General features: G+C 61.9%; 38 protein-coding genes and 2 tRNA genes. 24 read left to right on the top strand and 16 right to left on the bottom strand.

The features are described 5' to 3' along the window. Positions 1–83: 83 nt before the first annotated feature. From DW178_RS01445 to pxpB, 5 genes are read right to left on the bottom strand one after another with little or no spacing between them, the layout of a single operon-like run. The gene (locus DW178_RS01445; RefSeq protein WP_118349359.1) at positions 84–926 is read right to left on the bottom strand and encodes a putative hydro-lyase; all 843 of its coding nucleotides are present in this window, start codon (positions 924–926) and stop codon (positions 84–86) included. A 21-nt stretch (positions 927–947) separates the two neighbouring features. Beyond that, on the bottom strand, positions 948–2,303 hold the full coding sequence (accC, locus tag DW178_RS01440; protein WP_118349358.1) for an acetyl-CoA carboxylase biotin carboxylase subunit: 1,356 nt from the start codon (positions 2,301–2,303) through the stop codon (positions 948–950). Positions 2,304–2,318: 15 nt separating this feature from the next. After that, positions 2,319–2,849 (bottom strand): acetyl-CoA carboxylase biotin carboxyl carrier protein, encoded by a 531-nt coding sequence (gene accB, locus DW178_RS01435; RefSeq protein WP_199669211.1) that lies wholly within the window; start codon positions 2,847–2,849, stop codon positions 2,319–2,321. 9 nt (positions 2,850–2,858) lie between these two features. Next, positions 2,859–3,992, bottom strand: coding sequence for a 5-oxoprolinase subunit C family protein (locus tag DW178_RS01430; protein ID WP_118349357.1), 1,134 nt, complete (start codon positions 3,990–3,992; stop codon positions 2,859–2,861). Position 3,993: 1 nt separating this feature from the next. Then, positions 3,994–4,722, bottom strand: a complete 729-nt coding sequence (gene pxpB, locus DW178_RS01425; protein WP_118349356.1) for a 5-oxoprolinase subunit PxpB — start codon at positions 4,720–4,722, stop codon at positions 3,994–3,996. 330 nt (positions 4,723–5,052) lie between these two features. Between pxpB and DW178_RS01420 the strand changes: the two genes are divergently transcribed. After that, positions 5,053–5,769, top strand: a complete 717-nt coding sequence (locus DW178_RS01420) for a sulfite exporter TauE/SafE family protein (protein ID WP_118349355.1) — start codon at positions 5,053–5,055, stop codon at positions 5,767–5,769. An 80-nt stretch (positions 5,770–5,849) separates the two neighbouring features. Here DW178_RS01420 and DW178_RS01415 read toward each other — a convergent pair whose 3' ends face one another. Then, entirely contained in the window at positions 5,850–6,293 is a 444-nt protein-coding gene (locus DW178_RS01415) for a universal stress protein (protein ID WP_114620622.1), read from the bottom strand. A gap of 424 nt (positions 6,294–6,717) precedes the next feature. Between DW178_RS01415 and DW178_RS01410 the strand changes: the two genes are divergently transcribed. Next, complete coding sequence (locus DW178_RS01410) at positions 6,718–7,908, top strand: pyridoxal phosphate-dependent aminotransferase (RefSeq protein ID WP_118349354.1); 1,191 nt, start codon at positions 6,718–6,720, stop codon at positions 7,906–7,908. A 214-nt stretch (positions 7,909–8,122) separates the two neighbouring features. Here the strand turns inward: DW178_RS01410 and pdxR are convergent, their stop codons facing one another. Then, entirely contained in the window at positions 8,123–9,733 is a 1,611-nt protein-coding gene (pdxR, locus tag DW178_RS01405) for a MocR-like pyridoxine biosynthesis transcription factor PdxR (protein ID WP_118349353.1), read from the bottom strand. A gap of 135 nt (positions 9,734–9,868) precedes the next feature. Between pdxR and pdxS the strand changes: the two genes are divergently transcribed. After that, entirely contained in the window at positions 9,869–10,759 is an 891-nt protein-coding gene (gene pdxS, locus DW178_RS01400) for a pyridoxal 5'-phosphate synthase lyase subunit PdxS (RefSeq protein WP_118349352.1), read from the top strand. Positions 10,760–10,977: 218 nt separating this feature from the next. Beyond that, positions 10,978–11,616 carry a pyridoxal 5'-phosphate synthase glutaminase subunit PdxT gene (gene pdxT / locus DW178_RS01395; RefSeq protein ID WP_118349351.1) on the top strand — a complete coding sequence of 213 codons (639 nt, stop codon included), beginning with the start codon at positions 10,978–10,980 and terminating at the stop codon, positions 11,614–11,616. Here the strand turns inward: pdxT and DW178_RS01390 are convergent, their stop codons facing one another. Then, positions 11,617–13,986 (bottom strand): prealbumin-like fold domain-containing protein, encoded by a 2,370-nt coding sequence (locus tag DW178_RS01390; RefSeq protein WP_158573955.1) that lies wholly within the window; start codon positions 13,984–13,986, stop codon positions 11,617–11,619. A gap of 973 nt (positions 13,987–14,959) precedes the next feature. Here DW178_RS01390 and DW178_RS01385 point away from each other — a divergent pair. The 6 genes from DW178_RS01385 to DW178_RS01360 all read left to right on the top strand — a co-directional run bounded on the left by DW178_RS01385 (position 14,960) and on the right by DW178_RS01360 (position 21,849). Further along, complete coding sequence (locus DW178_RS01385; RefSeq protein ID WP_118349349.1) at positions 14,960–16,051, top strand: ornithine carbamoyltransferase; 1,092 nt, start codon at positions 14,960–14,962, stop codon at positions 16,049–16,051. A 131-nt stretch (positions 16,052–16,182) separates the two neighbouring features. Further along, the gene (locus DW178_RS01380; RefSeq protein WP_042432121.1) at positions 16,183–17,379 is read left to right on the top strand and encodes an agmatine deiminase family protein; all 1,197 of its coding nucleotides are present in this window, start codon (positions 16,183–16,185) and stop codon (positions 17,377–17,379) included. 258 nt (positions 17,380–17,637) lie between these two features. Next, entirely contained in the window at positions 17,638–17,859 is a 222-nt protein-coding gene (locus DW178_RS01375; protein WP_118349348.1) for a hypothetical protein, read from the top strand. A gap of 13 nt (positions 17,860–17,872) precedes the next feature. Further along, entirely contained in the window at positions 17,873–19,312 is a 1,440-nt protein-coding gene (locus DW178_RS01370) for a purine-cytosine permease family protein (RefSeq protein ID WP_158573953.1), read from the top strand. A 31-nt stretch (positions 19,313–19,343) separates the two neighbouring features. Continuing rightward, positions 19,344–20,297, top strand: a complete 954-nt coding sequence (gene arcC / locus DW178_RS01365; RefSeq protein ID WP_118349346.1) for a carbamate kinase — start codon at positions 19,344–19,346, stop codon at positions 20,295–20,297. A 769-nt stretch (positions 20,298–21,066) separates the two neighbouring features. Further along, positions 21,067–21,849: a helix-turn-helix transcriptional regulator gene (locus tag DW178_RS01360; protein ID WP_118349345.1), complete on the top strand. Its 783-nt coding sequence runs from the start codon at positions 21,067–21,069 to the stop codon at positions 21,847–21,849. A gap of 262 nt (positions 21,850–22,111) precedes the next feature. Here the strand turns inward: DW178_RS01360 and DW178_RS01355 are convergent, their stop codons facing one another. The 6 genes from DW178_RS01355 to DW178_RS01330 form a co-directional block, all read right to left on the bottom strand. After that, complete coding sequence (locus DW178_RS01355; protein ID WP_118349344.1) at positions 22,112–23,452, bottom strand: GGDEF domain-containing protein; 1,341 nt, start codon at positions 23,450–23,452, stop codon at positions 22,112–22,114. Between the two features lie 150 nt (positions 23,453–23,602). Beyond that, a complete protein-coding gene (locus DW178_RS01350) occupies positions 23,603–24,421 on the bottom strand; it encodes a glutamate cyclase domain-containing protein (protein ID WP_118349343.1) in 819 nt (272 codons plus the stop codon). Positions 24,422–24,439: 18 nt separating this feature from the next. Beyond that, positions 24,440–25,288, bottom strand: coding sequence for an aminotransferase class IV (locus DW178_RS01345; RefSeq protein WP_118349342.1), 849 nt, complete (start codon positions 25,286–25,288; stop codon positions 24,440–24,442). Positions 25,289–25,759: 471 nt separating this feature from the next. Continuing rightward, the gene (locus DW178_RS01340) at positions 25,760–27,295 is read right to left on the bottom strand and encodes an alanine/glycine:cation symporter family protein (protein WP_118349341.1); all 1,536 of its coding nucleotides are present in this window, start codon (positions 27,293–27,295) and stop codon (positions 25,760–25,762) included. 555 nt (positions 27,296–27,850) lie between these two features. Continuing rightward, positions 27,851–29,293 carry an ATP-binding protein gene (locus DW178_RS01335; RefSeq protein WP_118349340.1) on the bottom strand — a complete coding sequence of 481 codons (1,443 nt, stop codon included), beginning with the start codon at positions 29,291–29,293 and terminating at the stop codon, positions 27,851–27,853. Positions 29,294–29,526: 233 nt separating this feature from the next. Then, positions 29,527–29,603, bottom strand: a tRNA-Met gene (locus DW178_RS01330). 637 nt (positions 29,604–30,240) lie between these two features. Between DW178_RS01330 and yedE the strand changes: the two genes are divergently transcribed. From yedE to DW178_RS01295, 7 genes are all read left to right on the top strand, one after another. Beyond that, the gene (gene yedE / locus DW178_RS01325; RefSeq protein ID WP_118349339.1) at positions 30,241–31,341 is read left to right on the top strand and encodes a YedE family putative selenium transporter; all 1,101 of its coding nucleotides are present in this window, start codon (positions 30,241–30,243) and stop codon (positions 31,339–31,341) included. Between the two features lie 51 nt (positions 31,342–31,392). Next, a complete protein-coding gene (locus tag DW178_RS01320; protein WP_118349338.1) occupies positions 31,393–31,599 on the top strand; it encodes a sulfurtransferase TusA family protein in 207 nt (68 codons plus the stop codon). A gap of 30 nt (positions 31,600–31,629) precedes the next feature. Next, positions 31,630–31,842, top strand: a complete 213-nt coding sequence (locus DW178_RS01315; RefSeq protein ID WP_286168446.1) for a putative Se/S carrier protein — start codon at positions 31,630–31,632, stop codon at positions 31,840–31,842. A 335-nt stretch (positions 31,843–32,177) separates the two neighbouring features. Next, the gene (locus DW178_RS01310) at positions 32,178–33,089 is read left to right on the top strand and encodes an acetamidase/formamidase family protein (protein ID WP_118349336.1); all 912 of its coding nucleotides are present in this window, start codon (positions 32,178–32,180) and stop codon (positions 33,087–33,089) included. Positions 33,090–33,526: 437 nt separating this feature from the next. Next, positions 33,527–34,927: an APC family permease gene (locus DW178_RS01305; protein ID WP_118349335.1), complete on the top strand. Its 1,401-nt coding sequence runs from the start codon at positions 33,527–33,529 to the stop codon at positions 34,925–34,927. Between the two features lie 358 nt (positions 34,928–35,285). After that, positions 35,286–35,774 (top strand): universal stress protein, encoded by a 489-nt coding sequence (locus tag DW178_RS01300; protein ID WP_118349334.1) that lies wholly within the window; start codon positions 35,286–35,288, stop codon positions 35,772–35,774. A gap of 255 nt (positions 35,775–36,029) precedes the next feature. Next, positions 36,030–36,105 (top strand) — tRNA-Thr (locus DW178_RS01295). A gap of 133 nt (positions 36,106–36,238) precedes the next feature. Here the strand turns inward: DW178_RS01295 and DW178_RS01290 are convergent. Then, on the bottom strand, positions 36,239–38,464 hold the full coding sequence (locus tag DW178_RS01290; protein WP_118349333.1) for a MurT ligase domain-containing protein: 2,226 nt from the start codon (positions 38,462–38,464) through the stop codon (positions 36,239–36,241). 227 nt (positions 38,465–38,691) lie between these two features. Here DW178_RS01290 and DW178_RS01285 point away from each other — a divergent pair, with 227 nt between their 5' ends. Both DW178_RS01285 and DW178_RS01280 read left to right on the top strand, forming a co-directional pair. Next, positions 38,692–39,966, top strand: a complete 1,275-nt coding sequence (locus tag DW178_RS01285) for an ArsB/NhaD family transporter (protein WP_118349332.1) — start codon at positions 38,692–38,694, stop codon at positions 39,964–39,966. A gap of 323 nt (positions 39,967–40,289) precedes the next feature. Next, positions 40,290–41,816: an LCP family protein gene (locus DW178_RS01280; RefSeq protein WP_118349331.1), complete on the top strand. Its 1,527-nt coding sequence runs from the start codon at positions 40,290–40,292 to the stop codon at positions 41,814–41,816. 187 nt (positions 41,817–42,003) lie between these two features. Here the strand turns inward: DW178_RS01280 and DW178_RS01275 are convergent, their stop codons facing one another. Continuing rightward, entirely contained in the window at positions 42,004–42,768 is a 765-nt protein-coding gene (locus tag DW178_RS01275; RefSeq protein WP_118349330.1) for a TraX family protein, read from the bottom strand. Between the two features lie 115 nt (positions 42,769–42,883). Between DW178_RS01275 and DW178_RS01270 the strand changes: the two genes are divergently transcribed. The 5 genes from DW178_RS01270 (at position 42,884) to hypD (ending at position 49,981) form a co-directional block, all read left to right on the top strand. After that, positions 42,884–43,837 (top strand): L-lactate dehydrogenase, encoded by a 954-nt coding sequence (locus DW178_RS01270; protein ID WP_118349329.1) that lies wholly within the window; start codon positions 42,884–42,886, stop codon positions 43,835–43,837. A gap of 319 nt (positions 43,838–44,156) precedes the next feature. After that, positions 44,157–45,869: a phosphoglucose isomerase-related protein gene (locus tag DW178_RS01265; protein ID WP_118349328.1), complete on the top strand. Its 1,713-nt coding sequence runs from the start codon at positions 44,157–44,159 to the stop codon at positions 45,867–45,869. 112 nt (positions 45,870–45,981) lie between these two features. Next, the gene (gene hypF / locus DW178_RS01260) at positions 45,982–48,435 is read left to right on the top strand and encodes a carbamoyltransferase HypF (RefSeq protein ID WP_118349327.1); all 2,454 of its coding nucleotides are present in this window, start codon (positions 45,982–45,984) and stop codon (positions 48,433–48,435) included. Positions 48,436–48,508: 73 nt separating this feature from the next. Next, positions 48,509–48,757: a HypC/HybG/HupF family hydrogenase formation chaperone gene (locus tag DW178_RS01255; RefSeq protein WP_042432068.1), complete on the top strand. Its 249-nt coding sequence runs from the start codon at positions 48,509–48,511 to the stop codon at positions 48,755–48,757. A 90-nt stretch (positions 48,758–48,847) separates the two neighbouring features. Beyond that, complete coding sequence (gene hypD / locus DW178_RS01250) at positions 48,848–49,981, top strand: hydrogenase formation protein HypD (protein WP_118349326.1); 1,134 nt, start codon at positions 48,848–48,850, stop codon at positions 49,979–49,981. Positions 49,982–51,002 lie beyond the last annotated feature (1,021 nt).

Here is a 51,002-nt window from a genome sequence, read left to right as displayed (position 1 = left end):
TGCGGCATGCCGCAACCGCGCACGGCGTCGGTTCGGGTCGTTCCCCCTTGGGCAACCTTAGGCGGGTCGGCGCGGTTGCCCGGCTAGCCTTTCAGGTCCACGTTCTTGGTGTCCGTGATCAGCATGTAGCCGGGGGCGTGCGTGATGGCGAACGGCGGCTTGCTGTTCATGACGATGGACTGCGGGGTGACGCCGCATGCCCAGAACACCGGCACCTCGCCGGGGTTGATGTCCACCGGGTCGCCGAAGTCGGGCTTGGCGATGTCCTTGATGCCGATGACGGAGGGGTCGCCGATATGCACGGGCGCACCGTGCACCTTCGGGATGGCGCCGGAGATCTGCACCGCCTTCACCACCTGGTCGTAGGGGATGGGGCGCATGCTGACCACCGTGTTGCCGCTCATGGAGCCGGCCGGCTCGCACGCCAGGTTGGTAAGGTACATGGACACGTTGCGGCCCTGCGTGTTGTGGCGCATTTCGATGCCCGCCTCAATGAGCTCGCTCTCGAAGCTGAACGAGCAGCCGATGATGAACGCCACCAGGTCGTCGCGCCAGTGGTCCACCACGTTGTCGACCTCGTCCACCATGACGCCGTCCTTGTAGATGCGGTATCCGGGGAAGTCGGTGGCGACGTCGCAGTCCTTCGCGCAGATGTGCGTCATGCGCTCGCCCACCTCGGTGACCTCCAGGATGGGGCAGGGCTTGGGGTTGCGTTGCGCAAACAGCAGGAAATCATAGGCTTGCTCGCGCGGCAGGATGATCAGGTTCGCCTGCGCGTAGCCCGGGCACAGGCCGCTCGTGGGGGCGGCGAACTTGCCTTCGCGGATCAGATGGCGCGCCTCGGCCGGCGTGGCATGGAGCATCTGCTCCCACACCTCGGCATCGACGCCTTCGGGCTTTGCGGGTACCGGCATTTCGATTCCCATAACGCTTCCTTTCGTTGATCCCTACACTTCGCCTGCAAGGAACTGCTCGATGAACCCCGTGTCGGCCAGGCCGGCGCGGAACGTCTCGTTCTCCATGATGGCGTATTGGAAGTCAAGGTTGGTGTTCACGCCCACGACCACCATCTCCTCGAGCGCGGTGCGCATCTTGGCGATGGCCTCGGTGCGGTTGCGGCCCTGCACGATGATCTTGGCGATCATGGAGTCGTAGTACGGCGAGATCTCGAAGCCGTCGTAGGCCGCGGTGTCCACGCGCACGCCGTTGCCGCCGGGCAGGTGCATCTGCGAGATGGTGCCGGGGCTGGGCATGAAGTTCTTCTCGGGCGTTTCGGCGTTGATGCGGCACTCGATGGCGTGCCCGCGCAGCACGATGTCGTCCTGGGAAAACGACAGCGGTTCGCCGGCGGCCACGCGGATCATCTCGCCCACCAGGTCGGTGTGCGTGACCATCTCGGTGACGCAGTGCTCCACCTGGATGCGCGTGTTCATCTCCATGAAGTAGTAGTTGCGATCGGCGTCCATGAGGAACTCGATGGTGCCGGCGGACGTGTAGCCCACGGCGCGCGCGGCCTTCACGGCGTCGTCCATCATGCGGCGGCGCAGGCCCTCGTCGGCGTCCAGCAGCGGGCTGGGGCTTTCCTCGATCATCTTCTGGTGGTTGCGCTGCACGCTGCAGTCGCGCTCGCCCAGGGCAACCACGTTGCCGTGGTTGTCGGCGATGATCTGCACCTCCACGTGGCGCGGGTTCTGCACGGCGCGCTCCAGGTACATGGTGTTGTCGCCGAAGGCGTTGACGCTTTCGCGCTGGGCGATGTTGAACATGTCGGCGAAGTCCTCTTCGCTCTCCGACACGCGCATGCCCTTGCCGCCGCCGCCCGACGACGCCTTGATCATGATGGGCCAGCCGATGGTGCGGGCCTGCTCAAGGGCCACGTCCACGTCATGGACGCCCTTCTTCGTGCCGGGCACCACGGGCACGCCGGCGTCCATCATGGTGCGGCGGGCCTGGCTTTTGTTGCCCATGCGGTCGATGACCTCGGGCGTGGGGCCGATGAACACGATGTCGTTGTCGCGGCACAGCTTGGCGAACGTGGAGTTCTCGGACAGGAAGCCGTAGCCGGGGTGGATGGCGTCGGCGCCCGTGCCCTGGGCCGCGGCCAGGATGGCGGTGGTGTTCAGGTACGAATCGCGCGCCGGCGCGGGGCCGATGCACACGGCCTCGTCGGCCAGGTAGGTGTGCAGCGCTTGACGGTCGGCCGTGGAGTACACGGCAACCGTCTTGATGCCCATGGCGCGACATGCGCGGATGATGCGCACGGCTATCTCGCCGCGGTTGGCTATGAGGATCTTGTTGAACATGGGGCTCGCCTGGCCTTACGCGTTCGCGCTGGTGGAGATGCGGAACAGCGGCTGGTCGTACTCGACCTGCGTGCCGTTTGCGGCCAGCACCTCGGTGATGACGCCCGGCGCGGGGGCGGTGATCTCGTTCATCATCTTCATGGCCTCCACGATGGCCAGCGTCTGGCCGGTCAGCACCTCCTGGCCAACCTTCACGAACGGGTCCTCGTCGGGGCTGGGGCCGGCGTAGAACGTGCCCACCATGGGGCTGCGGACCACGCTGGCGTCCTCATCGCCGGCCACGGGCGCGCTTGCGGCGCCGGCCACCACGCCGGTGGCGTCCTCGCGGGCGTTGAGCAGCTGGCCGACGCGCTCGGCCATGAGGGGCAGGGTGGAGGAGGACAGCGCGCCGGCAGCGGGCTTGCGCTCGAGCTCGATCTCCATCTGGCCGTCCTTGAAGCGCAGGGCCGTCAGGTCGCCCTCGTCCATGATGCTGAGGAGGTCGAGGATGTTCTCGCGGCGCTGCTTCATGGCGTCGGCGGTGCCGTTGGTTTCGTTCGTGGTCATGGGGTGCTCCTATCGGTTCGAATCGCTTGCGGGCTGCTCTGCGGGCTGCAAGCGTTGTTGCTCGGTCTTGCTCAGTTCGATCCACAGCTTTTGGCTGCCGGACACGTGCGCGCGGGCCTGCGCTTCCAAGATGGGTGTCAGCCTTCGCGCCGTCCTTCGCGGCGATATGCCGCCGTAGCAGGGGCGCCTGACCATCTTGGCGAGCGCCTCCATGCGGCGCGCTTCCTGACGGTACAGGTCCTGCGCCTGCTGGATGGTGACGGGGGCGAAGCGGATGATGCGGCCCGACGTGCACTGCACCAGCTTGGGCAGGTCGACGCTGCAGACGGTGCCGATCTTGGCGTAGCCGCCGGTGGTCTGGCGGTCTGAGAGCATGATGATGGGGCGGCCGTCGGCGGGGATCTGCACGGCGCCCAGCGCGATGCCGTCCGAGATGATGTCGCTGCCGTTCACCGTCTCGATCTCCGGGCCGTCCAGGCGGAATCCCATGCGGTCGCAGCGGCTGGTGGTGGTGTAAGGCTTGCCGTAGAAGGTGTTCACGCCGTCTTGTGTGAACATGTCCTCCTGCGGGCCGGGCACCACGCGCAGCGTGATCTCGGGGTCGTCGAAGCCGTAGAACGCATCGTCCCGGTCGACGGTGTGCGAGCCCAGGTTGGGGATGAAGTCGATGTTGCGCGTGCAGAACGGCAGGTAGTCGCCGGTGATGAGCGCGCGGCCCTTCCATCCGCCGATGCCGCACTTCAGGTTGGTGGAGCGGCTGCCCATGACCTCGGGCGCGTTGATGGAACCGCCCGCGATGGCCAGGTAGCCGTACATGCCCGTCTTCGGGGCGCCGAATGCCAGCACGCTGCCGCGGTGCACGGCCAGCGCGGTGTACATGGGCGCGGGGCGGCCGTCGAGCGTGGGGCGGAAGTCGCCGCCGGTGATGGCGACGTAGGTGCTGGTGGTGAAGCGAAGCGTCGGCCCGGCCAGGCAGAACTCCAAGACGGGGGCGTCGGGGTCGTTGTCGACCAGCAGGTTGGCCGTGTGCAGCGCGCGGGTGTCCATGACGCCCGACGGGCTGAAGCCGCTGCCCAGATAGCCGGTGCGGCCCCGGTCCTGCACGGTGGTCAGGATGCCGGGCTTGATGGCGGTGACTCCCATGCTAGGCCTCCTCTACGACGACGTCGCACTCATAGCCGCCTGCGGCGATCTGCGCCTCGATGGCGTCGTACTGCTTCTGCGTGATGGGTTGGAAGCGAAGGTACTCGCCGGCGCGGTACAGGATGGGCTGGGCGCGTTCGGGGTCGTACGGGCGCACGGGGCTGCGGCCGATGATCTGCCAGCCTCCGGGGCTTGCCAGCGGGTAGATGCCCGTCTGCGCGCCGCCGATGCCCACGCTGCCTGCGGGGATCTCGGTGCGCGGAACGGAAAGGCGCGGCGTGTGCAGCCGCGGGTCCAGTCCGCCCAGGTAGGCGAAGCCGGGCAGGAAGCCCAGCATGTCGATGAGGTAGTCGTGCGCGCAGTGCAGGCTGATGACCTCCTGCTCGGACATGCCGGCATGGTGCATCACGGTGGGCATGTCGGGGCCGAACTCCCCGCCGTAGCAGACGGGGATGACCACGATGCGCTTCACGCCCGCCTCGGCGGCGGTCAGGTTGCGCAGCTTGCCCTGCACACGCTGGCACAGCTCGTCGTAGCCGATGACGCACGGGTCGTAGGTGACCATGAGCGAGCAGAACGTGGGTACCAGCTCGGTGACCCCGGGGATGGGGTCGTCGGTGAGCGTCTGCGCCGCAACGCGGATCATGCCGCTGGTTTGCGGTGATATGGTTTTGGCGAACTCCAAGTTGATAGCGGAGTCGCCAGCGATGGTGATGTTGAATCCAGCCACTGTTCCCCTATGCTTTCGGATTGCGTACCAGCCTATGGTAGATGATGTTCCCCTTCATGCTAAGGCAATTAGCCGCAAATAGGCATTTTGGTAATATACTTGCAACTTATTTCATGGATAACGATGAAGCCGCGGATACGCGGCAAAAGGCGCGGCTGAGCAGGTGGGCATTCCGGTTAGCGGGGCGTATCTCGCGACAGCGGGGCGCCGGCGGCAGTGGAGCGCGTGCGGCATCGCCGTGCCTGCGGCGTCGTTGCAACGATCATGCGGCGACGGAGCGCCTTTGGCGTCGTTTTGCCGATTTCAAGATAACGGGAGCGAGGGTCTCGGTTGGTTAAGAACGTCATATTCCTGGCGGTGTTCTTGTTCGGCTACACCGTGCAGGCCATCACCGGCTTCGCTGGCAACATCTTCTGCATGCCGGTGGGCACGCTCACGCTGGGGCTGCAAAGCTCGGTGTCCATCTTGAACGCCACGGGCTTTCTGGCCTGCACGGTGCTGGCCGCGCTGAACATCCGCAGCATCCATTGGCGCGAGCTCGGCAAGATCGTGGGCGTCATGCTGCCGTTCGTGGTGCTGGGCGCCTGGCTTGACTCCGTGGTGCCGCTGCATGCGCTGCTGAAGATATACGGCTTGGTCATCCTTGCCGTGGGCATTAAGAACCTCGTGCAGCGCAAGCAGTCGTTCCTGCCCGAGTGGGCGCTGTGGGGCGTGCTGGTGGCGGCGGGCCTGATCCAAGGCATGTTCGTCTCGGGCGGCGCGTTGCTGGTCATTTACGCGGTGCAGAAGCTCACGGACAAGGAGCAGTTCCGCGCCACGCTGTCGGCGGTGTGGTCCATCCTCAACCTGCTGTACGCCGGCGCGCAGCTGTACCAGGGGCACTTCACCCACGAAGTGTGGGTCATGGTGCTGTGCTGCGTCCCGCTCATCGTGCTGGCCACGGCGGTGGGCGGCAAGCTTGCCAAGCGCATCAGCCAGGAGCGCTTCCTGAAGCTGACGTACGTGTTGCTGCTGGTCATCGGCACCGTTTTGCTGGTCACGTCGTAGAGCCATGCCTGAAACAGAAAAGCGGGGGCCGAGGCCCCCGCTTTTCAGCTCTTGCTTGTTTCGCCGTTCGCTTCGCGCGGTTAGTCCTGCTTGACCACCAGCACGTCGCAGCGGACGTTGCGGATGAGGTACGTGGAAACGCTGCCCACGAACACGTACTTGATGTTGCTCAGGCCGCGCTCGCCGCAGATGACCAGGTCGGGCTCGGTGGGCTCGATGAGCTGCTTCTGCAGCGTATCGGTGATGCGGCCGGCACGGACGATCAGCTGCACGGAGGGGATGTCGGCGTTGTTGCGGGCCTTCTCCAGCAGGTCGGCAAGGTCTGTCTCGATGCGGATCTTGCCCTCGTTGCACAGAAGCTCGAAGTCGACGCCCGATGCCTCATAGGGCACGGAGTCGATGACATGGCCGAACGTGAGCTCAGCATGCTCTTCCTCCGCCAGGGCGATTGCGCGCTCCATGACCGCTCGCTGGGTGGATGCGCCGTCGAGTGCTGCGAAGATGCGCTTGTAACCGAAAGCCATGATAACCCCTTTCGTTGTGCGCGGCGCTTGGGCGCCTGCGCGGATGTTTTCAGGTCGGCTCGAGCGTGTGCCCGAGATCACGCGCCCGTGTTCTGGGGTTATTGTACCGCAATGTGCGCCCGCCGGCGGTGACGGTTTCCTTTCGGCGCAAGGTGTTGCCCAAGGGTTTCCCGGCGGGGAAGCGGTCTGCGAGCGAACGGTCGAGCGCGCAGGCGGGCGGCGTGTGTGAGCGGCTAGCGCGCGCCGGCCGGGTTGGTTGCGCGCGGCTCCCCCGGCGGCGCTTGCTGGCTTCCCCAAATGCGGTTTTCGTGCTTCGGCTAACTTCGTTAACCGCGATACGGGCGGCAATGCGGTGCGAAAGTGCTAATCTGAACGGCGAACTTATCATCGTGCGTTATGCGCACCGGCACGCAAGGAGCACCTTATGATCGACGAAAGAATGTATGGCCTGGGAAATGCGCCCTCCGCGATCCGCGAGCTGTTCGCCTACGGTTTGAAGCGCAAGGCGGAGATCGGCGAGGACAAGGTGTTCGATTACTCCATCGGCAATCCCAGCGTGCCTGCGCCGCAGAAGGTGGCCGATACCATCGAGGAGCTTATGAAGCTGCCGCCGGTCGAGCTGCACGCGTATTCCCCTGCTGCCGGCATCCCCGCTGTCCGTCAGACCATCGCCGACAGCATCGCCCGCCGTTACGGCATCCCTGCGAAGGCGGGTCGCGTGTATATGACGGTGGGTGCCGCCGCATCCATCGCCATCAGCCTGGGCGCCGTCACCAACGCCGGCGACGAGGTCATCGTCCCCAGCCCGTACTTCCCCGAGTACAAGGTGTGGATCGAGACCATGGGCTGCTCCATCGTCGAGGTCCCCACGCAGGTTCCCAGCTTCCAGCTTGACGTGGAGGCCATGGGCGCCGCCATCAACGAGAAGACCGCGGCCGTCATCATCAACTCGCCGAACAACCCGGTGGGCGCGGTGTACACGCGCGAGAACCTGGAGGCGCTGGCCGCCATGCTCGAGGAGAAGGGCAGGGAGATCGGCCATCCGATCTACCTGATCAGCGACGAGCCGTATCGCGAGATCACCTATGGCGTGGAAGTTCCCTACGTTCCCACCATCTATCCTCGCACGCTGGTGTGCTACTCGTATTCCAAGGCGCTCAGCCTGCCGGGCGAGCGCGTCGGCTACGTGTACGTTTCCGACACTATGGACGCCGAAGAGGCCGACCGCGTGTTCTTCGCCGTCGCCGGTGCCGGGCGTGCGCATGGCTACATCTGCGCGCCGGTGCTGTTCCAGCGCGTTGCCGCTGCGTGCGTCGATGAGCCGTCCGACGTGGAGGCCTACGCCACCAACCGCCGCATCCTCACCGAGGCCCTGGATGAGATGGGCTACGAGTACGTGCAGCCTGACGGCGCGTTCTACCTGTGGGTGCGCGCGCTTGAGCCCGATGCCCAGGCGTTCAGCGACCGCGCGAAGCAGCACGAGCTGCTCATTGTGCCCTCCGACAGCTTCGGCGTCCCGGGTTGGGTGCGCATGAGCTACTGCATCGCCCGCGAGACCATCGAGAACAGCTTGCCTGCCTTGAAGGCGCTCAAGGAGTCTTACGACGCCGAGTAGCGTTTACTTGATCTGTCGTTGAAGCGCGAGTCGGGTGATACGCCCGGCTCGCGCTTTTTTGCGTTTGGGCGGGGTTTGCGAATCGTTTGCGGCGTCGGGCTATCCCTAGACGTTTGCGGGCGCTTTGCGGCGGCGAGGGTTACGCTCGGACGTCTGCGGGCGCTCACGGCGTCGGGGTTGCGAGCGGAATCTGTGAATCGTTTACGGTGCTGGCTTATGCCCATGCGTTCGCAAGCGCGTTTGCAACGGCGGGCGCTTCCTCGATCGAGGTGCTGTCGCTTCGCAGGATGAAGCGCGCGGGGGAGGTTTCGCTCGCCGTGCTTGCCTGTGGCTCGGTGCCGGTCGGGGCGCCGCTTTGCGAAGCCGTGCCGGCGAAACTCGACAGCGGGGCGATGCGGATGCCGGCGGCTTCGGCGGCGGTGGCAAGTTCGCGTTCGCCGCGTTCGCTCTCCAGTTGCATGATGAAATGCAGGCCGTCGTTGAGGCCGGCGAACGCAATGCGATCGCCGAAGACTTCGTGCAGGGCGTTGACCAGGGCGTCCTGCGTTTTGCGTGCGTGGGTGCGCAGGCGGTTCACATGGCGGTCGTAATGGCCCTGCTCGATGAAGCGAGCCAATGCCAGCTGGTCGAGCGGGCTGACGGTGTTCGCATAGAAGCCGAGTTGCTTGCGGAAGCGCTGCGCCAGCTGCGGCGGCAGCACCAGGTACGCCATGCGAAAGGCCGCGCCCAGGCTTTTGGCGAACGAGTTGAGGTACAGCACGCGTTCGGCGGCATCGATGCCGAACAGCGAGGGGATGGGTCGCCCGGCCATGCGGAACTCCGAGTCGTAGTCGTCCTCGATCAGATAGCGGTCTCCTTCGCGCGCCCAGTTCAAAAGCTCGCGACGTCGGGCCGCCGTGGTGACGATCCCGGTGGGGAACTGGTGCGATGGCATGATGTGGGCGACCGATGCGCCGGAAGCTTCCAGGGCTGCTACGTTGATGCCGGAATCGTCCAGCCCGATATGCGCCACCTGCGCATCCTGCTGTTCGTACATGCGTGTGAGCAGGGGGTATCCCGGATCTTCCACTGCGTAGCGCCTGGTGCGTCCTAACAGTTGCACAAGCAGCTGGTACAACGTTTGCGACCCGGCGCCTATGGCGACCTGATCAGGCGACACGTCCATCCCGCGGTATTGCCGCAAATGGTCGGCGATGGCGCTTCGCAGCTCGGGCGATCCTGCTGCGGAAGCGGCTTCGGCCAGCGATGCCGCCGATTCGTCCGAAAGCGTTCGGCGGACGGCTTTCGCCCAAGCGGAGTAGGGGAGCATGGTGGTTGCCAGCGTGCTGTGCATGAAATCTGCGAGCAGCGGCGCATCGGACGGGGTGTTTTGAGCGTGGGCTGCAGTGGAACCAGCCGGTTGGGTGCCCGGGTTGGTGGTTGGTAGATGTCCGGTCTGGTTTTCCGGGCGTTCCTTCTCTTGCGAAAGAAGCTGCAGGTTGTTCGGGTTTGCGGCGTGATTATCGCGCTCGCGTCTCGCGGCGGCGTTCGCCGCCTTGGTTCGGTGCTGCGCGCTTCCCGGTTCCTCGATCTTGGCGGCGGGCGCAAGGTCGCATGCGTAGTAGCCGCAGCGCTCGCACGAACGGATGTAGCCTTCGGCGACTAGCTGGTCGTATGCGGCTTCGACGGTGATCAGGCTGACGCCCAGCTGTTTCGCCAGCGCGCGTTTCGAGGGCAATTTCTGCCCGGGTTCGACTTTTCCGTGTGCGATATCGTGACGGATGCAACGATACAGATATTCGTAAAGAGCCAGGTCACCGCGCGATTCCATATCGTAGAAGAACACTTGTTCGTCACCGCTTTCCCCGATTGTTTCACGTGGAACATCTGGTCATATAAAAAGAAACAGTTTTGGTGATACTACCATAACCAGATGAAGCGTAACCTTCGGGCATTCACATTCTCAGAGAAGGAGTAGGAAATGACCGAGCCTCAAACCGCCGAAGAGCGCGTTGCCTTGAACCGCCAGCTTGCCCAGATGCTGAAGGGCGGCGTCATTATGGACGTCACCACGCCTGAGCAGGCGCACATCGCCGAGCAGGCGGGTGCTTGCGCCGTCATGGCGCTCGAGCGCATCCCCGCCGACATCCGCGCTGCCGGCGGCGTGTCCCGTATGAGCGACCCGAAGATGATCAAGGGCATCCAGGAGGCCGTATCCATCCCCGTTATGGCCAAGTGCCGCATCGGCCACTTCGTGGAGGCCCAGGTGCTGCAGGCCATCGACATCGACTATATCGACGAGTCCGAGGTGCTGTCCCCGGCCGATGACACGTACCACATCGACAAGACCCAGTTCAACGTGCCGTTCGTCTGCGGCGCCCGCGATCTGGGCGAGGCGTTGCGCCGCATCGCCGAGGGCGCCACGATGATCCGTACCAAGGGCGAGCCCGGCACGGGCGACGTGGTGCAGGCCGTGCGCCACATGCGCATGATGAACGCCGAGATCCGCCGCATCCAGAACCTGCGCGCCGACGAGCTGTTCGAGGCCGCCAAGCAGCTGCAGGTGCCCGTTGAGCTGGTGAAGTACGTGCACGAGAACGGCAAGCTGCCCGTCGTGAACTTCGCTGCCGGCGGCGTTGCCACCCCGGCCGACGCTGCGCTCATGATGCAGCTGGGCGCCGAGGGCGTGTTCGTGGGCTCCGGCATCTTCAAGTCCGGCAACCCCGAGAAGCGTGCGCAGGCGATCGTGAAGGCAGTGGCGAACTACACCGACGCCAAGCTCATCGCCGAGCTTTCCGAGGACCTGGGCGAGGCCATGGTCGGCATCAACGAGAGCGAGATCGCCATCCTCATGGCGGAGCGCGGCAAGTAACGGTTCCGTTTTGCCTACGGCAAAACGGACTAGCTCGACGCTGTGGGCCGCTGCGGCACGCCGTCTTGCACCTCAGCTGCGCAGGCGTGGCCCAAAGGCCAATGCCCGCTTGCTTCGGCGCAATACGACGCACCGCAGCGGCCCTCGCTGACTTTGACGCCACCTGCGATTTTATTGGCGGGTGGCTTTTTGGCTTGATGTGACCGGAGGGTTTCCCTATGTCTAAGAAAATCGCTGTTTTGGCTGTTCAGGGGGCGTTTATCGAGCATGAGCGCACGCTGGCGAAGCTGGGGTGCGAATGCATCGAGCTTCGGCAGGGGCCCGATGTCAAACAGCCCTACGATGCCCTGGTTCTGCCGGGAGGCGAGAGCACGGCGCAGGCGAAGATGTTGCGTGAGCTGGGCATGCTCGATACGCTGAAGTCCCGCGTGGCCGCCGGCCTGCCGGTGCTGGGCACGTGCGCGGGTCTGATTTTGCTGGCGCAAAACGTCGAAGAAGGCGTTCCCGCCGCCGGTGACCCGAACGGCCCCGTTGCCGCGGGCGCGACCGCGCCGGGCGCCATCGGAACGCTGCCGGTGACGGTGCGCCGCAATGCGTACGGCCGTCAGCTGGGAAGCTTCCGCACCGTTGCCCCCTGCGCGGGGCTGCCCGGCGTACCGGATGGCGAAACCGCCGATATCCCCATGACGTTCATCCGCGCCCCGTTTATCAAAGCGGTACCTGAAGATGTCAAGGTGCTTGCTACCGTGGACGATCGCATAGCCGCCGTTTGCTACGGAAATCAGCTGGGCGTGTCGTTCCATCCTGAATTGGATGATGACCTGCGCATCCACGAGCTGCTCGTCAGCCTGATCTAGCTACCTACGGCGCCTTCTTCGCTGATAGCGTCCTCCTTGCGCCTGGTTGCCGCCCTTCACGCGCGCGGCAACCAGGGCAAGTGCGGCTAATGCGGCGGCTCCAAGAAGCTGCGTTGTCGGCAGTGCTGCCCAATCTCCGGTTTCCGCCAATTTGCCCGCAGCATCCTTGGGTGTTTTGCTCTCTTTTGGCTCCTTGGTATCGTTTTCCGGTCCGTCATCGCTCTCCTCAATAAGGCGATTCGTCACCGTTTTCGGTATTACCGATGGCTCCGAGGGGTCGTGGTTGATATCGATTATCTCGCTGACCAGGTTGTATCCCTCGTTCGTATCGCATGGCATCTCTTCAAGCAGGTATCGCCCATAGGGTAGCGCCGCAAGGTCGTTGGTCGGCGCAGCGGTGCTGCCGTCGCTACCGCAACCGAACCATATGCCTGCCGTCGGGTCCATATCGCTTGCGGCTACACGTTCGGCATCCAGCAGGCGATCGTTGCCGTTGGTGTTTTCCGCGTGCTTGACATAGCGGCTCTCGGTGGATGCGTGCCCATTTTCATCGCAGACCAGCACATGCTTCTCGCCGGTTGCAAGGTTGGTTAGGGAAAACGCCACCTGCAAAGGCTTGCTGTCGCCTTCCTTGATTTTGGATAGCTCCAAATCGTTTCTAATCACCTGGTTGGAGAATGAAAGCGGGTTCCCGTTCGCATCCGCTTCGGCGAGCTCTCCTGCTGCGTGTACTTCTACGGTCCTAGGGCTTCCATCCGATAAGAGGTAGCCGTTAGACGCGGCGACCTCGCGAACGGAATAGGTGCCGAACGGCAAGGCATCGGAGCTGGTTTGCGCTCGGTGCTCCTTGCGCTCTTCATCCCATTGCGTTTCGATCACATCGACAACCTGCCCGGGAGCGCTCCATTCTCCGTTAACGTTCACGCTATTGGGCGAAGCGTTGACTATCTCGAAAAGCACGCCATCGAGGGTGGGCGCCCATGCAAACTCTTCATTGCCGCCCATCGCAGCAGAGCCATGCAGCTCGGCATCCGTTTTCGATACGGCTATGCCGCCGCGAAGAACCTTCTCATGCACGGAAACGCCCTGATCGGCGCTTTCTCCCGAAATGAAGGAGACGGTGCAGTCGTGCTCGCCATCGCCCGTGGCCGCTACCGTGATGACGGCGGTTCCGGGATGCTTCTCGTAGCCTTGCGGCGCCCTCGTTTCCTCGATGGTGTAGGTGCCTATGGGAAGCGCGCAAAACCCCATGGAATCGCGAGGAAGCTCGTCGCCGCCTACGTGGTAACGCTCCATGTTCGTCGCGTCCGATAGGTGTACCTCGCCAAGCTCATCAGTACAGAATTCCCAGGTGAACAGGGGATTCGCTGCAACGTTGTCATCGGCGCCTTCTCCGCTGGTCCCATCGTCCTTGCTTGGAGGCGATTCCAGCTGCGCGAAATACCGCACGGTGAACACCGCCCCTGCCAGACTTGCGTCCCCCTGTGGTGCAGCGAATCGGCTGTCCGCGTCCAGCTTTCGCAACAACACGTCGAGCCGTGCCATTTGAGGCGCGTTCTCCACTTTCCCGCTGTTCACGTGCGCGATTTGGCGGTCCTTGACCTCAACGGGGAAGACGTTGGTGCTTGCCGCCATATGCAAAGGGGCTTGCAGCTCGCGAACCCAGTAGGCGCCTGTCGGCAGCGCATCGGCTTTTGCCCGTCCCTCCGCATCGCAAACAAGGGTGCGCGCCAGGTCGCTGCAGGTCTCATCGCGAAAGATGCCGAACTTCGCTCCTTCCAGGGAATACAAGGGGTTTCCCTCGGTTATGCGCGGTTGGGAGGATACCTTCGTCAGCTCGAGCGACCCCTGGGCCGTGTAAGTGAATGACACCACGCACTGGGTAGCGTTGCCGGTTGAGGCCTGGAAGGCCGAGAATGTTGTGGGGACTTCGGCTATTCTCTCTGCTATGCGGCGGCCGGTTGCCGCGGCGTTGATAAGCGCGCCGTGGGAGTCGAACCCGATGACTTGGCGCTGCGCCCATGATCGGAAGGACTCGCTGCATCCGTACAGCGCCGAGGCGCTGCTGGACGAGTACGTGTCCGAAAGCAGGATATGCGTGAGCGCGGCATAGCGAGCTTCGGTCATCTCCCCGCCGTCGTACCAGGTGGAAGGCCATAGCGTTTTATCGAACCCAGGGCTGCCGTACCCGAACCACAGGTCTGCGGCGGCTTCGGCGTTTCTGCCGCTCGGGGCGTTGATGGGGGCTTTCGCATATGGTCCCGACCGAGGAGTGGCAAGCATGGGCGTGGCGCAATAGGCGGCGTTTCCATCGACGCTCATCCACGTGGTGTTGTAGCCAGCGTAGTCGATTCTGGCGCCTACCAGCAAATGCCCGACCTCGCTTTCGGCGAAGGCGGAAGCCGGCGGCGAACCGACGGCGAACCCGCATGCGAGCAAGACGGCGATTAAGGCGAATCGGAGCGCCGATTCGATGCAACGGCGTTGTCGCGTATACGGATGGGGGATCGATTGCTCGTTGGGGCGCTGCAGTTGCCGCGCTCCCCGATCTTTTGACGGTATCCGGATTCGTGCTCGCGACAATGCCCTGCCGAAATCGTTTTCATGAAGTGCTCCCGATATGCAAGCTGCAAAGCCCGTTCCCATGGCGCCTCCTTGGTTCGCTAGGTGTTTAACGAACCAGCATACCGACGCGAACTTGCAGAACCCTTGCCGGGAGCGCCATGCGTTGTCGTCGAAACCTTGCACCGCAGTCAGCCTTGGTTCCGGCTCAAACCCGCAGCATGGTTGATGAAACCTTGCAGATTTACATCAGCGTCCCACCCGACGCGGCGCAACGAGAGGGGCAATCGTTCGCTTCTATTGGTTCCCGTGCATCCATATGAAGGATGCTTTGCGAAACAAGGCATACAAGCAGAAGGGCCTTGCCGATGCTGTCGACGCCGGCAAGGCCTTTTGCTTTGCGCTCGGTTACGCGATATGGGCAAAATCGCTTGTGATTTACGTATCATCCCAGCTCAGATGCTAGAACTCGCCATAAAAGGAGCAACCACCGCGCCCGCTTTCCTTCGTGTGGTACACAAGTGGTGCTCATGGTCCAATCCATTCATAGCATCTATTATTGCACGCATATAACCCTATTAGGTTATATAGATGCACCCTTCTAACCCGTACGCAATAACTAGCCTAATCCCTTCACGCACTTTTCATAAATGGTACAGCAAGCCGATTGAGGGTTATCCCTTGCGGCTCGTAAAGTGGCAGCCATCGGATCCCAAGTGAGGGGTCCAAACCAATAGCGAATCGTCGAAAGACGAACGGCAAGAAAGAAGGAGTGAGGGTTATGAAGCACGAGCATTACATGGACATGAACCGTCTGAGCGACTGGAGCGTGGACCAAATCAACGAACTGCTTGATGTTTGCCTGCTGCTGAAGGAGATGGAGGAGAAGGGCGTTCGCTTGCCCCTGCTTAAGGACGTCTCCCTTGCTATGATGTTCGACCAGCAGTCAACCCGTACCCGCGTAAGCTTCGAGACGGCCATGACCCAGTTTGGCGGCCATGCGATGTTCCTCGATGGCAGCTCTCTGCATGCCGGCTCTGGCCAAGAGGATATCGCGGAGACTGCGGCCATTATTTCTTCCATGGCCGACGCCATCATGATTCGTAGCCTGTCTCAGCGCGTCATCGATGAGGTTGTTGCCAACTCCACTGTACCGGTTATCAGCGGCATGTCCTGCGCCGAGTTCCAGTCTGATGGCTTTGGTAGCCAGGAGCAGCATCATCCCACGCAGGTCATTGCCGACCTTATCACGATGATCGAGCGCAAGCCGAAGGGCAAGAAGCTGTCTGATTGCACCTTCATGTGGCTGGGCGATGGCGCTGACGGTTTCGACTGCGTGTTCATGGACCATCTCTCCCTGTTCCCGCGCTTGGGCATTCGCGTGATTTGCGCTGCCCCCAAGAAGTTCTGGCCCTCCGACGAGCTGCTGGCAAAGTGCCGCGCTCAGGCTGCCGAGGATGGCAACGGCGAGATCATCTGCACCGAGGATCCCTATGAGTACGCTCCCGAAACCGATTTCTTCTACACCGGTGTCGTGAACTACCACAAGATGGGCGTTTGCGAGAAGGAAGCCTTTGAGGTGTTCTACCCGAAGTACCAGATCAACGAAGAGCTCATGGCTCATGCCCCGAAGTCCGCTTGGGTTATGCACTACCTGCCCGGTAACCGTAACTGGGAGATGACTGACGCAGTGTGGGATGGCCCGCAGTCTGCTCTGCTGCCCCTGGGCGAGAATCGTCTGTATGCTCAGCGCGGTATTCTGGTGTACATCCTGTGGCCGCTCCGCCGCAACACCAGCGAGTATCTGGAGAACTACTACCGCGGTAAGGTCGAGGATCTGCTGACCCCGCGCATTCACAACTACGACTTCTAAGGCGTAAGTTTTGTCGTTCGGTTGACGCTAGCCCAGTTCTCGTCAATCGAACAAGGCACAATCATATTTCGCAAAGGGCTGCATGGTCGGCAGCGATCATGCAGCCCTTCGTACTCATTGGAGGTACTGAAATGCGTCAGATTACCGAATCCGAATCCACTCCGAAAGCCGATGGCTTCTATATGCCGGCCGAATTCGCCCCGCAAGACCGCGTGTTCATGGGCTGGCCGAATCGTCCTGACACGTTTGCGTTCGGCGCCGTGCCCGCTCAGCGCACCTATGCCGGCATCGCGAATGCCATTTCCGAGTTCACTCCCGTTGTGATGTGCTGCAACGAGGCCGACTACGACAACTGCAAGGCTGTGTTCAAGGATAACGAGCGCGTGACGGTTATGGAAATGAGCATCAACGATGCTTGGTTCCGCGATACCGGCGCCACGTTCTTGGTGAATGGCAAGGGCGACAAGGCTGCTACTGACTGGCACTTCAATGCATACGGTGGCTTGGTGGATGGCCTGTACTTCCCCTGGGACAAGGATGCTAAAATCGCGCGTAAAATGGCCGACTACGTGGGGGTTCGCACGTATCGTCCCGACCATGTGATTCTCGAGGGCGGTTCTATTACCGTTGATGGTGAAGGTACCCTTATCGTTACGGACTCGTGCCTGCTTTCCGGTGGTCGTACCGCTTCTGTGCTGGTCGCCCATGAGCCTGATGCAGGTGATTGGCCGCTGTACCCGCGTAAATATGAGCCTTTCAGCGAGGAACTGCGCGCTTACATGACCAAAGAACTCGAAGAGTACTTGGGTGTTGAGAAGGTTATTTGGGTTAAGGAAGGCATCGATCCCGAGGTTACTAACGGTCATATTGACGACTGCGCGACCTTTATCGCTCCTGGCGTTGTGGCCTGCATCTGGACCGATGATCCGGACTATCCGTTCTATCGTCAGTGCCATGAAATCTACGACACTTTGGTTAACGCTACCGATGCTAAGGGTCGCAAGCTGAAGGTCTACAAGCTTCCCATGCCCGAGAAGCCTTGCTTCATGTCCGATGAGGAAGCGAATTCCATCGACCTGGTGAACCCGCGTACCGCGCAGGACGAGCCGCAGATTGCTTCCTACATGAATTACCTGGTAACCAATCACGGTTGCATCGTCCCGCAATACGGCGACGTTAATGATGCTCTTGCCGTAGAAACCTTGCAGAAGATTTACGACGAGACGTGGGGCGAAGGCGTGTTCAAGTGCGTTGGCGTTGACTCTCGCCAGGTTGTGTACGGCGGTGGCAACATCCACTGCATCACGCAGCAGGAGCCCTCTGCTTAAAGCTTGGAAACACTTTCAAATAGGCATCTGACCCATAAATTCATGATTCGCATTAATTGCTAACAGGGTTAATGGGTTCTGAATACGGAGGGCGTAGGTTTTTGCTAGAGGTAAGACTTGCGCCCTCTTTTGGATTACGAAGCGCAAGAGGGGAACCGTGCGAAAGAAACGATCCTTTTGGAAACGCCGGTGGCGGTAATGGTTGCCGTGCTCGCTTCGTAGGATGCCAACTTCGATAACAGAAGGAGGGAGTAGTCCATGAGTGCCGTAGATGAAATCAGGTCCGAGCTGAGCGGAAGCACGAACTTCGATGAAGCTCACGAAGGGGAACTGTTCGAGCGTATCGCGGAAATCGAAGAGCAAGAACGCGAGGGAAAGCTCATTCCTGGACTGGATAAAGCCGACAACATTTTGATAGCCGCAATGTTTATCGTGCTGGGAGTGTTGCCTGTTATCTGGTATGCGGTCATGTATTTCTAAGGGGAGGTGCATTATGGCTGAAGCAGATGTCAACAGCGAGGCTCAAAGCGAGTCTATGCCTGTTCTAAAAAGCGAGTGTCCTTATGGTTTCAAAGATTACACGGTAGTTATCACGGGTTTTGCGTGCGCGGCATGGTGTTTTATCACCGGAGGAAGTCTGGCGCTATATGTAGACGTTCCGACAGCGCTTGTTGGCTCGATTGCCGGCAACATCGTTGCAGTATTGCTTATGTCGCTTGCGACGCAGGTGATATCGGGAAAATATGGAGTCGACGCATACACATCGGTGCGAGGCATCCTTGGTGGCAAAGGCACGAAGGTATTCCTGATTTTGATGTCCATATTCGTTATTGCTTGGCTGGTTATCCTCTGTATGATGGTGGCGAAGGCCGTTGGCAATATCGTGCTTGGGTTTACAGGAACGAACATCACTACCGGTGTTCCCATGTTCATTCTTTCGGTGATTGCCGGCGCGATTTGCTGGATGGTCGCCTGGAAGGGCCCTGTGCTCTTGAAGAAGCTCAATAACTTTGTAGCACCTATTTTCGTCATCATTTTGATCTTCCTGTTCGTGGTGGTCAGCATGAACTACGGTTGGGATACCGTTCTGTCCGCTAAGCCCTTGGCCCCGTTTGAGGACCAGTGGCTGAACTTCCTGGTAGTCTTCGAGCTCAGTATGGGCGCCGGCTTTTCTTGGTGGCCGAATATGGGTGGTGTTGCGAAGCTGTGCAAGACCACGAAAGCGGCTTTCTGGCCAAACGTTATCGGATTGGTTTTCGCCGCGACTCTGGGCACCGTTATGGGTGTTGCAGCATCTCTGCTGGTGAACAGCTCCGATCCGACTGCATGGATGATTCCGATGGGCGGTCTGGGTCTTGGCACCGCGGCTTTGCTGCTGGTGATTTGCGCCGACATTACTGCATGCTCCGTTATGTTGTACAACCTGGGTATTGGCATTAAGCAAGTGAAGACCTTTGTGAAAATCCCATGGGGCAAGTGCACTGGCTTGATTACCCTGATTGCTTTCGTCGGCATGATTTGGGCTGAGCCGCTGTACGACAATTTCTATATCATCCTGGGTATTTCCAGCATGAGCTGCGCTCCTATCGCAATGATGCAGCTGGTTGACTACTACGCGTTCAGGAAAAAGCACATTTCCATTCGCGACGCTTACAACAACGGCAAGAACTCCAAGTACTATTTCTGGGGTGGCTTCAACTGGGTTGCAATTGGCGTTTTCGCAGCTTCGGTGGTGCTGTATCTTGCAATTTTCGATCCCTTCCTGTGCATTCCTCATGACGCCTTCAGGTACTGCAATGCAACGACTGCCGTGTGCATCTTCAGCGCGCTTGCATACTATGTGCTAGGAAAGCTGCTCCTGGTGAAGAGAGGTATTGGCGGCTTCCCGAAGCCTAATGAGAAGGCTGGCATCGAATCGAACGGTAAAGAATAGTTCTCGATAAACAAGCAAGGAGGTAAACCCTATGCCCTACGCAAAAGGTGACGGTCCTTCCGTTGTCATCGCCCTCGGCGGCAACGCCCTCGGCAACAGCCCGCAGGAGCAGCTCGAGCTGGTGAAGAACACCGCAAAGCACATCGTCGACATGATCGCCGATGGCGTGAACGTCGTCGTCTCCCACGGCAACGGCCCCCAGGTCGGCATGATCAACAACGCTTTCGCCTACGCCGCCGCCAACGACGGCAAGACCCCGGAGATGCCTTTCCCCGAGGCCGGCGCGATGTCCCAGGGCTACATCGGCTATCAGCTGTCCCAGGCCATCCTGAACGACCTGAAGGCCCGCGGCATCGACCGCTCCGTCGCCAACGTCATCACCCAGACCGTCGTGAACCCCGAGGATCCGGCGTTCCAGAACCCCACCAAGCCCGTCGGCGCCTTCATGACCGAGGAAGAGGCCAAGGCCAAGGCCGCTGAGACCGGCTGGACCTTCAAGGAGGACGCCGGCCGCGGTTGGCGTCAGGTCGTCGCCTCCCCGAAGCCCGAGCGCATCGTCGAGTTCGACGCCGTGAAGGACCTCATGGACAACGGCTACATCGTCGTGTCCACCGGTGGCGGCGGCGTGCCGGTCTTCGAGACCGAGAACGGCTACGAGGGCGTGCCCGCCGTCATCGACAAGGACCGCTCCTCCGCTAAGCTGGCCGCCGACTTCGGCGCCGACATGCTGGTCATCCTGACCGCCGTCGAGAAGGTCTGCATCAACTTCAACAAGCCCGACCAGGAAGAGCTGTCCACGATGACCGTGGCCGAGGCCCGCGAGTACATCGCCCAGGGCCAGTTCGCCCCCGGCTCCATGCTGCCCAAGGTCGAGGCCTGCATCGAGTACGTCGAGGCCTTCCCGAAGGGCAAGGCCCTCATCACCTCCCTCGAGTGCGCCGCTGCTGGCCTCGAGGGCAAGACGGGCACTGTCATCGTTGCTTAATTCGATGACGCCTCAAGGCCGTCGGCAGAAGTCCGAGGATGTTGACCGTTGCAGGAACGCACCACGGATCGTTCAAAACGGCCTTAGGTGGTCTCGGAGCAGAGAGATTCGCGTAGCCTTCGGATTTGTGGGCGATACTCCGAATCGTTTAATCGGAGCGCCACCGAGCACTCGACTCCGGGATGCCATCCACCTATTCGCGGCAGTGCGTGCGCATGCTCTGCCGCAACCCTCCTAAGCGCTCTCGGGGTGAATCCTCTGATAGGGTTTACCCTGAGGGCCGGCGTTGACGGGTAACACCATACTTCTTCCTTGCGTTGCGTCCCCTCCTCGCGTGATTTCGGACTTCTACGCGTGTGCATGAGCGAGAAGGAAGCATGGTGTTCCTCGTGGAACGTGTTCAGCTGAACGTTTTGCGGGTCTTGGTAGTCGCCCGGAGCTTCTGCTCGGGGCCTCGCATCGTGGCGGTCGGTGGCCCTTCCTATTTTGCCACCGACTGTGCGAGCGTGAAATGCAGTTTGCCTTGCGACGGAATTCGCCGCTGTCGCATTTTCCATCTGCAGGCAATAGCCCCATCGGCAAAGCGATGGGGCATTGCCATATTGCGCAAATGGCAATTGCTTGAAGGTCTTCAGTTTTTGCAGGGAAAGAGCATGTGCGGTCTTCGGCATCTTTTATGAACTGGCTATCGGTAAAATGCGCTGTATATCCTGTTGTGCGGGTATAATTCCATGTATGGGGATACGTTAATCATATATGGAGTGGTCGTATGGAAGATGACATCCACAGGAAACAGAATGACCTGATTCTCAAGCTTTACACTACGCCTATGGAAGATTTGCTCGTAACCTGTTGTGACGGTTTGCGGGGAATAATGCCTTTCGACCATTCATATACAGCGCTTAACGACCAATCCGATTCGCATAAAGCTGCCTTTAACTATCGAAGCACGGATACTGACGACGAGCTTACGGCGCTTTATGCGAATTACTATCACGCTATCGACTACCTGTCGTGGTACTACAATCAATGTTTGCCTATGACGGTTCGTTCCACGGATTTAATGCGACCCGAGGTTATTGAGCAGTCGCGTATTCATCAGGAGTGGGAAAGTCGTTTAGGTATTTTCTACACGGCAACAGCTTGCATCGCTGCTGATGGTATTCTGTTCGGCACCATTTCTCTCATGCGCTCGAAAGAGCACGGTGACTTCACTGATGAGGAAATGCGCGTGCTTGAGGAAGTGAACGAGCATCTTTGCAGCCGTTTTCGTCTTGTGTATCCAAATGGCGTGAATCGCTTCATGATGGATTGCGATGCGGACCCCATTGTTGCTGCGTACTCTCTTTCCCCGCGTGAGTGGGAAGTTGCTTGCTTGCTGGTAAAGGGCATATCGCGTGTAGAGATTGCCGATAAGCTAAGCATCAGTAGAAATACTCTCAAGCGCCATATTGCCAACATCTACCATAAAATGGGCGTTTCGAATGAGATGCAGTTTTTTGCAGCCCTCAATCGAGTCAGAGACGGGGGGGTCCTCAAAATCCGAAAATGACGCTTGGCATTGCTGCGTGATTGGCTGGCGAGATGGACTTTGTTTAGCCTCTTAGGTGTCTGATGTGTGCTTTCGTCTGAGCGTAGCCTGATCCGTTGCTTGCAAATGCAGCTGTCTCGTACTTTACGCGAAACCCTTGGAAACGAAGCCTAATGACCGCATCGCTTCCAGGGGTTTCGCTATTCGTTGGGTTGTGCGCGGACCCGGATCGCCTTCCGCTTGCGCAAGCCTCCTGTGTTTGCGCGCCTTCCCTGTTCAAGCTCTAGAATTCACCGAAAAAGGAACAGCTGCCGCGTCCGTTTTCCTTCGTGTGGTACAGCGCATCGTCCGCGTCCTTGTAGATGCTGTCGCCGGGATCGGGGCGATCGGCGAACGCGGCGCCTGCGCTCAGCGATACCTGCGGCATGCCATCGATGGGCTTCGATAGCTCCGTATTCACGAAATTGATCTTCTCCTGGATGGTGTATCGCAGATCGCTGGTCACATCCGCCATGATGACGGCGAACTCGTCGCCGCCGATGCGGCACACGAAATCGGTGCTACGGAAGGCCACCTGCAGCAGGCTGGATACGCGCTTGAGCACCTGGTCCCCCACGGCGTGGCCGAAGGTGTCGTTGACGGATTTGAACTGATCGACGTCGGCCAAGATGAGCGCGAAATCGTGCTTGCCGTCATCGTGGAGTTTCAGGGCCTTGTCGAACGATCCGCGATTGAGCAGGTCGGTCAGCGGGTCGTGCTCGGCCTGATGTTTGACGACCATGTGCGTGGCCTCGTTTTCCGTGAACACGCGGTTATACGTTTCCGCCAGCACCTGCAGCTCGCCTGCGCCCTGCACGGGGAACAGCTGGTTGGCCTTGATGCTGTCGCCGAAGCTCAGAAGGGGTTTCACGATGGCGCGACGGACGAGCGCGCAGATAACCAACGTCAGGGCGATATAGATCGCCACGCATGCCTCGATTGTGCCATAAATGCCATCGAATACGGAAGCGGCGCGGTTTTGGCTGCCTATTGTGGCATCGGTTACCTTGGCGATGCAATCGCTGGTGTGGCTGTTGATAGAATCCTTCGCTTCCTGGTATTTGGAATCAGAGACGAGGTTCTGTGCCTCGTAAATCATGCTGTCGTGCGACGTGCGCGAATCCTCATCGCTGATCTGGCATGATGCGATTTCGGGCCACGGGGAGGGATCGATGCCGTTCGCCTCGCAGATCAGGCGCATGGCGTAGAACTCGGTGTTCATCAGCTCGTTCGACTCGTCCATCGCGGTGCGCAGCGATTCGTATGCGTCGGTTCCCTCAAACCGGCTTTTGAGGTCCGCAAACGCCTCGTCGAACTCCTCGTTGCTGTTTGCCATGGAGAAGTAGCTGTCGATGTACTCCGGTTTGGCGGTCATGGTGACCAGGCGAACCTGCTCGGTCAGGTAATCCGACCTGTCCTGCATTTGCTGTGCATCGCTTTCGCAGGAGATGTATGCCTCGTTTGCCTGTTGCAGTACCTCGAACTGCGCCCGCCCTTGCCAAAACAGGATGGCGCATGCGACGCCAAGCGCAAGCGTTATCGCGGTGTTTGCGAAGCTGACGGTCTGGACATGGACCCTTCTCATGGCTTTTACCCCCTCCTGCCGCCTTAGACGGCGTTTTCACAGCAGGTAATTATAGGGCTTATCGACCGCATCAGTCAGCATGAACAGGGGACGGAGGTGCGTTCGCGCTCACGTGAACACGCCTCCGTCCCCTGTTCACCCGTCCTGCGTCTATGCTTGAAGCAGCGCTTCCACCACGCCGCGCTCGGTCTCCAGGGAGAAGCCGTCCACGGTGGCCTCGCGGCGCCCGGTAGTGCCGTCTACGCTTCCGCGCTCGACGATAAATTGGTAGAAACCGTTGATCTGGTCGAACTCGGACAGCAGCTTTTCCTGGGCGTACCTGCCCATGGCGGCTGCTATGCCGTAGCCGCCCCAGTTCGACACCGTCGCCACCACCAGGTTGTCCACGGTTACCACGCACGGCTCCAGCGTCAGCTTGCGGGCGATGGCGTGGGCCACGTTTCCCATGCCGATCTCGTTGCCACCATCGCCGACGCCGATGGTGGGGATGTTGCGGCGCGCGGCTTGCACCACCAGCTCGTCGGTTGGCGAGGTGCGCCTCGATATGTCCACCCCGCGCATATTGCAGTAGCGGCTGTGGAGGTTGCGCCCGCAGCGCTCGATGGACACGATGCCCACGGGCGATAGCGAGTCGAGCAGCCTGCCCATGGCATTGTCGCTGTCGTCAGGCTGGACCGTGCGCGTTTGGATGTGCAGCTCGTTGAAGTACGCGCACACCGGCGCTTCCGATACCACGACCGGCGTGAACCCCAGTTTCATCAGGGATTTCGCCATCACATACGTTCCCGTGGGGCCGTCGGTCTCAGGTGCGCCGCCCACGTCGAAGCCCGTGAGAAGGGCTACCTTGCCCAGCGGCCACGACAGGACCTGGCGGGCCGCCCGAGCGCAGAAATCGACGGGCAGCTCAAGGGCCAGTTTCGTCATGCCGCGCGCCGAGTGGCGCAGCAGTATCCCTTCGATAGATTCCATCGCATGCCTCCGGCGCCGCTAAACCGCTGTGGCTTCGGCGAACTCGCGGTTCACCTCGGCTCGCAGCGCCTCGGCCACCTCGGGCGATTTGCCGCCGCAGGGCTTGCCTTCGAACTGCTCGGCGAACAGGCACAGGTTCGATGAGCTGGTCACGATGATCTCCTGCGCGCCGCGCAGCGTATCCAGGTCGTAGGGCTCCTCGTGCACTGGGATACCCAGCTTGTTCGCGGCTTTGATCAGGTGCTTTCGCGCAATACCCGGCAAAATCAGCTCGTCGGTGGGAGCGGTCCACAGCTCGTCGTCCAGGATGATGGACACGTTGCTGTGCGCGCATTCGGTTACGCGGTTGCCCATGTTCGCGCGGTAGTACACCGTCTCCTGCACGCCCTCGCGCTTGGCCGCCTGCGAGCTCATGACGGCGGGCAGCAGGTTCAGCGTCTTGATGTTGCAGTGGTAGAAACGCGTATCGGGCTCGCTGCGCAGCTTGATGCGCTTGGTGCCGTCGGACATCACCTGTGGCGTGATGGTCACCCACAGGTTGCCCGGCCCCTCCACGTAGTCGTGCTTGCGGGGCGCGGTTCCGCGCGTGCACTGGTAGTACACGAAGTGTTCGGGCGAGTCGACCTTCTTCACCAGCTCGTTGAGCAGGTCGGCAAGCTCCTCGCGCGGCATGGGGATCTGGATGTCGGCAAGGCGGGCGCTGTTGTAGAAGCGGTCCAGGTGCTCGTCCATGGCGAAGATCTTGAAGTTGCGAGCGGGACCGGCGTCGTACACGCCGTCGCCGAAGAAGCAGACGCGGTCGTTCATGGGGACGACCATGTCCTCGATAGGGCCGAACTTCCCGTTGTAGTAGCCAAGGTTCTCCATGCGGGATACGCTTCCTTTCAGGCAAAGTAAATCAATTTAGTCGGATTTCGAAACAAAAAAAGAAAAAGGCAGTGAAAAGGGTGAGCAGGGGACGGAGGTGTGTTCAGGATGGACGTTTGGGAAATGAAATTGCCGCCCTGAACACACCTCCGTCCCCTGCTCACCGGCCGGCCCGCGAAAGCTCACGGCAACGAGGGCTTTTTGATGGGAGATGTCAGCTTTCATTGACTTATCTGACGCATTGAAGCATCATCATCGCACGTCAGACCAATGGAAGGAGCCTCCATGAAGAAGCACACGTTTTGGGCATATGCCGCGATCGCATGCATGGTCATGTGCGTCTGGACGGGCAAAGCCCACCGCTAAGGGTATTGACCGCGGGCGGCTTCCGCGAGCTAAAGAAGCCGCCCTTTCGCCGTTCGCCCAGATAGATCCGTTTTCTCGCGGCTCTCATAGCGAATTGAGGCAACACTACTTCTCGTGGTATTGCGGAATCTCGGTCTTGTCGACTTCTTCCAGGTTGTTGTCGTATACGTAGTGCTTCGTTTCGCGGGCGATGATGGCGGACAGGCCCAGGACCGCGATGCAGTTCGGGATGGCCATGAGCGCGTTCATCACGTCGGCCACATTCCATACCACGGAGCTGAGGTTGGAGACCGCGGCGCTGCCGGCGGCATCGCCGACCATCATGCAGCCCCAGAACACGAACAGCAGGAATACGATGTAGTAGGGGAGGACGGCCTTCTTGCCCAGCAGGTAGCTGATGGCGCGGTTGCCGTACTGGCTCCAGCCCAGGATGGTGGAGTACGCGAAGGTGACCAGGCCGACCAGCAGCACCAAGGGGCCGAACACGGGGATCTTCTCGAACGCGGCGGTCGCAAGGCCGGCGCCCGAGGAGATGGTGCCGTTAGCGATGGCCGTGGAGAGTTCGGGGTTCGCCAGCAGCGTGGTCATGAGCATCAGGCCCGTGATGGCGCACACCACGACGGTGTCCCAGAACGTGCCGGTCATGGAAACGAGCGCCTGACGTGCGGGGTTCTTCGTGGTGGCGGAGGAGGCGACCAGCGGGGCGGAGCCCAGGCCGGACTCGTTGGAGAAGATGCCGCGCTTGAAGCCGAACTGCAGAGCCAGGGTGATGGTCGAGCCCACCGCGCCGCCGGCGGCGCCTGCGGGGGTGAAGGCGCCCGCGATGATCTGGCGGATCGCCTCGCCCAGGAACTGGCCGTTCATGCCGATGATGATCAGGCAGCATACCACGTAGAAGATGGCCATGGCGGGGACCAGCTTCTCGCACACCTTGGAGATGGACTTGATGCCGCCCAGGATGACGATGGCCACGAGAGCCACCACCACGGCGCCCACCAGCCACTGCGGGATGGCCTTGCCGTCGATAAGCGAGGTGTTGTACAGCGCATCTGCCAGGGAGTTCGACTGCGTGGAGGCGCCGATGCCGAAGGCTGCCAACGAAGCGAACAGGGCGAACAGGATGGCCAGGATGCGGCCGGCCTTCTTGTTCTTGAAGCCGCGCTCAAGGGCGTACATGGCGCCGCCGAGCATCTTGCCGGAGTGGTCCTTCACGCGGTACTTCACGCCGATGAACACCTCGGAGTACTTCGTGGCGATACCTAGGATGCCGGTGATCCACATCCAGAAGATGGCGCCCGGGCCGCCGAACAGCAGGCCCGTGCCCACGCCGACGATGTTGCCCGTGCCGATGGTGGCGGCAAGCGCGGTGGTAAGCGCGCCGAACTGGGTGATGTCGCCGTCGGCGTTGGAGGGGTCATCCTTGGTGACGGACAGCTTGATGCCGGTGCCGATCTTGCGCTGGATGAAGCCGGTGCGGATGGTCATGAAGATGTGCGTGCCAAGCAGCAGCAAAATCATGATAGGACCCCACACGAAGCCATCGACGGCATCGATGACGTCAAGCGGGCTGGTAGCGGTGGCGATTCCCTCCGCAAGTCCAGTGAACGGCGTGATGAAGAACGATGTAAGGAAATCCTCCATGGCCTTCCCCCTTTCTCGTTGGGGAGAGCGCATGCGTCCGGGAGAACCGAAGGGGAATCTCCCTAACGCATGCCCTTTCCTCGCGTGCATGACAGGGAAAACGCTACCGAAGGCAGTTTGCAAACGCGTTTCAATTACGATAACGCTCGTGTTACGGCGTAAATTGCGCGTTACACGGCAGGATGAGGGGCGCTTTAAGCATGTCAGGCAGAATCGCCGGTTCCGTTAATGGGCGCTTCTGTTGTCGAAGCAGCATGTCGGCCTGGTGAAGAAAAAGCGTTTTGGCAACAAAAAGCCGCCCGATGGGCGGCTTGAACATTTGGTCGCGGGGGCAGGATTTGAACCTACGGCCTCCGGGTTATGAGCTCTCTTACGGCGCTAATCATCAGCAACAGATCTTCGCATCCCTCTGTTTCCGCAGGTGCATTCGACCTGATTCCGCTCAATTCTTTTCTCGCGAAGGACTTATCTCCGATGTCGTCATGATAAAGGTGCAAAATAGGTGCGAAATAGGTGCGAAATAGGTGCGAAATAGGTGCGAAATAGGTGCGAACCTTATCGTAAAGAGTAATATTGCCCTGGATCGTTGACGGCTGAGCCGTGCCACTCAAGCGGACCGGAAGGACCTGAAATCCCCTTGAGAACGCTGCCAGCCGTGCGACGCGTGCGCCCGATGTGATCGGCGAGCTCTCTAGCGGTCACTTTGCCATTCGTAAACGCAAGACGAATCGCAGCCAGCTCATATTGATCGAGGGAGGCCAATTTCTCGGCCGAGAGCTTGTCCTCGAGCGCCTCGCTCCTTCTGACGGTTCGGGCCACGATGTTGTTCTCAAGCGTCAGCTGGACTTTCGCCCTGCCGGGCTCTGTGTAGACCGGGTCGTTGAGTAGGGAGTCCTGCATCTCGGTGTAGATGCGCTTGACGCCCTCGTTCAACTCCCGGACCCAGCCGAATTCGACCAGCGTGCGCGCGATGCGCGGGTTGCGCGAGTAGCGGGTGGTCCTCATGTTGTCGAGCGTCACGATATTGGGGAGCGAGCCCGGGCTGACGATCTCCAGGCGGTCGTCGAACATCGAGACCCGGATGTAGTCGCCTCGGAACGAGTAGTCGCGATGGGTCACCGCGTTGACGAGCCCCTCGAACCAAGCGAACTCTGGGTACTCGGGCACGGTTTGGAATTTACCGTCTGACCCCAGGAACTGGAACTCGCGGAGCATACTCGAGATGAGTTCGTAGGCGCCTTGGATGACCTTGGGCAGCGGCCCGCAGAAGCTTCGCTCCTTCGTGATGTTGAGGCGCTCGCCCGTCTCCATCTTGACGCCATCGTAGCGCAGGACGCGAACTCGGGCCTGCGGCATCATCGCGGAGGGGTCATGAGCGAAGAGCAGGGCGCCGGCCACGGTCAGCCTTCCGTTGCGCATGAAGCGGCGGCTCCGGAGGACCTGCTCGTCGGGGGCGTCTGTTCCCAGGATCCCCTTGTAGCGGTCGAGCACCTCATGATCAATGTCGTCCAGCGAGGAGTCTTCGACGAGCTCGTCCTCGAAGATCCTCTGCCCCTTATCGTACTCCAGGGCGAGGACCTGTTCGCGGTTGAGCCTCACGCTCCTGTCGTTCTGCCGCAAGAACACCTCGTCATCGCTCTCGCGGGCGACAGAGTGGCTGGTCGATGCCTCGATGTCCAATACGAGGACGAGGTCTTCCTCGCCAGAGGAATTAACCACGGGGATTCGGTCCTTGCGGACGATGGGGGTCGGCGTACAGGTCGTGAGCGCTGCGCGCTCGAAGTTCTCGATGTCGCGCGCGCCGCTGCGCTTGAAGCCCGTCACCTCGCCGTCGTCCTCGATGCCGATAACGAGCTTGCCGCCGGCGGCGTTGGCGAACGCGCTGATGTGCTTTGCGATCTCCTTGTCGTCCTTGCGGGCGCTCTTCCGATCGAAATACTGGTTCTCCTTGAAGGTGGAGAACAGGTTCACATCGTTTGTCGCTATGGGTTGCTGCATCGTTGCCTCCTCATAAAGCCCCTCCATGCAGTGTAGATCAATGGTGCCCTGTGTCAGGATACGATCTCCGGGCTTAAGGCCTCATTTTCTTCGGCGCAATGAGGTTGCGTGGCGGGCTGGCATGCTTGCCGTAGTTTGTATTGAATCGCCGGAGGCATTTTCAGATTCGGGCCATAGTTATCTAAAGAGGTTCCGCGTAACAAAAAAGCCGCCCGATGGGCGGCTTGAACATTTGGTCGCGGGGGCAGGATTTGAACCTACGGCCTCCGGGTTATGAGCCCGGCGAGCTACCAGACTGCTCCACCCCGCAATATGTGACCCGCTTTTCTCGAAACCGAATGTTTCGGAAAAGCTGCGAGAAAGAACTATACGCGCCATCCGGCCGTGATGCAAGCAAATGATTTCCTGTCACAGAACCTTCACAAATGGACGGCACTTCAGGGCGATGTCTTGGCAACGCTAAAGGGGTCCCTATAGGTGAGGCTGCGACGAAGATACGGGGACCTTATAGGTGATTCCGCGGCATCTCTGCAGGCGATTCGGCGGAGCCCTATAGGCGAGGCTGCGGCAGTGCCGCGAGGACCCTATGGGCAAACCCGCGCCAACCTAATAACGGCGCTTGCTCAGATGCCCTTCTCTGCCGCTCGGGGGAGTTTTCGCCTGCCGCCTTTGACGCGAAACTGTTACCTCCTTACAATGCACCACTGGTTCGCGCAAATTCTGCTAGCGCAACTATTCTGCTCTGGGCTTTCTGCCCGCATCGGACGCATTCTGCTAGGCGTCTGTTTCGCCGCGCTTTGACGCGGCTTGCATTGTTTTCCGTTTCGAATGGCGTTTTGGGCGTGTTCTGCTTTGTCGTCCCCGCGGGCCCCGCTGCCCGTGCGTGCGCATGCGCGACGGAGGATCGAATGCGAACGATTCATCTTCATATATAGAAAGGTACTTCCTTGGATTTTCTCAACAGCAAAAAGGGCTTGGCCCTGGTCGGCGTGCTGGTCGGCCTTGGAATGGCGCTTCTGGCCTTCTCCGGCAACCCCGCCAACATGGCCATGTGCGCCGCGTGCTTCATCCGCGACATGGCAGGCTCCATGAAGCTGCAGACCACCGAGACGGTGCAGTACTTCCGTCCCGAGGTCGTCGGCCTGGTCGTCGGCTCGTTCCTGATCGCCCTGGCCACGCGTGAGTACCGCTCCACGGCGGGTTCTTCCCCCATGACCCGATTCGTCCTGGGCTTCATCATGATGATCGGCGCCCTCATCTTCCTGGGCTGCCCGCTTCGCATGGTGCTGCGCATGGCCGCCGGCGACCTGAACGCCTGGGTCGGCCTCATCGGCTTTGTCCTGGGCGTCGCTACGGGCACGTTCTTCCTGAAGAAGGGCTACTCCCTGGGCCGCGAGCATGACACGAACAAGACGGCCGGCGCCGTCCTGCCCGTGCTGCTGGTCATCGGCCTGTGCATCAGCGTCTTCGCCGGCGTGTTCGCCGTCAGCCAGGCCGGCCCGGGCTCCAAGCACGCTCCCGTGCTCATCGCCCTGGTGACCGCTCTCGTGATCGGCGCCCTGGCGCAGAAGGTCCGCATCTGCTTCGCCGGCTCCGTCCGCAACATCTTCCTCATGCGCGACTTCGACCTGATGCTCCCCATCGCCGGCCTGTTCGTGGTCATGGTGGTTTTCAACTTGGCCACCGGCGGCTTCAAGCTCAGCTTCGATGGCCAGCCCATCGCCCACTCCCAGCACCTGTGGAACATCCTGGGCCTGTATGCCGTGGGCTTCGGCGCCACGCTGGCTGGCGGCTGTCCGCTGCGCCAGATGACGCTGGCTGGCCAGGGCTCCTGCGATGCCGCCGTCACCTTCGTCGGCATGCTTATCGGCGCCGCCTTCGCCCACAACTTCGGCCTGGCGGGCGCTGCCGCCTCCGCTGCAACCGCCGAGAAGGCCGCCGTCCTGGGCGGTCCGAGCGTTGCGGGCCAGATCGTGCTCGTGTGCTGCATCGTGGTGCTGTTCATCATCGCCATCGTGAACGTGCGCAAGCAGAAGAACGCCGCGTAGCGTATAAGCTGCAAGCGTATTTCCCCAGTTCATTTATCGAAAGGATTTCCAATGATCGAAGTTGACGCCCGAGGGCTCTCCTGCCCCGAACCGGTCATCCTGACCATGAACGCCATGAAGAAGGGCCGCTCCGAGCCCATCAAGGTGACGGTGAGCAACACCGTGGCGCGCGACAACATCTGCTCGCTGGCGAAGAAGCGCAAGCGCACGGCGGCGGCGCAGCGCGTCGGCGACGATTTCGTGATCGAGATCGCCTAACCCATGGCGCGGCGGAAGGTGAAGACGGCGGTGGCGTCGTTCCATACCACCACTGACGCGCTCGCCTTCAAGCAGGCGGCCGTAGGCGAGGGATTTCGCGGCCGCCTTGCGCCCATCCCGCGACAGCTTTCCGCGGGTTGCGGCATGGCATGGCTCGAGCCCGAGGCTGCGGCGGAGCTGCTGGATTCGCTGGCGCAGCGCAGCGGAATCGAGCTCGAGCAGGTCGTCGTGCTCGAGCTGTGAGCCTCACGTGCCTATATAACGCGTCGAAAGGGCGTGTCTTCGTGTATGCGGGGTACGCCCTTTTTTGCGTTCGCGGCTTTTGCGCCGGACGCCGGGTTCGCCTTGGGCGGCTATCGCTTTCCGGGCGCTGCTTCGCGCCGCTTGGCCTTCGGGGTGGACGCAGGCTTCCCGATGGGGAAGCGGTGGCCGTGATGCACTCTCCCTTTACCGCTTTCGCCCAGCCGTCGAGCTTGCCCCGCCGTGGCGCTGCCAGCCGTGGCGCGCCTGCGGCGGTTGGCGTACAATCGCTCGAAACGGCGGCAAGCCGCGTTCGCTACCATGAAGAAGGGGGCATCATGCAGATCATCACCGATCAGGTTTACGAATTCTCCAAGGACAACAAGCCTTGCGCCACGGCCAAGCCCGGCGAGGTGCTGCAGTTCAACACGCAGGATTGCTTCAGCAACCGCATTCCCGATGAGAACACCACCATGGCCGACCTTGATTACACGTACGGTTTCGCCAATCCCGCCGCGGGCCCCGTCTACATCGAGGGCGCCGAGCCCGGCGACGTGCTCGTGGTCGACATCTACGAGGTGAAGGTGGCCGATGAGGGCACCATCGCCACCGACGATCACTGCGGCCCGCTGTTCGAGACCACCGGCTATCGTACCAAGAAGATTCCCATCAAGGACGGCATGGCCACGTTCAACCAGGTCAGCTTCCCGATCAACCCCATGATCGGCGTCATCGGCACCGCGCCGTCCGGCCCCGACGTCATCGACGGCTTCGTGGGCAGCCACGGCGGCAACATGGACAACAAGAAGATCACCAAGGGCACGCGCCTGTACTTCCCCGTGCGTGTTCCCGGTGCGCTTCTGCAGATGGGCGACGTGCACGCCACCATGGGCGACGCCGAGCTGTGCGGCACCGGCATCGAGATTCCCGCTGAGATCACCGTTCGCGTGCAGCTGGTGAAGGATTTCGAGCTGAACTGGCCGGTGCTCGAGACCTTCGGCCCCGACGGCAAGTGGTACGTGAACTGCAGCGGCACCCACTACGAGCAGGCGCTCATGAACGGCTCGAAGGAGCTGCAGCGTCTGCTGATGCGCGTTACCGGTTGGGACGCCGTGGAAACCTACATGTATATGTCCGTCCAAAGCGACGTCGAGGTGAGCCAGGGCTGCGAGCCGTGCGAGGTCGACGTGTCGCTGCGCATCGGGACGCCGAAGCTGTCGGAGTTCCCCGTTCTGATCCCTCAGCCGTAGGCGCCGGCTGGTCGATTCGCGGGTTGCGGCGATCGTTTACGGCGCCGGGGCGCTTTCGGTCAAGTGACAAGGCCTGGCCGGATCGCGCCGCGCAGCGAGCGAAACGCTATGCGTTCGCGCAACCGTTTATCGCCATAAACCTGCCGTTCGCCTTAGTTAGCAGAGGCTAAAATACACGGCTGTTCCGGTGCCGTCGATTTCGATATTTTATGCAAAATGCCCGGTTTCCCCAGGGAATCGGGCATTTTTCGTGTCTCGTGAGCGCATTGGGCCGCCTTTCAACCCCAAAATCACGCACGGCATCGCTAGGAATTGCCATATTCCCCTTACTCCTGCGCTTTAACGTGCTAAAGTACGGGCTATTGCGTAGAGCCGGGAATCGCGCTTCTGGCCCTGCGCAATGCTTGTTTTCCCCGCAAGAAAGAAAGGAAAGGGAAATGGCAGAGCAAAAAGCTCCGGCGAAGGGTAGCGCCGGGGACAACATCGAGCAGTTCGGCTATAAGCAAGAGCTGCGCCGCGGGATGGGTCTTTGGGACGTGGTGATGTACGGCGTCCTGTTCATGGTCATCATCGCCCCGCAATCCATCTTCGGCTCCATCCAGCTGAACAGCCACGGCATGACGCCGCTGGTCTACATCATCGGCTTTGTGGCCATCATGTTCACCGCTATGAGCTACATGCGCATGTCCGGTCGCTTCCCGATCGCCGGCTCCGTGTACTCCTACGTGCAGCGCGGCATCAACCCGCACGTCGGCTTCATCGCCGGCTGGCTGATCCTCCTGGACTACATCCTGGTTCCGTCCCTGCTCATCGTCATGGTCATGAACTGGGGCGTCGCTCTGATCCCCAACAGCCCGGCATGGCTGTGGGCCGTGGTCTTCATCGCCTTCAACACGTTCGTGAACATCCGCGGCATCCAGATGAGCCGCGGCGTTGACTGGGTCATCTTCGTCATCGAGGTCCTGGCCGTCATCGCGTTCATCGCGCTCGGCTGCAGCTTCATCATGGGCGGCGGCGGCGCAGGCGCCTTCGTCCTTGACCCGATTTACCAGGAAGGCCAGGTCGACGCCCACTTCATCGCCGCCGGCATCTCGCTGGCAGCGCTTTCCTTCCTGGGCTTCGACGGCATGTCCACGCTGGCCGAGGAAACCCACGAGCCCGAGAAGAACATCGGCCGCGGCATCCTGATCGCCCTGTGCGCCATCATCGTCGTGTTCGTCGCTCAGACCTACATCGCCGCCATCGTGCAGCCCGACTGGGCCAACACCGATCCCGACATGGGCTTCTTCGACTCCGTCATGCTGGTGGGCGGCCCGGTCTTCTACAAGATCATGCTGGTCATCAACATCATCGCCATCGGCATCGCCAACATCATGAATGCCCAGATGGCCTCCTCGCGCCTGCTGTACTCCATGGGCCGCGACGGCGTTATCCCGAAGGCGTTCGGCAAGGTCCACCCGAAGTACCAGACCCCCTGGTTCTCCGCTGTGTTCCTGGGCGTGGTCACCCTGTGCCTGTCCATCCCCATGGGCGATAAGATGACCCAGCTGGCCGGCTTGGTGAACTTCGGCGCCCTGGCTTCGTTCATCCTGCTCAACTTCGCCGTGTTCCTGTTCTTCTTCATCCGCGAGAAGAAGCGCAACACCTTCGGCGACATCGTGAAGTACCTGATCTGCCCCTGGATCGGCATCGCCATCCTGGTGTACGTGTTCACCGGCTTCGAGACGATGACCTACATCGTCGGCATCGTGTGGTTGGTCATCGGCCTGATCGTCGGCGCCGTGAAGTCTAAGGGCTTCAAGGAGGTTCCCGAGGCGTTCAAGCACCTCGAGGTGTAGCCGGCCTTTCGCTGGTGCGTAGGCTGTTCGCCTCCCCGCATCGCGATCGCGAAACGTTACAACATGGCAACGCCGTTTGCGCGAACGGCGTTTGCGGAAGCCCTGCGGCGATTGCCGCGGGGCTTCTTGCTATACTGGGGATAAAGCCTGATGGGGAAGGGTCCGCGGCGCTTGCGCGCTAAGCGTTCCGGCGGCCTGCGGGAATGTGTGCGACGCGCGGGGATGCGCGTGCGCGGTTGCCGGGGATGTGGCCGTCGGCGTCGTTCGGCTCTCGGCCGTGGGCGGCGTGCGGCGTTTGCGGTAACGCGCCGTGCTGTATCGTCCGATCAGGTTCAACCGGTGAAAGAAGGGGGTTGCAATGCTCTACGATGCCGTTATGGTCCCGTTCGATGGGTCCGATTCCGCCCGCGCGGCGCTTAACGAGGCCGTGCGCTTCGCGAAGGAGGACGCCGGGCTTGCGCTGCACGTCGTCCAGATCGTCGATCTGGAGCGAACCGCCGTGGCAAAGCTCGAGGCTCGCGGCGTGGATTTGACCGAAAGCGTCGTCCCCATGGGTATGCAAGAAGCCATGGAGGAGGCAACGGAGGAAGCGTCCGAGCGCCTGCATGCGCAGGTCGACGGGGTGATCCGCCCGCTCATGAACGAGAAGCGCGTCTGCCTGCTGCCCGAGGTGCATCCGGGCGACCAGATCGTGAAGTACGCGCAGGAGAACGGCTGCGGGCTCATCATCATGGGCAGCCGCGGTCTAGGCGCTCTGCGCGGCATGCTGGGCAGCGTGAGCAGCTACGTGCTGCGTGAGGCCCAGGTTCCCGTGCTGGTGGTGAAGGCCCCCGAGAACGAGGAGTAGGCGGCGACGCTGCGCATCGGGCGGCTCTTAGGCAAGGGCGCCGCAGCGATAAGGCGCGCCAAGGCAGCTCTTGGGCGGCGCGGCAACAGCGATGGGACGTGTGCCCATGCGGCTCTCGAGGGCCGCAACGCTAGGGTGCAAGCCTGTGGAGAAACGGCGAATGCCCGCTCGTTCGCCCGAAAAGTTGCTTTTGCCCCTTGCGAAACGACAGGCTCTTCGGTATAGTTCATATTCGCGCTTCGCAAGAAGCCGTGTGCCAACGTGGCTCAGCTGGTAGAGCAGCGCTCTCGTAAAGCGCAGGTCACCGGTTCGAATCCGGTCGTTGGCTCCACGAATGTACGCGGGCCGGGCAGAAATGTCCGGCCCGCTTTCTTTTTCTTGAAATCGCTCCCAAACAAAAAGCGCGGCGCCGGTCCCATGCGTTTTCCTCGCACAGGGCCGGCACCGCGCTTTTGCGTTCGCCGCTACTTGGCTCCCAGCTTGTCGCACATGAAGGCGTTGGCGGCTTTCTCGGGCGCATCGTCAAGCGGCGTCAGCTCGACAAGGGGCCGTCCGGTGCGCTTGGCGTTGCGCTCAAGCGCGCGAGCCAGCAGCCAGTCCGCGATCTGCGGGTTCTTCGCCAGCAGCGGGCCGTGCAGGTACGTACCCAGCACGTTCTTGTAGCGCACGCCGTCCTGCTTGGTCTCCTCATTATTGCCCAGGCCCGTGTTCGAGACAACGGTGCCGAACGGCTCCACGCCCTCGTCGAGGTAGGTGCGGCCTGCGTGGTTCTCGTAACCCACCACGGGTTCGTCGGCCAAGGGGCTGCGCAGGGCGATGTTGCTCACCAGTCGGTCGCCCGATGTGCCGGGGCGTCCCGTGGTCATGCCCACCAGGCCCAGGCCGGGCACCTTCTCGCCGTCCACCAGCCACTCGCGGCCCAGCATCTGGTAGCTGCCGCAAATGGCAAGCAGCGGGCCCATGTCCTGCACGTATGCGTCAAGCTGGTCGCGCATGGCCACGATGTCGGCACTGGCTAGCTTCTGCTCGCGGTCGGGGCTGCCGCCCATCATGATCAGGTCGACGCCGGAAAGGTCGATGGCGTCGCCGTGGTTCACACGGCTGATCTCCACGGGGATGCCGCGCCATGCCAGGCGCTGCTGCAGCACGCGCACGTTGCCGCCGTCGCCGTACAGGTTCAGCAGGTCGGGGAACAGGTGCGCGATGACCACGGGGTTTTGGCCGTTCGCCGCATCCTCGCCGGCCGGCGCACCGCCGCCTTGGATTCCAAAATCGCGCGGCGCGGGCGCCTCTCCCGCGGCAGGCTCGACTTCGCCGCCTGCGGCCACGGCTGCGTCCAGCGCGGCCTTGCACCCCGGCAGCGACGTGTAGTTCGCGATGATGTACGCGCTCACCTCTTGCGGCTGCTGCGCGATGCGATGCAGCAGGTCGTTGGCGTTGTCAACGGTTTGGGCGTCTATGCCGGCATACTTCAGGCGCACGGCCATGTCGCGCCCACGGATGCCGCCGGCGTATGCCGTCAGCGGGCCCGCCTGCGCCAGCTCCTCGAAGTCGATGTCCCACAGCCACGACACGTCGCGCCCGTCGGCCTCCTTGTCGTTGATGAAGAAGGCCACCACCTTCGGCGCCTGGTCCTGCGCCACGATCTTGAGGTTCTGGTTGAAGCCGGTGGGGTTCTTAGCCAGGTTCAGCAGGACGCGGCGGCCGGCAAGGTCGTAGGTCTGCAGGCGCCCGTTTTGCGGGTCGAACGCGTCGACGGCCTTCTGCAACGCCTCGTTCGTGCATCCCAGCAGGCTTGCGGCAACGCTCACGGCGGCAAGGTTGTACACCATATAGGCGCCGCTGAAGCGCGCCGTCACCGAGAAAGCCCCTTCGCGCCCGGCGTCGCCGGCGCCGGGCTTGGCAAGCGAGAACGCCAGCCCGTTGGCTCCCAGCCGCACGTTTTCGGCGGCGAAATCCAGCGCAGGGCGCGCGAAGCCGCAGTTCGGGCAGCGCCATTCGCCCAGCTGCCCGTATTGGCGCCAGTCGTATTCGAACATGGTGGAGCAGCGCTGGCACATGGTGGCGTCGGAGACGGTGTTTTGCGCCAGGCCCATGCTCTCGGCCACGCCGAAGGCGATGGAGCGCGTGCCCTCGCGGCCCGGCAGCTGCCTGGCGCGGTCGGCGATGGATGCGCACAGCGGGTCGTCGGCGTTGTAGACCAGCACGGTTTCAGGCGAGCTGCCCAGCGCCTTGACGATGCTGTCCTGGATGCGGTCGATCTCGCCGCAGCGATCAAGCTGGTCGCGGAACAGGTTGAGCAGCATCACGTAGTTCGCGCGCAGCTGCGGCAGGATCTTCGCCAGCCACAGCTCGTCGCATTCGAACACGCCCCAGTCGGCCTTGCTGGCGTGCAGCAACGCCGTGGACACGCCCGAATCCAGGTTCGCGCCCGTGCGGTTGCAGACGACCCGCTGGCCCGACGCTTCAAGCACGTCGGCAAGCAGGTTGGAAACGGTGGTCTTGCCGTTGGTCCCCACCACGCACACGCTTCCGCGCTCGAGCTTGCCGCGCAGATGCGCGATGAGCTGCGGGTCCACATACAGGGCCATTTTGCCCGGGAAGTTCGCGGCGGGGCGGTGGAACACGTTTTTCAAGCCCCAAGTGGAGACGCCGCTGACGGCGCGGGCGGCGGTGAATCTCAATCCCATGGTTTCCTCGCTTACCTTCGTAAATGCATGCGCCCAGTATATCCCGCGCTCGGGCGGCCGCCGCGCATCGCTGCCTTTCAACGTTAAAACACGAGAAACTTTCCCCATGGCTCGGCATGGGGAAATGGGGTTTTGCTATAGTGGATTTTTGCGCGATTGCATAAGGATTTCGCGCGCTTTGGAGAAAGAAGGACCCGTGGAAAACAACGAAACCAAGGCGGTGGGATATGGATACTAGCCAAATCATATCCGTCGCCATCTTCGTGGTGGCCATGATCGCCATCATGACCGAGAAGGTGCATCGCGCGCTCGTCGCCATCACCGGCGCCATGCTGCTGCTCATCCTGCACATCATGCCGTTCGAGACGGCTATCGGGCACATCGACTTCAACACGCTCGGCGTGCTGTTCGGCATGATGCTGTTCGTGGCCGTGGTGAAGCAGTCGGGCGTGTTCGAGTTTTTGGCCATCAAGTGCGCGCGCGTGGCGAAGGGCAACCCCTGGACCATCATGGTGCTGTTCGTGCTGCTCACGGCCGTGCTGTCCGCCTTCTTGGACAACGTCACCACCGTGCTGCTCATCGGCCCCATGACCATCACCGTGTGCCGCCTGCTCGACATCGACCCGGTGCCGTTCTTCATGACGCAGATCCTGGCGTCCAACATCGGCGGCACGGCAACGCTCATCGGCGACCCGCCCAACATCATGATCGGCTCTGCCGCGGGTTACACCTTCGCCGACTTCATCGCCTATGATGCGCCTGCGGTCGTCATCATCCTGGCTGCCGTCATCGGCCTGTTCTACGTCATGTACGGCCGTAAGATCTCCGCCAACGAGGAGCACCGCAAGGCCATCATGGAGCTCGACGAGAACGACTACATCAAGGACCGCCGCCTGCTGCACATCAGCGTCGCCATGGTCGTCCTCGTGGTCGTCGGCTTCATGACCCACGGCGCGCTCGGCCTGGAGTCCTGCGTCATCGCACTTGCTGCCGCCGGTCTGATCCTGCTCATCTCCGGTGAGAGCATCGAAGAGGCGCTGCACGGCGTCGAATGGACCACGCTGTGCTTCTTCGCCGGCCTGTTCATCATCGTCGGCGCCATGTCCGAAACGGGTGTCATCGGCATGCTGGCACAGGGCCTTATCGACGTCACGGGCGGCAACCTCATGATCACCATGCTGGCGGTGCTGTTCGGCTCGGCCATCATCTCCAGCTTCCTGGACAACATCCCGTTCGTGGCAACCATGATCCCCATCATCCTGGCGCTCGAGGCCGACGGCCTCGACGGCACGGCGCTGTGGTGGGCGCTGTCCCTTGGCGCTTGCCTGGGCGGCAACGGCACGCTCATCGGCGCATCCGCCAACGTGGTGCTGTCCGATATCAGCAAGAAGTTCGGGCATGAGATCACGTTCATGCAGTTCTTCAAACGCGGTTTCCCGATCATGTTGTTCACGGTGGCCATCGCCGCCATCTACATGGTCATCCGCTTCCCCGGCGGTTAAACGGTTCCGCCGGTCTGTCGGCTGGCGGACCGACTTGACGCTGCGGGGCTTGTGGCGCCCGGCTTTCGCCTTCAGCTTCGGCGGCATACCCCAAAGGCTTATGCCGCCTTGCTTCAGGCGGATTCCGGGGCACTATAGGGCCCTCGCTGACTGTGGCGGAGCCCCGGATTTCCCGCCTTGAAGGCCTGGAATGCGAAATGCGTTCCAGGCCTTTCTTGTCCCCTCGGACAGGCCGTCGTTTCCCCGCTTTTGCTCATATGGGCATTTCCCGCAAAGCATGTGAGGTCGCTTGCATGGGGGCCGGGGGCCGTCACAATGACCGTATGGATAACAAACGCACAGGCTACGGGCGCGACCGTTACGGCGCGGGCCGAGCAAACACGAACCAACCATCCAACGGCAGGCGCGCAACCGCTGCAGACGTGCGCGCCCAAAACCGCTATGCGCGCGATAGCTACGGCGGAGACCGGCCGTCCGCTGGTCAAGGCGAGCCGTCGGCGCGCCGCCTTTCGCGCGACGAGTACGCGAAAACCCACAAGCACAAAAAGCACGGCAAGCTGTTCTATGCCGGCATCGCGGCGCTTGCTGTCGCGGTCATAGCCGTCGGCGCGGCGTTCGCGTACGTGCAGGTGCTTTCCGGCAACCTGCATGCGGGCCTGGGCAACGTGGGGAAGTACCTGGTTAAAACCAACATGACCAAAGAGCCGTTCTACATGCTGCTCATGGGAACCGATGGCTCCGAGGAACGTGACGAGTCCGGCGATTTCGGCGACAGCTACCGCACCGACAGCATCATGCTCGCGCGCATCGACCCCGTGAGCAAGAAGGTCACGTTGGTCTCGCTGCACCGCGACACCATGGTCGACATGGGCGAATACGGCGTGAACAAGCTCAATGCCGCGCACGTGTTCGGCGGTCCCGCGCTCTCGGTGCAAACGGTGTCGAAGCTGGCGGGTGTCGATATCTCGCACTACGCCGAGATCAACTTCGATGGCTTCCGGGATATCGTGGACGCGCTCGGCGGCATCGAGGTCGACGTTCCCATGACCATCGACGACGAGGACGCCGGCGGTCACCTGGACGCCGGCCCGCAAACGCTCAACGGCGACCAGGCCCTTATCCTGTGCCGCGCACGTCACGCCTACGACGAGATCGGCCCGGGCGACGAGTATCGCGCCGCCAACCAGCGCCTGGTCATGTCGGCCATCGCCAAGAAGCTGCTGTCTGCCGACGCGGCGTCCATGGCTTCCACCGTGCAGGCGCTTTCGAAGTATGTCACCACCGACCTGGGCGTTACCGACATCATCGGGCTCGCGCAGGCCATGCAGGGCCTCGACCCGTCCACCGACATCTATTCCGCCATGGAACCCACCACTTCCGAGTACATCGATGGCGTTTGGTACGAGGTGAACAACACCGCGGAATGGAAGGCCATGATGAAACGCGTCGACGCAGGCCTGCCGCCCACTGAAGGTGACGTCGTCGACAAGACTTCGGGCACCATTCTGGCAACCACCGGCGACGGCGGCGCCACAAGCGGCGGCACGGCGGGCGGGGGCGCGGGCGCGGTCAAGCGCGGCGGCAGCGTGGCCATCCGCAACGGCAACGGCCTTGCGGGAGCCGGCCTCGACGCCACCGAGCGCATTCAGGGCCTTGGGTACAGCGTGAACACCAGCAATGCCGACAACTTCGACTACCAAGACACCGTGGTGGTGTACAACGATTCCTCCGACAAGGAAGCGGCCGAGGCCATCGTGAAGGCTCTCGGCGTGGGCAAGGCGGTGCAGAACTCGAACACCTATCTGTTCGAGGAGGACTTCCTCATCGTCCTGGGAGCCGACTGGAAATAAGCGTCGCGTCCGTTCTCGGATGCTGGCGAAACGGCGAGGGCCGCTGCAATCGTGCAGCGGCCCTCGTTGTCTTCCCGATCCTCGCCGGCTTTTGCGGTTCCGCGCATGCTACCCGACGTGCATCGGTCTTCGTGCGATCGCGGCGCGCTACCCGACGTGCGTCGATCCTCGCGCAGCTCCAAGCATCCTATCCGGTCACGGCGATGTTCCAGTCGCCCAGAAGCAGCCCCTTCGCCAATCCCAGCACGGCGATATGCGCGGGGTAGTACGCATAGAAGAACCATTTCATGGACCTGCCGCGCCCGCCGTTGTACGCCCACAGCAGGGGAATGGTGGCGCTGCAGCCTACCAGCGGATATAACGCGAACGCCAGGTTCTGCAGCGTGGGAAGCTCCATGAGCTGCATAAGCGCCGGCAGCCCTCCGGTGGCAATGGGCAGCAGCGCCGAGTACGCCACACGTTGCCTGCGGTCCTTCACCACATGGAGCGTGAGCACCATGCAGGGTGCCAGGATGCCCCAATCGCAAAACGCCGTCAGGGCGGTCATCAGCGCGAACGTCAGCCAAAACAGCCCGCGTCGCCGCATATGGTCGTACGCGTACAGCAGGCACAGGCACACGAACAGCGTGAACAGCACGTTCATCTCATGCGCCAGGAACAGCCCGTAGGGAACCTGGGCCACCAGGGCGAATGTCAGCAGCCGCCGGCCGTAACGCCGCACGCTCGACGTATGGCGATACCCTTCCACCAGCAGAAACGCCATGATGGGGAACGTCAGGCCGCCAAGCGCGAACAGCGCGCACAGAATCCCGGGCGGCAGATAGTCCCAGCAGATGTAGCAGGCGTGGTTGCACGTCATGCCGGCGATGGCCAGCACTTTCAGGGGAAACGCGGTGAAACCGCGTTGGGGACGCGGCTTTGCCGCGGCGGATGTTCCAGCTTGTTGTATCATGCGCACAGTATACCCTACGTGCCGGCTCGGCGTTTTGCCTCCGGCATGCATCCCTCGCGGGGCGTGCCCCGCGAAACCTACGCTTGCGGCCCTCCCGCAAAGGATAGGAGCAACCATGGCAGCAATCATCAATTCTCGCAAGGTGGCCATCGTCGGCTGCGGGTTCGTGGGCTCGGCCAGCGCCTTCGCCCTCATGCAGTCGGGCCTGTTCTCCGAGATGGTGCTCATCGACGTCGATCACGACCGCGCCGAGGGCGAGGCCCTCGACATTGCGCACGGCATGGCGTTCGGCAGCCCCATGAACATCTACGCGGGTGACTACTCCGACATCGATGACGCGGCCATCACCGTCATCACGGCCGGGGCGAACCAGGCGCCCGGCGAGACGCGCCTCGACCTGGTGAACAAGAACGTCGCCATCTTCAAGTCCATCATCCCGCAGATCGCCGAGCGCGATTACCAGGGCATTCTGCTGGTGGTCTCGAACCCTGTGGACATCCTGACCTACGTCGCCCTTAAGCTCTCCGGCATGCCCGCCAACCGCGTGCTCGGCAGCGGCACCACGCTCGACACCGCGCGCTTCAAGTACGCCCTGGGCGAGCACCTGGGCGTCGATCCGCGCAACGTGCACGCCCGCATCATCGGCGAGCACGGCGACAGTGAGATCGCCGCATGGAGCTTGGCGAACGTCTCCGGCATCCCGCTCAACGACTTCTGCGAGCTGCGCGGCCACACCGACCATGAGCGCAACATGGACCGCATCGCCGAGGAAGTGAAGAACGCGGCCTACGAGATCATCAAGAAGAAGCGCGCCACCTATTACGGCATCGCCATGACGGTCAAACGCATCTGCGAGGCCATCACCCGAGATGAGAAGCCTATTCTTCCCGTGTCCAACTACATCGACGGCGAGTACGGCCTGCACGACATCGTGTTGTCCATGCCCGCGGTCGTCGGCGCCAGCGGCATCGAGTACCAGGTGCCCATCAAGATCAACGAGACGGAAACCGAGCAGCTCAAGGCCTCGGCCGCCACGCTGCGATCGGTCATCGACAAGCTGGACCTGTAGCGCCCCGAGCCCGTTCGGCGCCGCCCGCGACCCGCCCGCCGGCAACACGCGGGCGGGTCGCGCCGCTTTGCGCCCCCGTGCGTCCTTTGCGGCGCCCGCTTTCCGCATCCACCCGACTCATCGCCGCCGGCAAGCCGGCGCTTCCTCGCGCCTGCACCTGCCCGTCCCCCTCCAACCGCATAAAGCACGCGCTTTCCGCTCTAAACGCTGACCGTTCCGCTTCCCTGTTCACAACTCCATCACACGGAGGCGCCTAAACGGGGTACCATCTGCCATGGTTTGCTAGAATGCTGAATACTTACGCAGAAAGAAGGTGCTCATGCTGTCTGGAGATATGGAAAAGCTCTACCCCTCCGCCAAAACCTTGGTGAAGGAATGCGTTGCCAGCCGCCTTCATGCGAAGGATGCAACGCTTTACGGCTTTTCCGACGAAGCGCAGGAATGCGCACAGAATTACATGGGGTGGACGGACCTCGCAACGAATCCGCCGTACCCGCTGCACGAGATTCAGGCATTCGCTGATTCCATCATCGCCCAGGGTTTGAAGTCCGTGGTGCTCATCGGCCAAGGCGGCTCCACCCAGGCGCCCATGACCATAACCAAGTACCACAAGCCGGACTCATCCCTGGTGCGCTTCCGCACGCTCGATTCCGATTCCCCGGTCCGCGTGCGCGGCATCCTGTCGGAGATCGATCCCCGCACCACGCTGTTCATCGTGTCCTCCAAATCGGGCGGCACCATCGAGCCGCGCCTGGCGCTGCGTGCCGTGCGCGATGCGTTGGCCGACCAGATCTCGGACGAGGAAATGGTGCAGCATCTGGTGGCCATCACCGATCCCGGCTCCAAGCTCGAGCAGCAGGCTCGCGAGGAGGGCTGGGCCGCGGTGTTCTCCGGCGAGCCCACTGTGGGCGGCCGCTTCAGCGCCATGTCCGTGTTCGGCCTGCTGCCCGCCGCGCTCGTGGGCATCAACCTGCAGGAGTTCATGCAGCACGCCAACAAGGCGGAGCGCGCCTGCAGCGAGGACGCCATCGACAACCCGGCCATCGGCCTGGCTGCCTTCCTGTACGACAACTACGTGCAGGGCCGCAACAAGTTCAGCTTCCTCACGCAGAAGCGCGGCCGCGTGCTCGGCTTGTGGATCGAGCAGCTGGTCGCCGAGAGCGTCGGCAAGAACGGCCAGGGCATCCTTCCCAACATCGAGATCGACACGCTGCTGCTCAAGAAGGACCCGGGCGATCGCAGCGTCATCATGTACCAAACGAAGAACGACCTGTGGGACGAGCGCCACAACTTCGAGATGAGCCTGTCCTACATCGACCCCACCATCCCGCGCGCGGCGTTCAAGATCGAGTCCGTGTACGAGTTGCCCGAGCATTTCATCATGTGGGAGTACGCCATCGCCATGTGCGGCTACCTCATGAAGGTGTGCCCGTTCGACCAGCCCGACGTGGCGTCGGCCAAGGCCGCGGTGCTCGACATCCTGCGCGACGGCCAGCCCGAGCCGGACTACGTGCAGGACTTCGTCGACGACGTGCACATGGGCCAGGTGGAGGTGCGCCAAGCTCCGTGCTTCAAGGACTGCACCGACGTGCGCGCATCGCTGCGTGCTCTGCTCGCCAGCATCCAACCCGGCGATTTCTTCGCGCTCAACGCCTTCCTCCCGTTCACGGGCGAAGGCCGCCGCGAGGCGCTCGAGACCATCCGCCACGGCGTGGCCGAGAAGCGCCGCGTGGTGTCGTGCTTGGAAGTCGGCCCGCGCTACCTGCATTCCACGGGCCAGCTGCAAAAGGGCGGCCCGAACTGCGGCGTGTTCCTCATCCTGTCGGCGGACGAGCTGAAGGACATCCCGCTGAAGGAAGAGGCCGAAAGCCTGGGCTCCTTGGCGAAGGCGCAGGCCTCGGGCGATCTGGTCACGCTCGCAAGCCGCGGTCGCCGCTGCGTGCACCTGCACCTGCCCGATAATTCGGGCGTCACCTTGCGCGCGCTGGCGGAAGTGGTGTGCGACATCTTGGAAGAGCTGCAGCAGGCGTAACGCCCCTCGGCTCAATGGCTGAAACCCACCGCGCGTCGCCAATCTCGCCGACGCGCGTTTTTTGGAATCAGCCGGCGGAAAACAACGTAAACCTTAAATGAAAGGGCGTCGTATGATCGAAGCGCTCGACATACAGGTAAAAGGCATCGTGCAAGGGGTGGGCTTTCGCCCCTTCGTGTATCGTTTAGCGAAGAAATACCAGCTTAACGGTTGGGTGCTCAACGCCGTGGAAGGCGTGTTCATCCACGCCGAGGGAGAGGCGAACCTGCTGGACAAGTTCGTCACCGAGCTGCACATGAACCCCCCGTCCGCCGCAAAAGTCAAGGAGATCGACCTCAAGGAGGTGCCGCTGGAAGGGTTCGGTTCGTTCGACATCCGCTTCTCCGACGATCACGACGCCCAGCAGACCACGCTGGTTTCCCCCGATCTGGCCACCTGCGACGACTGCCTTGATGAGCTGTTCAACCCCTCAGACCGTCGCTACCGCTATCCGTTCATCAACTGCACGAACTGCGGCCCGCGCTTCACCATCATCGGGTCGCTGCCCTACGACCGCCCCGCAACGTCCATGAAGGATTTCCCCATGTGCCCGCGTTGCGCCGCCGAATACGCCGACCCGCTCGATCGCCGCTTCCATGCGCAGCCCGATGCCTGCTGGGATTGCGGCCCGCACATCAGCTGGGTGAACCTTGCACAAGGCCAGCAGGAGCCGCAGTGGGGTGATACCCGCGAAGCGTCCGACGCCATCTTCGCGGAAGCGGTCAAGCTGCTGCTCGACGGCGGCATCGTGGCGGTGAAGGGCCTTGGCGGCTTCCATTTGGTCTGCGATGCCTCCAACCCCGATGCGTTGGCGAAGCTACGTCAGCGCAAGCGCCGTCAGGGCAAGGCGTTCGCCGTCATGGTGGCGGGTGCGGCCGACGCGCGCCGCGTGTGCCATGTCGACAAGGCGGAGCAGGGTGCCCTGGAATCCACCAAGCGCCCTATCGTGCTGCTGCGCAAGCGGGCCGAGGTGCAGTTCGCCAGCGGTCTGGCCGATAACCTTCCCGAGCTGGGGGTCATGCTGCCCTGCACGCCCGTCCAGCATCTGCTGCTCCACGATTTCGCGGAGGCCCTGCGTGCGCAGCAAGGCGATTCGGCGTTGCCTATGCTGGTCATGACCTCGGGGAACCTGCATAACGAGCCCATCGTCACCGACGACGATCAGGCGCTGGTCAAGTTCGCCGGCATCGCCGATGCCGTCTTGGGCAACAACCGCCGCATCCTGTCACGCTACGACGACTCGGTGCTGCGCGTGGTGCGCGTAGGTGACGAGCAGGCCATCCAGTTCGTCCGCCGCGCCCGCGGCTTCGCCCCGCTGCCCATCGCGCTCGACTGCCCCGAGGCGCAGCCCAAGCAGGAAACCCTGCTGGCCACGGGCTCGGAGCAGAAGGCGACGTTCGCCCTGGTGCGTGCCGCCGCGGGCGACGACCAGCGCCCCGACGCGTTCGTCTCGCAGCATATCGGCGACGTCGAGAATGCGGAAACCTACGACGCTTGGCTCGAGGCCGAAGAGCGTTATCGTCAGCTGTTCCAGGAAACGCCGCGCCGTCTCGCCTGCGATGCGCATCCCGAGTACCTTGCAAGCAAATGGGCTCGCGAGCAGGCACAGCGTAACAACCTGCCCTTGACCGAGGTGCAGCACCACCATGCGCACATCGCCTCGGTGCTGGGGGAGAACGGGCTGTTCGGCCCTGTGTGCGGCATCGCGTTCGACGGCACGGGCTATGGCGCCGACGGCCGCGTGTGGGGTGGCGAGGTCCTGCTCGCCAACCAGCAGGCCTACGAGCGTTTCGCCAATTTCGCCTATGTGCCCATGCCCGGCGGCGCCGCGGCGGTGCGCAACCCGCTGCGCATGGCCTACGGCGTCCTGTACGAGTTCGACCTGCTGGAGCATCCCGGCGCCGCCGATGCGCTGCTGGCGCTGGGCGATCAGGCGGAGGTGTGCGACCAGATGATCGAGCGCAGCCTGAACACGCCCTACACCTCCTCGGTCGGGCGCCTGTTCGACGCAGCAAGCGCGCTGCTCGGCGTGTGCCGTCAGCCGTCCTACGATGGCCAGCCGGCCATCGAGCTCGAGGCGGCCATGGGCGCGGTCCCCGAGGGGCTGCCGGCCACCGACGCCTACCATATAGATGTCGTGAAGAATACGGCCACCGAAACCAGCACCGCGCTCGACACGTCGGTCCTGCTGTTCGACGCGGCGCCGGTGTTCAAGGCGCTCCTTGACGACATCGCTTCCGGCGTTCCCACGGCGACCATCGCGCGCCGCTTCCACGATGCGTTCGTGAACGCCATCGTTATGGCTGCTCAGCTGGTGCAAAGCTTGTACGGCATCACCACGGTGACGCTCTCGGGCGGCGTGTTCCTCAACCGCTACCTGCTCGAGCACGCTGTGCCGGCGCTTCAGGGCAACGGCTTCACCGTGGCGCTCAACCGCGATCTGCCCCCCAGCGACGGCTGCATCTCCTACGGACAGGCTGTGGTAGCATGGGCAGCAAGACAAACGGACGAGACGACGGGGAAGTAGCGGCTCGGAAGGCGCTCAAGCGTTCGGCAACGCATCCCCAAAACGTCTCATCATGGAAGGAAGAAGGCAGCGAATGTGCCTAGCTATTCCCGCGAAGATCGCGCAGCTTGACGGCGACGGCATGGCCACGGTGGACATCCTCGGCGTCACGCGCAGCGTGTCCATCGACCTCACACCGCAGGCGGGCGTCGGCGATTTCGTGCTCGTGCACGCCGGCTTCGCCATCGAGGTGGTCGATCCCGATTACGCGCAGGAGACCATCGACCTCATCAAGGAGTTCCCCGACCTGGCGGGCGATGAGCTGCCCGCCGCCACGGCCTAGGCAACGCCCAACCGGCCGATCGCTTGCAGCCTTGCGGCGCGCAGGCGGTCGGCTTTTCGCATTTCGCCCCTCGTACCAAGGAATCTCATCATGCAACCCCAGAACATACATCGTAGCCGCACGGTAGACGCCGGCACCATGCAAAACGAGCTGGCGGCGTTCAAGGACCCGAAGCTCGCCCGTGGCCTCATCGAGTCCATCGGCAAACTCGCTCCGGAAGGCGGCGCCACGCTCATGGAGGTATGCGGCACGCACACCGTGGCCATCGCGCGCAACGGCATCCGCAACCTCATGCCCGAAAGCGTGTGCCTCTCGTCGGGCCCGGGCTGCCCCGTGTGCGTCGCGTCGAACCGCGATATCGACGCCGTCATCGCCCTCGCGCGCATCCCGAACGTGACCATAGCCACGTTCGGCGACATGACGCGCGTGCCCGGCAGCACGTCGAGCCTGCTCAAGGAACAGGCCGCAGGCCGTAGCGTGCAGATCTGCTATTCGCCCCTCGATGCGTTGGCCTTGGCGAAGGCCGACCCCGATCGGGAGATCGTGTTCGTTGGCGTGGGCTTCGAGACCACCACGCCGCTGGTGGCCATGGCCATCAAGCGCGCCGCGGCCATGGGCCTGAAGAACTTCAGCGTCTTCGCCGCGCACAAGAACATGCCCGGCGCCCTGGAAACGCTGGTGAAGGACCCGGACCTCAAACTAGACGCCCTCATCCTGCCGGGCCACGTGGGCACCATCACGGGCACCAAGCCCTTCGAGTTCCTGGCGAAGGAATACGGCATCCCCGGTGTGGTCACGGGCTTCGAGCCCGTCGACGTGCTCCAGGGCATCGCCATGCTCATGCGCCAGCTGCACGAGGGGAGGGCGGAGATCGAGATCGCCTACGCGCGCGGCGTCATGCCGCAGGGCAATCCCGTGGCGCTGGCCGCAATCGACGAGGTCTTCGAAACCTGCACCGCCACCTGGCGCGGTCTGGGCGATATCCCCGGCAGTGGATACCGTATCCGCGAGGAGTTCGCGCAATTCGATGCGCTGAAGCGCTTCCAACCCGAAATCGAGCCCACCATCAACCCCAAGGGCTGCCGCTGCGGCGACGTCCTGCGCGCCCGCATGGAGCCCAGCGAGTGCCCGCTCTTCCGCAAAGTGTGCACGCCCGAGAATCCGGTAGGCCCGTGCATGGTCAGTAGCGAGGGCAGCTGCGCCGCTTACTACAGGTACTATTAAGCGAAATCAAGCATATCGCCACATTGGAGGGCGGCGCAGCACGCAAGCTGCGCCGCCCTCTTGCGTTGCCAGGCGGCTAACACGAGACCGGCGAGCCGAAGCCCGGCGAGATCAACACCGGCTGCGTCGCCCTCCTCCGTTGAAAGGCGACTAACAGGCCAGAACGCAGCCCCGGGAAGCGCTCTGGCGTCGAATGACGACGGCATGTCCTTCAATGACGACGGTAATGTCCTCGGAATGGGCTACTGGCCGGATTACGGGTCGAAGAGCGAGCGCATCACATGATCGTGCCGCCTCATACGGACCTCCAGCCGGCTGAAAGCGAACAGGGCGGCGAACGATGCCGTGGCACGCCCTCTTAACGGTCGCAAAAACGCCCACACCATGACACAAGAAGTGTGAAAACGGTCAAACAACGGCAGGCCTTGCCGCTTAAGCGAGTGCTCAAGCGGCAAGGCCTCATATCGGGAGCTAAAAGCCGTTAAGTGCTTAAAGGAAGCCGCTCACGGCATTCGGAAGAGGATTGCTACGTCGATGCAATAACCGAAAACCGATAGACCAAGATTATCGGAGGACGCTTTTCCCATTGGTTGTGCAAATATGAGCCATCTGATGAACCATAGACTTGACCATATAAATGCATGCATATCCGATTCGTACCGATAATCATTCGTGCGAATCGGTTCATTCAAGGAAAATATCCAATAATCGGATGAAAAATGCATAAACGATTATTTCGACTGTGTTACAGATTTTTGTGCAGCTGAACAATGAACTTGTGCAAAGTGCCTGAAAATACGTGTAAATGACCTATTGCAGGCGCACAACTCTGGTGTTATAAATATCTCGTCGGCAAAACCGGAACACGAAATGAAACGAACTTACAGGGTTGCCAAGTGATTTTTCCCTCTTAGTGAATTTCAAATCAAAAGGCCGGTTGAGCCAAAGAGTACACAATAGGTAGTGTGCATCGTTGAAGGTGTAGGAAGCACCTTCAAAGAAAGGAGACAGTCATGGCGAA

Origin of the sequence: Eggerthella sp. AM16-19 (genome assembly GCF_003474385.1) — a bacterium.
Classification (GTDB): domain Bacteria; phylum Actinomycetota; class Coriobacteriia; order Coriobacteriales; family Eggerthellaceae; genus Senegalimassilia.
This window is presented reverse-complemented; position numbering and strand designations above follow the sequence as displayed.

Excerpts from the sequence above, each read along its gene's own strand:
- DW178_RS01445 (WP_118349359.1), bottom strand. The coding sequence starts at position 926 with ATGGGAATCGAAATGCCGGTACCCGCAAAGCCCGAAGGCGTCGATGCC.
- accC (WP_118349358.1), bottom strand. The coding sequence starts at position 2,303 with ATGTTCAACAAGATCCTCATAGCCAACCGCGGCGAGATAGCCGTGCGC.
- accB (WP_199669211.1), bottom strand. The coding sequence starts at position 2,849 with ATGACCACGAACGAAACCAACGGCACCGCCGACGCCATGAAGCAGCGC.
- DW178_RS01430 (WP_118349357.1), bottom strand. The coding sequence starts at position 3,992 with ATGGGAGTCACCGCCATCAAGCCCGGCATCCTGACCACCGTGCAGGAC.
- DW178_RS01415 (WP_114620622.1), bottom strand. The coding sequence starts at position 6,293 with ATGGCTTTCGGTTACAAGCGCATCTTCGCAGCACTCGACGGCGCATCC.
- DW178_RS01410 (WP_118349354.1), top strand. The coding sequence starts at position 6,718 with ATGATCGACGAAAGAATGTATGGCCTGGGAAATGCGCCCTCCGCGATC.
- pdxS (WP_118349352.1), top strand. The coding sequence starts at position 9,869 with ATGACCGAGCCTCAAACCGCCGAAGAGCGCGTTGCCTTGAACCGCCAG.
- pdxT (WP_118349351.1), top strand. The coding sequence starts at position 10,978 with ATGTCTAAGAAAATCGCTGTTTTGGCTGTTCAGGGGGCGTTTATCGAG.
- DW178_RS01385 (WP_118349349.1), top strand. The coding sequence starts at position 14,960 with ATGAAGCACGAGCATTACATGGACATGAACCGTCTGAGCGACTGGAGC.
- DW178_RS01380 (WP_042432121.1), top strand. The coding sequence starts at position 16,183 with ATGCGTCAGATTACCGAATCCGAATCCACTCCGAAAGCCGATGGCTTC.
- DW178_RS01375 (WP_118349348.1), top strand. The coding sequence starts at position 17,638 with ATGAGTGCCGTAGATGAAATCAGGTCCGAGCTGAGCGGAAGCACGAAC.
- DW178_RS01370 (WP_158573953.1), top strand. The coding sequence starts at position 17,873 with ATGGCTGAAGCAGATGTCAACAGCGAGGCTCAAAGCGAGTCTATGCCT.
- arcC (WP_118349346.1), top strand. The coding sequence starts at position 19,344 with ATGCCCTACGCAAAAGGTGACGGTCCTTCCGTTGTCATCGCCCTCGGC.
- DW178_RS01360 (WP_118349345.1), top strand. The coding sequence starts at position 21,067 with ATGGAAGATGACATCCACAGGAAACAGAATGACCTGATTCTCAAGCTT.
- DW178_RS01355 (WP_118349344.1), bottom strand. The coding sequence starts at position 23,452 with ATGAGAAGGGTCCATGTCCAGACCGTCAGCTTCGCAAACACCGCGATA.
- DW178_RS01350 (WP_118349343.1), bottom strand. The coding sequence starts at position 24,421 with ATGGAATCTATCGAAGGGATACTGCTGCGCCACTCGGCGCGCGGCATG.
- DW178_RS01345 (WP_118349342.1), bottom strand. The coding sequence starts at position 25,288 with ATGGAGAACCTTGGCTACTACAACGGGAAGTTCGGCCCTATCGAGGAC.
- DW178_RS01340 (WP_118349341.1), bottom strand. The coding sequence starts at position 27,295 with ATGGAGGATTTCCTTACATCGTTCTTCATCACGCCGTTCACTGGACTT.
- DW178_RS01335 (WP_118349340.1), bottom strand. The coding sequence starts at position 29,293 with ATGCAGCAACCCATAGCGACAAACGATGTGAACCTGTTCTCCACCTTC.
- DW178_RS01320 (WP_118349338.1), top strand. The coding sequence starts at position 31,393 with ATGATCGAAGTTGACGCCCGAGGGCTCTCCTGCCCCGAACCGGTCATC.
- DW178_RS01310 (WP_118349336.1), top strand. The coding sequence starts at position 32,178 with ATGCAGATCATCACCGATCAGGTTTACGAATTCTCCAAGGACAACAAG.
- DW178_RS01305 (WP_118349335.1), top strand. The coding sequence starts at position 33,527 with ATGGCAGAGCAAAAAGCTCCGGCGAAGGGTAGCGCCGGGGACAACATC.
- DW178_RS01300 (WP_118349334.1), top strand. The coding sequence starts at position 35,286 with ATGCTCTACGATGCCGTTATGGTCCCGTTCGATGGGTCCGATTCCGCC.
- DW178_RS01290 (WP_118349333.1), bottom strand. The coding sequence starts at position 38,464 with ATGGGATTGAGATTCACCGCCGCCCGCGCCGTCAGCGGCGTCTCCACT.
- DW178_RS01285 (WP_118349332.1), top strand. The coding sequence starts at position 38,692 with ATGGATACTAGCCAAATCATATCCGTCGCCATCTTCGTGGTGGCCATG.
- DW178_RS01280 (WP_118349331.1), top strand. The coding sequence starts at position 40,290 with ATGGATAACAAACGCACAGGCTACGGGCGCGACCGTTACGGCGCGGGC.
- DW178_RS01275 (WP_118349330.1), bottom strand. The coding sequence starts at position 42,768 with ATGATACAACAAGCTGGAACATCCGCCGCGGCAAAGCCGCGTCCCCAA.
- DW178_RS01270 (WP_118349329.1), top strand. The coding sequence starts at position 42,884 with ATGGCAGCAATCATCAATTCTCGCAAGGTGGCCATCGTCGGCTGCGGG.
- DW178_RS01265 (WP_118349328.1), top strand. The coding sequence starts at position 44,157 with ATGCTGTCTGGAGATATGGAAAAGCTCTACCCCTCCGCCAAAACCTTG.
- hypF (WP_118349327.1), top strand. The coding sequence starts at position 45,982 with ATGATCGAAGCGCTCGACATACAGGTAAAAGGCATCGTGCAAGGGGTG.
- DW178_RS01255 (WP_042432068.1), top strand. The coding sequence starts at position 48,509 with ATGTGCCTAGCTATTCCCGCGAAGATCGCGCAGCTTGACGGCGACGGC.
- hypD (WP_118349326.1), top strand. The coding sequence starts at position 48,848 with ATGCAACCCCAGAACATACATCGTAGCCGCACGGTAGACGCCGGCACC.